Source organism: Streptomyces xanthochromogenes, from assembly GCF_014650455.1.
Taxonomy (GTDB): domain Bacteria; phylum Actinomycetota; class Actinomycetes; order Streptomycetales; family Streptomycetaceae; genus Streptomyces; species Streptomyces xanthochromogenes.
Map to the genome: position 1 here is coordinate 181,270 of NZ_BMUZ01000015.1, position 56,979 is coordinate 238,248.

The following is a 56,979-nucleotide window of genomic DNA, read 5'->3' on the forward strand; positions in this document are numbered from 1 at the left end:
AACGAGATGCGCGGCGCGTAGCCGAGCTCCTCGGCGATCTTCGCCTCGCTGAGCGAGTAGCGCAGGTCGTGGCCCTTGCGGTCGGCGACCCGGACCACCTTCGACCAGTCGTTGCCGGTCAGCTCCAGGAGGCGCTCGGTGATCTGGCGGTTGGTCTGCTCGTTGCCGCCGCCCACGTTGTAGATCTCGCCCGCGCGGCCCTTGGTGAGGACCAGCTGGATGGCGCGGCAGTGGTCGTCGACGTGCAGCCACTCGCGGATGTTGGCGCCCTCGCCGTACAGCGGGACCGTCTCGCCCTCCAGGAGGTTGGTGACGAAGCGCGGTATCAGCTTCTCCGGGTGCTGGTAGGGCCCGTAGTTGTTGGAGCAGCGGGTGATCGACACGTTCAGGCCGTGGGTGCGCCAGTAGGCCCGGGTGATGAGGTCCGAGCCCGCCTTGGAGGCGGCGTACGGGGAGTTGGGAAGCAGTGGCCACTCCTCGGTCCAGGAGCCCTCGTCGATGGAGCCGTACACCTCGTCGGTGGAGACGTGCACCACGCGCCGGACGCCGGCGCGCAGCGCGGCCTCCATCACGTTCTGGGTGCCGCCCACGTTGGTGGCGATGAACTCGGCGGCCGACTCAAGCGAACGGTCCACGTGGGACTCGGCCGCGAAGTGCACGACCGCGTCGTGGCCCGGGAACAGCTCCAGGAGCAGCGGCAGGTCGCAGATGTCGCCCTCGACGAAGGTCAGCCGGGGGTGCGCGGCGGGCAGGTTCTCGCGGTTGCCCGCGTAGGTGAGCTTGTCGAGGACGGTGACCTCGGCGTTCTCGTAGCCCTCGTAGCCGCCCGCGAGCAGCGTGCGGACGTAGTGCGAGCCGATGAAGCCCGCGCCGCCGGTGACCAGGATCTTGTTCAAGGCGCTCTTCTCCGTGCCGCTCTCGTCCGTACTGCTCGTCTCGGTGCCGGTGTTCGTCATGCCGCGACCTCCACGCGGGTGTGGTCGCCGACCACCAGGCGGTGGTGGCGGCTTGCCAGGTCGATCCCCGTGACGGCCGCGGACCTGCCGAGCAGGGAGCCGTGCAGGCCCCGCACCGCGGAGATCGTCGCACCGTCGAGGGCGATCGAGTAGTCGAGATGGGTGCCGGACAGGACGCAGTCCCGGCCGATGGACGTGTGCGGGCCGACGTGGCTGTCCTCCAGGACCGTGCCCGCGCCGATCACGACGGGCCCCTCCACGAAGGACCGCGAGATCCTCGCGCCGGCCTCGACGACGACCGCGCCGATCAGCACGCTCTGGTCGTCGACCTCGCCGTCCACCCGGCGCTCGATGCCGTCGAGCAGCATCTGGTTGCATTCGAGGACGTCCTCGACGCGGCCGGTGTCCTTCCAGTACCCGCGGTACTCCTGGGCCCGGACGGTCGAGCCGTTGGTGACCAGCCACTGGATGGCGTCGGTGATCTCCAGCTCGCCGCGCGCGCTCGGCACGATCGAGTCGACGGCCTCGTGGATGGCCGGGGTGAAGAAGTAGACGCCGATGAGCGCCAGGTTGGAGCGCGGCACCGGGGGCTTCTCGACGAGCCGCTCCACGATCCCGGTCGCGTCGACCTCGGCGACGCCGAAGGCGCGCGGGTCCTCGACCTGGGCGACCAAAACCTGGGCGGCCGGGCGCAGCGCGTGGAACTCGGCGGCGGCCTCGGCGATGCCCTCGGGGAGCATGTTGTCGCCGAGGTACATCACGAAGTCGTCGTCGCCGAGGAAGTCCTGGGCGAGCTGCACGCACTGGGCGAGTCCCTGCGGGCTCTCCTGCGGGATGTAGGTGATCTCGACGCCGAGCCGGGAGCCGTCACCGATCGCCTCGGCTATCTCCTCGACGTGGTTGCCGACGATGATGCCGATCTCGGTGACACCGAGATCGCGGATGTTGTCGAGCACCCGCTCAAGGACGGGCTTGTTGGCGATCGGGATGAGCTGCTTGGGCATGGAGTAGCTGAACGGGCGCAGTCGGCTTCCCGTACCGCCGCTCAGAACCAGAGCCTTCATGGGGTCCTCTTCTGTCGTGGTTACGTCGTGATCGACACATCAACAGGCGGATGAATGGGCTGATGAATAGGGGATGTCGGGCCGCATGGGGCAGCCCCGGGCATCGCAGGTCAGGCGGCGGGGGCCAGCCGTACGGTCGGAACGGCGGCTTCGGTGAGGCTCTCCACCAGGTCGGCGAAGTGGTCGGTGGCCTCGTGCAGCAGTGCCTGGGTGTCCGGTTCGAGGCCGGCGAAGCCGCACGGTCCCTTGCGGATGCCGCCCGCGTGCACGAAGAAGCTCTCCGAGACCGCCCGCGGTTTCATCGACATCAGCACCGGGCGAAGGCCGTAGTCGAGGGCCAGCACATGGGCGAGCGAGCCGCCGGTGGCCAGCGGCAGGACGACCTTGCCCGCCAGGGCGAACTGCGGCAGCGCGTCGAGGAAGGCCTTGAGCAGCCCCGAGCAGCCCGCCTTGTACACCGGAGTGGCGAGCACCACGGCATCGGCCCGCTCGAACTGGGCTGCCGCGTGGGCGAGTTGGGGATGGCTCAGGTCGGCCCCCAGGAGTTCGGCCGCGGGCAGGGTGCGTACGGCGAGCGTCTCCACCCGGTGCCCGCGCCCGGCGAGCCGGTCCGCCGCGAGGCCGAGTACCTGGTGGGTGCTGGAGACCGGCGACGGACTGCCGGAGACGGCGAGGATCGTCGGCATGGACAACCTCCTGATCGAATGAGTCGCGTAACGGGAGAAGCTCTGCTGCGGGGTGCCGCCGCCGCTCAGGCGGCCAGCACCGGCTCGGCGGGCCGGGCGGCCTCGCGGCGCACCGCGGCGACGCGCTCCAGGGAGGCGAGCACCAGCGCCGGGTCGGCGACGAAGTCCACCAGGCAGGCGATCTCGTCGACCCCGGCGGCGCGCACCCGGCGGGCGGTCTCGGTGCACTCCTCGACGGAACCGATCAGGGAGTTGCCGGACAGGTAGCGGTTGACGCCGAGCTCGGCCAGCTTGCGCTGGGCCTTCACCGCCGACAGGACCTCGCGGCCCTGCTTGTTGCCGCTCATCCGGCCGCCGGCCTCGACCGCGAGTGCCTCCAGGTCGATCGCGGAGAGCAGGTAGTCGCGCAGACTGCCGCCGCCGGTCGCACGGGCCTCGGCCGCGTCGTCGGCGACATAGGTGTGCATCATGACGGTGATCTTCCCCGGCCCCTCCCAGCCGGCCTCGGCGCGGGCGCTGCGGTACAGGGCGATCTTGTCGGAGAGCGACTCGACGTCCTGGTTCTCCAGATGGGTCAGGATGTTGCAGCCGAGCCGGCCCGCCTCGCGGAAGGTGCCCTCGCTGCGCGAAGCGGTCACCCACACCGACAGGTCGTCCTGCACCGGACGCGGGTAGACGGGCAGCGTCGTCTCGACGCCCAGCGGGTTGGGGCCGGTCCAGTGGCCGGTGCGCCACGCGGTCCTGATGTCACCGACATCCTTGATCATCTGTTCGCGCCGGGTCTCGTACTTCTCCGGCGCGATCACGAAGTCGTTGACGTTCCAGCCGGAGCCCACCGAGATCGCGACCCGGCCGCCCGAGATGCCGTCCACCATCGCGAAGTCCTCGACGATGCGGGCCGCCGGGTGCAGCGGCGTCACGACGCTGCCGGCCCGGATCTGGATGCGGGTCGTCACCGCGGCGATCGCCGCCGAGGTCACCGCCGGGTTGGGGAAGGCGCCGCCGAAGCGGTGGAAGTGCCGCTCGGGCGTCGATACGAAACCGAAGCCCAGCTCGTCGGCGCGGCGGGCCGCGTCGAGCATCAGACGGTAGGTCTCCTGTGCCTGGTCGCCGACGGCGGCGAAGAAGAAGACACCGAAGTCCAGCGGCCGCTCACCTGCCGAGCCGTCCGCACCCTGGCTGCCGGTCTGCCGGGAATCCGCGTTCATTTAGCGCTGCCTCCTTCCCCGTCGGACGTCGTCGCGGCGGGGTCGTCATCATGGGGGCTTGCTGCCCGGCGACACCATGGGACGGCCTCCTCGCACCGGACTTGAGTCCCGGGCAGGCCGCGCGCTCCAGCGCGGCTCAAGTTCCGCACAAGGAGCGGGCGTTGTGCTGTATCCAGCGAAATCCGAGGGAGCCGCACAGCGGCGCCCCAGGAGCGCGACGAACTGCGCGCCCGGCCACGGACGGTCCGCAGCCGAACACCGCACAACCCGCAGGGTGCTGGGTCCTCGGCCCGCAGGGCCGGCTTCCACCGACGCTCGATCCGAGGTCGAGGCCACCCCCTCACGCTCGGGTGACCACCATCCGTTCCGATGACCACGAGGTTGCTGGATGACGACTCAGACGCTGGTTGCCGCGGACACCGGCACCGATACCGTCCACGGACTGCTCGCGGCGGCCGTGGCCGCCCGGCCCGACGCCCCCGCGGTGCGCGACGCCTCGGGCGTGTGGACCTACGCGGAACTGGACGCCTGGTCACGGGCGTACGCCGACTGGCTCACCGCCCAGGGTGTGGGACACGCGGACCGGATACTGGTCCGCGTCGGCAACACCCGCGAATTCACCGCCCTGATGTTCGGCGCACTGCGCCGCGGCATCGCCTTCGTGCCGGTCAACCCGGCCATGAAGCGGTTCCATCTGAACACCGTGGTGCCGGACTGCGACCCGAAGCTCGTGATCGGAGAGGGCAGTCAAGACACCTCCGTACTGCGCGAGTTGACGGATCGTCCGGTCTTCGAGCTCGACGAGGTGCGCCGCGGCGCCGAGGCGCTGTACGACGCGGCTCCCGGCGCGCCGGACGAGGCGACCGTCGCCCCCGACGATCTCGGCCTGCTCATCTACACCTCGGGTTCCACCTCGGCGCCCAAGGCCGTGGTGAGTACGCACGCCCCGATCGTGTTCGCCGCCCGCGCCATCCAGGCCCGGCTGGGCTACCGCGAGGACGACGTCGTCCTGGTGGCGGTGCCGGTCTCCTTCGACTACGGGCTCTACCAGATCCTGCTGTCGGTCATCGCCGGCGCCCAGGTGCTGCTGACCTCGCCGGACCGCCACGTACGGCTGCTCGGCACCCTGCACGAGCACCGGGTCACCGTCGTTCCGCTGGTGCCCTCGCTCGGCGAGATGCTGCTCACGCTGGCCCGGCGGGACCGCCGCGAGGCGCCCCCGGTCCGGCTGTTCACCAACACCGGCGCGGCCCTGACCGGTCCCGTCATCGCCCAGCTGCGCGCGGCCTTCCCGCAGGCCCGGGTCTCCCCGATGTTCGGCACCACCGAGTGCAAGCGCATCACCGTGCTCGAACCGGACGGCGACATCGCCCGGCCCGGCTCGGTCGGCCGCGCCCTGGACGGCACCGAGGTGCTGATCCTGGACGACGACGGGCGGCTCCTGCCGGCCGGCACCGTCGGCGAGATCTGTGTGCGCGGACCGCACATCATGACCGGCTACTGGCAGGCCCCTGAGCAGACCGCCCTGCGGTTCCGCCCCGACCCCGTCACCGGCGAGATCACCCTGCACACCGGCGACTACGGACACCTCGACGCCGACGGGCACCTCTACTTCGAGGGCCGCCGCGACGACCTCTTCAAGCGCAAGGGCGTCCGCATGGGCACCCTGGAGATCGAGACGGCCGCCCTGGACATCGAGGGCGTCACGGCCGCCGCCGCCCTGGCCCCGGCCGAGGGCCACGACCTCACCCTGTACGCCGTCACCGACCTGACGGCCGACGAGGTGCTCGCGCAGCTGACGGAACGCCTGGAAGCGGCCAAGGTCCCGGCCGCCTGCCATCTGCTCGACGCGCTTCCCCTCACCCCGAACGGCAAGACCGACAAGCAGCGCCTGCGCCGCGAACAGAAATGACCGACTCCCCGAGTCAGTAACTCCCCAATCCTGTAAGGAGATTCAGCCATGACCACCACTGACGTCTCGTGGGACGCCGGCTTCGAGCAGCTGCTGACCTCGGTCCTGCCACGGGTCACCGCCCCGCTGGACCCCGCGCTCGACCTCAAGGCCGTCGGCCTCGACTCGATGGCCACCATCGAGCTCCTGGTCCGTCTGGAGGACCAGTACGACGTGGAGATCCCCGAGGACAAGCTCACGGCCGCGACCTTCGCGACCCCGGGGGCGTTGTGGGCGGTCCTCGCCGCGCTGCGCACCGCCGCGCACGCCTGACCCGCCTTCCGAGTTTCCGCCGCACCATCCAACCCCCCACCCATACACGTCCTTTGGAGGACACCATGAGCCACCTCATCATCGGTCTCGCCGTCACCGTCGTCGTCTGCCTCGTCGTCAAGTTCGGCGGGGACGCGCTCAAGAAGCGCCGCGGCTAGTCCGTACGGATGCCGGCCCCGGAGGGGCCCGTCGACCATCCCGGTCGGCGGGCCCCTTCCGCGTACGCCCCGCCGGGCCGGGGGGTTTGCCCTCCCTCCCGCCCGTGCGGCGGGTTGCATCGGCTGAGCCCTGGGGCTCCGCCCCAGACCCCGGGGGGCTTGCCCACCCGCCCGCCCATATAGCGGGTTGGATCGGCTGAGCCCTGGGGCTGCGCCCCAGACCCCTGCGGGGGCTCCGCCCCCTGCACCCCCGTTCGCGCCTGAACGGCGCTCGTCCTCAATCGCCGGACGGGCTGTAGGTGCCCCAGTACCGAGTCTTTCAGGGGCGCGAGGAACTGCGCGACCAGCCACGCATGGTGCGAGGCCGACCACGGCTTTCTAGGAGCGCGGGGAACTGCGCGACAAGCGGGCACGGTCCGCAGCCGAGAACGGGGTTGGGGGCGCGGGGAACTGCGCGAGAAGCGACCACGGCACGAGGTCGACGACGGGTTTTGGGGCGCGGGGAACTGCGCGAGCAACCACGCACGGTCCGAGGTCGTAAACGGGGTTAGGGGCGCGGGGAACTGCGCGAACGGCCACTACGGTCCGCAGCCGTGAACGGGGTTGGGGGCGCGAGGAACTGCGCGACAAGCGGGCACGGGCCGCAGCCGTGAACGGGGTCAGGGGCGTGGGGAACTGCGCGGGCGGCCCCGGGGGCATGGGGCAGGGCCCCTGCCGGTAAGGCAGGGGCCCTTTGGGGCGCGGGGCGGATCAGGCGGTAGCCAGTCGCTCCAGATCCCCCACCACCCGCGCCGGACTCGGCATCTCCGCCATGTCGGCCCGCAACTCCCGCGCACACTTGAGGTAGCGCGGGTCCTCCAGAACGTCCCGGATCGCCTCCCGCACCTGGCCGGGGTCGTTCTGCGGGGCCGCCTCGCCGAGTACCCGGGCAGCGCCGGCCGCCGCGAGCAGCTCGGCCGAGGCGAACTGGTCGACGATCTGCGGCAGCACCACCTGGGGGAGCCCGAACGCGCACGAAGTGAGCGTCGTGTTCGCGCCGCCGTGGTGGATGACGGCGTCGCAGTCGCGCAGGAACAGGTTCAACGGGACCGGCTCCACCACCCGTACGTTGGACGGGACTTGGCCGAAGCCCTCGTGGAAGGCGGAGTCCGCCGTCACCACGGCCTCGACGTTCTCCAGGCCCTCGAAGGCCGCGATGATCGAGCGGTACAGGCCGGTGCCGTTGAGCACCAGGGTCTGGCGGCCGAGGCAGACCACGACCCGGCGCACCCCGTCGGCGGCCGGCCGGTGCAGCCAGTCGGGCACGGTGCCGGTGCCGTTGAACGGAACGTAGCCGATCGGTGCGCCCGGCGCCGCGCTCGGGTGGTGCAGCGCGGGCGGGCAGGGGTCGAGCAGCAGCGTCGGGTCGGGCAGGCCGTCGAGGCCGAGCCGCTCGGCGGTGCCGTACAGGAAGTTGCGCGCCGAGGCGCGCGAGGGACCGCTCAGCGGGTCGACGCCCCAGCGGTGCTGCACCGACGGGATGCCGAGCGCGCCAGCGACGAGCTGGCCCGCCAGCTCCATCTGCTCGGAAACGATCAGGTCGGGCCCCCACTCGCGGGCGAACTCCAGGTAGGAGCTCACCAGATAGCGGGCGTGGGTCTCCCACAGCTTGGTCGTGCCCGCCATCTTCTCCGGCGGGGTCGGGCCCATCAGCTCCAACGGACGTACCCCGTCCGGGAGATGGCGCTGCAGGACGTCAAGGCCGTGGAAGCGGTCGCCGATGTCGACGGCCGAGATCCCGGCGGCGCGGGCCGCGTCCGTGACGTCAGGCTGCGCGGCGACCATCACCTCGTGACCCGCTCCCATCAGCGCCCAGGCCAGCGGCACCATCGGGGTGAAGTGGGTGGGGAAGGGGGTGCTCAGCATCAGTACGCGCATCGACTTCGTCCTCCTCGGACGTGGGGGCGGCCGGGACGGCCTCTTCGGTGGCCTCTCCGGCGGAGGCTTCGGCGGAAGGTTCGGCGGAGCCGTCGCCGGACAGCGCCGCGGTGTTGACGTCGACGTCCTTCATGAGCAGCGCCGTGACGAGGGCGAGGAGCAGCAGCCCGGCGGCGGTCAGGAGCAGCGTGGACGTGGCGTGGGCGAAGGCGTCCGTCACGAGGTGGCGGCGGACCGCGTCGAGCCCGGCGAGCTGCGCCGCGGCGGCGTCCGGGTCCTTGACGCCGGCGGCTCCGGCGGCCGAGGCGAAGCGGGCGCTGAGCACCGCGCCCAGCACGGTGCCGCCGATGGTGGTGCCCAGCATGGTCGCGAACCGCGAGGTCGTGGTGACCACGCCCAACTGGTCCGCGGACGCGGCCGACTGGGTCATGAACAGGGCGATCTGGGTCACGCCGCCCAGGCCCACGCCGAGCAGCAGGAGCAGCAGGTCGAACTCCCATACGGGAGCGTCGGCGACGGTCAGGCCGAGCCCGGCGACGGCGGCCGCCGCCGTGGCCGTGGTGGTCACCAGGACCGCCTTGCACTTGCCGGTACGGGTGATGATTTTGCCCCAGCCGAGGAAGACCAGGACCACGCCGACGGCGAGCGGGATCAGATGCAGACCGACCGCGTCGAGCGAGACGCCCCGCACGATGTTCAGGTAGTTGATGAGGAACACCGGCAGTGAGAGCAGCGCGAAGCCGCCCACGAACTGGAGGATGGCCGCGGGCCGGAACACCTTGTCCGTGAACAGGGTGAGCGGCATCAGGGGATCGGATGCCTTGAGCTGCCGGGCGACGAACGCCCCGGCCATCAGGAGGCCGCCGTAGAAGTAGGGCAGCACCGGCCCGGAGAACGAGTTGTGCTCCCCGTACGCCTTCACGCCGAGCAGCAGCGCGCAGGTGGCTGCCGCGATGAGGACCGAGCCGAGGATGTCGACCTTCTGCCGGGTGCCCTTCACCGGGAGGCGCAGCGCCCAGGCGACGCCGGCCAGGGCGAGGCCCGCCAGCGGTACGTTGAGCAGGAAGATCCAGCGCCAGGACAGGTTCTCGCTGAGCGGTCCGCCGATCATGGGCCCGGCGATGATGCCGGCCGCGATGAGTGCGCCGCCCGCGTTGGAGCGTCCGGCCCGGGACTTGGGCGGGTACAGGGTGGCGATCACGATCAGCGTCATGCTCATCAGGCCGCCGCCGCCGAGCCCCTGTACCGCGCGGAAGACGATCAGCTGGGTGAGCGAGTGCGCGGTCGCGCAGAGCGCGGAGCCCGCGAGGAAGGTGCCGAGCGCTGCCAGATAGATGCGGCGCGGCCCGTAGCTGTCGCTGAGCCTGCCGTACAGCGGCTGCGCGGCCGTCGCGGCCAGCAGGTAGGCGGTGATCAGCCAGGGGAAGCGGTCGATGCCGTGTGCCGGGTCGAGGTCGCGCACGATCGGCAGGACGGCCGAGGAGATGATCGAGCCGTCGAGCAGGGCCAGGGTCATGGTGGCCATCGCGCAGACGATGAACACCAGGACCTGGATGTCGCTCATGCCGTTCGGGTTGGGCTTCTTCTCCTTGGTGTTCTCCTTGGCGCCCTCTTGGGGCGTCGCGTCGCTTCCGGTGACTTCGGCGCTCACGTCGGTGCTCACGCGAGGACCTCCTGACGTGTCGTCAATTCGGTGAGCAGGGTGACCGCTTCGGCCGCGGTCGGCATGTTCTGGGTCTCGGAGCGCAGGCGCTGGGCGCCGGCGCGGTAAGCCGGGTCGGTGAGCAACTGGCGTACTGCGGACGCGAGTTCGGCGTCGCTGTTCTGCGACTCGGCGCTGTCCAGGCTGATCCCGGCGTCCGCCGCGGCTACCCGGTCGCCCGCGACGAAGGTCTCGTCCAGCTGCGGAAGGACCAGCTGGGGGATGCCGAGCGCGGCGGCGGCGAGCGTGGAGCCGGGCCCGCCGTGGTGGACCACGAGGTCGGCGCCGGGGAACAGCAGCCCGGGCGCGGTCTCCTCGGTGTACGTCATGCCCTCGGGCAGTGCCCCGATCGTGGCGCGGTGCTCGGGGGCCGCGGAGACGACCGCCTCCACCCCCTCGGTGGCGGCCAGCGCGTCCAGGACCCGGCGCAGCAGCGGGGCGCCGTCCAGGTCCAGGGTGTAGCCGCCGAGCGCCACCGCGACCCGGCGTCCGGGCGAGGCCGTGTACGTCCAGGGCGTGCCGTCGCCGGTGTGCGGCTCGGGGCGGATCGGCCGGGCGGGGGGTGCGTCGGTGGCGGCGAGCGCGGGCGGCGCCGGGTCGAGGACCAGGTCCGGCTCCGGCACGGAGTCCAGGCCGAGGCGCTCGCACAGCGGGCCCAGCCACATCCGGGTCTGGCCGAGCATGAACTCGCTGGTGGGGGCCACGCCCCAGCGGTGCCAGACGCTCGGGACGCCGAGCACCTTCGCGACGACGGGGCCGGCGAACTCCATGTGGTCGCCGATCACCAGGTCGGCCCCCCACTCGCGGGCGAGCTCCAGGTAGTCGTACAGGAAGTAGGGGGCGTGGTTGCGCCACATCTGGGCGGCGCCGTCGATCTGCTGGGCCGGCGGGCGGCCCACCACCTCGATGGGGCGCAGGCCCTCGGGGCGCCGGCCCCGGCGCAGCTCGCTGTAGTGGAAGGCCTCGCCGAACGTCGCGGTCGCAAGGCCCGCGGCCGCGGCGGGTCCGGTCACGTCGGGCTGCCCGGCGACGAGCACCTCGTGTCCCGCGCCGGTGAGCGCGCGGACCAGCGGCAGCAGGGGCAGGAAGTGCGTGTCGACGGGGGTGGCGATGATCAGTGCGCGCATCGGAGGTTCTCCAGGTCACGGACGACGGCGGCGGGGCTCGGCATGGCGGCCATGGTCTCGGCGAGGACGGTGGCGCCCTTGGCGATCCGCTCCTCGGCGAGCAGGGTGCGCACGGCCTCGGCCACCTGGGCCGGGTCGTTCTGCGCCTCGGCCGTGCGCAGGGTCAGACCGGCGTCGGCGGCGGCCAGCAGGTCGCCGCCCTCGAACTGGTCGACCAGCTGCGGCATGATCAGCTGCGGTACGCCGAAACTGGCCACGGCGAGCAGGGTGTTGGCGCCGCCGTGGGTGACCACCGCGTCCGTCTTGTCGAGGAAGCCGTTGAGCGGGGTCGGCGGGATGATGGTCACGTTGGACGGGATGGTGCCGAGCTCGTCGACGAACTCCTCCTGCACCGTCATCACCGCGTCGGTCTCCGGCAGGTCGCCGAAGGCCTGGACGATGCCGCGGAACATCGGGAGCCCGCCGAGCGAGATGGTCTGGCGGCCCATGGTCACGCAGACCCGGGGCCTGTCGCCGCGGTGGCGCAGCCAACTGGGCACGGGCCCGGTGCCGTTGAAGGGGATGTGCCGGATCGGCGCACCGGCGGGCGCGCCCGCCACCAGGAGCTGGGGCGGCGCCGGGTCGAGCAGCAGATCGGGCTTGGGCAGGCCGCCCTCGATGCCGAGCCGCTCACAGGTGCCCTGCAACAGGTCCTCGGCGGTGGCCCGCATCAGGTGGCTCATCGGGTCGACGCCCCAGCGGTGCGAGACCACCGGGATCTTGTGCACGCCGCCGATGAGGCAGGCGACCCAGTCGAATATCTCCGAGATCACCAGGTCCGGCTTGAACGCCTCGGCGACTTCGAGGTACTTGGGTGCCATGTAGCGGGTGTGCAGGACCCACACCCGGGAGCCGATCATGGTCATCTTCGGGGTGAGCGGCCCGACGATCTCGATGGGCCGCTTGTTCGGCGGCAGTGGCGGGCTGAGCAGGTCCCGGCCGAAGAACTGGCGTCCCACGGAGACCGTGTTGAGACCCGCCGAACGGGCCATCGGGATGATGTCGGGCTGGCCCGCGACCAGGACCTCGTGCCCGGCGCCGCGCAGCGCCCAGGCCAGCGGCACCATGCAGGTGAAGTGGGTGGACTCGGGGCTGCTCAGGATCAGTACACGCATGAGGTGTCCTTGGAGGTGAGGGGAGCGGCGAGGGGCGCGGCCGGTTCGGCGGGGCCGCGGCGCAGACGCTCGGTGTACGCGGTCACCACCCGGTCGGCGATCTCGGCCGGGATGCGGTCGGTGCGTACCGAGGCGGTGATCAGGGCGCCGTCCGCGGTGGTGCGGACGTCCAGCTCCAGCTCGGTGAACATGGTGGGCGCGCCGATGCGCGACAACTGGGTCGTGCAGTCGGCGAGTTCGAGCCGGGGGTCCGGGTCGTCCTGCATCAGGAAGCTGGGCATCGGGCGCAGCGACTCGCCGCCGCCGGTGAGCACCACGGTCCTGGCGAGCTGGGCGCCGCCGGTCTCCTGGGCGGCGAGCGCCTCGTCGACATGGGTGACGGCGCGCTCCAGGAGGCCGGAGCCGTCTTCCTTGTGCGGCGGCCAGAAGCGCAGGAAGAGCAGATCGACCCGGCAGCTGACGGCGGAGGCGAGTACCTCGCTGCCGCGCCGGGCCACCGGGACCTTGACCGCGATGTCCTCCTGGCCGGTCAAGTCGCGCAGAACGAGGCCGAATTGGGCGGCGAGCAGCGCGAAGCGGGTGGTGCCGAGGGTCCGGGCCCGCTCGTCCCAGCGGGCGAGCTCGGCGTTGGTCACGGTCAGCGCGGGGGAGTGGCCGGGCCCGGCGTTGAGGTCGTTGTCGACGCGGCCCGGCAGTTCCAGGGGCTCCTGGAGCTCCAGATGGTCCTCCCAGTACTCGGCCTGCGCCGCCAGGTCCACCCGGGCGGTCACCCTGCGGTGGTCGGCGGACACCTCGGCGAGCGTCGCGGCGGGGGCCGGGTACTCGGGGGCACGGCCCGCGCTGCGGGCCGCGTAGGCGAGGGAGAGGTCCCGCGCGAGCACCGTCTCGGAAGCACCGTCGAACGCCACGTGGTGGGCGACCAGGCCGAACAGGGTGCGTCCGGTGTCCTGCGCGCGCACGGCGGCGGACCGCCACACCCGGGCGTCGCGGACGGACAGCGGGGTGAGCGCCGCCGCCAGCCAGTCCTGGGCCGCCCGCTGCTCGTCGGCCGCGTCAGGGAGCAGCAGCACCTCGGCGTCGGCCGGGACCTGAGGCACCACCGCGTACCCGATCTCGTTGTTGCGGATCAAGTACCGCGCGTGCAGGGCCTGGTGGCGCAGATGCACGTCGCCGGCCGCGCGGCGCAGCGCGTCCAGGTCGACCGGCCCCTCGATCCACCAGGTCATCCGGCACAGACCGCCGAGCCCGTCCTTGTCGTGGGCGGCGGCGAACAGGAAGCCGGACTGCTCGGGCGGCAGCAGGATCTCGCCGGGCTCAAGACCGGGCACCGGGGCATCGGCCGCCTCGGCGGAGCGCGCGGTGGCGTCCAGCCAGGCGGCGAGCCGGCGCACGGTCGGAGTGCGGAAGATCTGCGAGGGCTGGACGGCCGCGCCGAGCGCCGCGTCCAGGTGCTGGCACAGCCGGGCCGCCTCCAGGGAGCTGCCGCCGAGCTCGAAGAACGAGGCGTCACCCGGCACCCGGCCGAGGTCGAGCACCGCGCGGAACCCGTCGGCGACCAGCGCCGCCGTGCCCTCGAACGACTCGGCGGGCGCCTCGGTGCGCTCCTGCTCCGGGCGGACCCGGGCGGCCAGCTCACGCCGGTCGATCTTTCCGTTCGCCAACTGGGGGAACGCGTCCAGGAGATGGACCCGGCGCGGCACCAGATACTCCGGCAGGAGTTCGGTGAGCCGCTCGCGCAGTTCCTCCGGCCCGGTGCCGTGCTCGCCGTGCGTGTAGAACAGGGCGAGCCCGTGGTAGGACCCGTCGGGCTTGGGCATCGGCACCACCGCGGCGCCGGTCACCGTGGCCACCCGCTCCACGGTGCGCTCCACCTCGGCGGGCTCGATCCGGTGCCCCCGGATCTTGATCTGACGGTCGCCGCGGCCGGTGTAGTGGAAGACGCCCTCGGCCGACCGGTTGCCCAAGTCGCCCGTGCGGTAGAGGCGTTGGGTCCGGCCCTCGATCTCGGCCTCGACGAAGACGGCCTCGGTCAGCTCGGGGTTGCCGAGGTAGCCGCGGGCCAGGCCCGGGCCGCCCAGGCACAGCTCGCCGGTCTCGCCCGGCGCGCACACCCGGGTGCCGTCCAGGACGTACACATCGGTGTGCGCGAGCACCCGGCCCAGCGGGATGCCGGCCGGGTCGTCGCAGTCCTCGGGGCGTATCGCGTGCGCGGTGACGACCGCGCCGCACTCGACGGGCCCGTACACGTTCACCAGGCGGATGCCGGGGTGCTCCGCCAGGAAGGCGCGGACCCGGGTCGGGGCGGCCCGCTCGCCGCCGATGGACAGCCACTTCATCCCGGCGAAGGCGCCCACATCGGTGGTGACCAGCATGTTGAACAGCTGCGTCGTCATGAACGCGCCGTTCACGCCCTCCTCGGCGATCAGCGCGCGCAGGGTGCGCGGCACCAGGACCGTCTCGTCGAGCAGCACGGTCGTGCCGCCGGTCAGGAGCATGCTCCAGCAGTCCAGGGTGAAGCCGTCCCAGGTCGGGGGAGCGGTCTGCGGCATCACGGTGCCGGGGCCGAGCTCGGCGTAGAAGGCGCCGTCGAACAGGCGCACCGCGTTCTCGTGGCTGGACACCACGCCCTTGGGGGTGCCGGTGGAGCCCGAGGTGAAGAACACCGAGCAGGCGTCCGTGCCGGTCACCGCGACCGGGGCGGGCCGCAGGCCGCGCGCCGCGGTGAGGCGGAGGTCCTCGGCGGGCGGTGTCCACACCGGCACCGACCAGTCGCCGGCCGTGGTGGTCACCAGGAGGGGCGCCTCCAGCTGGCCGATCACTCCTTCGAGCCGGTCGACGGGCCAGCGGGCGTCCAGGAACGAATAGGCGGCCCCGCACTTGAACAGCGCGAGCAGGACCGCGATCAGCGGAGTGCCGCGCTCCATGAGCACCGGCACCAGATGCCCCCGGCGCACCCCGTGCGCCTGGAGCAGCGCCGCGTAGCCGTCGGACGCGGCGTCGAGTTCGCGGTAGGTGACCGCAACTCCCCGATGGGACAGGGCCGTTGCCTCCGGGAAGCGGCGGGCCGCGTCCTGGAACAGGCCGTGCATCGTCTCGCCCCGCACGAAGCGGTTCGTGCCCGTCGTGGGCTCAAGGAGTACGGTCATCGTCTTCCTGTCTCCTCAGGTGTGGGTACGTCCGTGCGACCGGCTCTCACGCACTCCTCCAGGAAGCCCACGAGCTGGTCGGGGGTGGGCATCCGGTCGGTCTCGGCCCGCAGTGCCTCGGACCGCTCCCGGTACGAGGGCCGCGTCAGGAGGTCCTGGACGGCGGCTCCCACCGCGCCCTCCTCTGCGTCGGCGGGCAGTGCGGTGCCCGCGCCGGACGCGCGCACCAGATCGGACCAGTGCTCCTGGAAGGCGTTGCGCGGAAGGAGCAGCTGGGGAAGTCCGTGGGTGACCGCGATCAGGCCGCTGCCGACCCCGCCGTGATGGACGAGCGCGTCGCAGTGCGCCAGCAGCACGTCCAGCGGGAAGGACTCCACCATCCGTACGCCGTCCGGCAGTCGGCCCGTTCCGGCCGCCTGCTCGGGGGTGACCGCGAGGACCACGTCGGTGTCCAGGGCGAGCAGCGAGCGGACCACGTGGTCGCGCACCTCGTCCAGGGCGCTGGTGGTCACCCCGCCGGTGACGCACACCAGCGGCCGGCCCGAAGGGCGCTCCGAGCGAAGCCAGTCGGGCAGCGCCGCGGGCCCGGCGAACGGGACGTAGCGCATGTTGGCGCGGCGCACCCCGTGCGGCGGGCGCAGGCCCGGCGGGCACGGGTCGATCCACACCGAGGGGCCCACCACCGGGTCGGCGCCGAAGCGTTCGAAGAGCCGCGCGTAGGAGGGGCGCAGCTCCGCCTCGCTCTCGCAGTGCACGCCGAGCGAGACGCCCCAGGTGTGCCCGACGGCCGGCACCTTGACCGCGGCGGCGGCCACCAGGCCCGCGGCGGCCGCGGTGTCGTGCACCACGATGTCCGGGCGCCAGAAGCGGGCGAAGTCGACGAGGTCGTCGGTGAGGGTGTCGGCGACGGCGATCATCTTCTCGATGAGGGCCTCGCTGAGATCGGCGTCGAGCACCGCCGCGGACTCCGAGCCGGCCTTCAACCTGCCAGGGCCCAGGCCGAGTTGGCGGGCCGCGACGGCTCCCGCCGCCGCTTCGTCGCCGACGGGCACGGCCACCAGACCGGCCCGGGTCACGGGGGCCACGCACTGGGGCCGCACCGCCACCCGCACCTCGTGGCCCGCAAGGCGGCAGGCCCAGGCGAGCGGGATGATCCAGGGGACATGGGCCGGGCCGTGCCCCACGAACAACACGCGCATTCAGTTGCCTCACTCCATCGCGTACGGTCAGTGGCAGGGCAAGGGTGGGGGCACCCGCTCGAATGCGACTCGCGTCCGGTACGAACACGAAAGTGCCCGCAGGGGAGTCCCTGCGGGCACTTCACGGGCGGTACGGATCAGGCGCGACGTCCGCCCCTGCGGTAGGCGAAGGCGGCGAAGGCCGCGAGCAGCGCCGTCCACAGGGCGAGGACGCCGAGGCCGGTGCCGCTCGGCGCGGAGTTGGCCGCCGCGTCCCAGGAGAGCTGGGCGTAGCGGTAGACCGGGGTCTCCTTCGACAGCGGCTGGAGCCAGCTGGGCAGCGTGTCGGTCGGCATCATCAGGCCGCCGAGCAGCGTCAGCGTCAGATACGAGACGGTGCCGGCGATCTGGGCGAGCTGCGCCTTGAAGAGGTATCCGATGCCGATGCCGAGCATCGCGAGCGGGGCGATGCCGACCCAGAGCAGCAGGAAGATCTCCAGCCAGGTGCCGGGCGACAGGTCGACACCCCGGTAGAACTTGCCGATCAGGCCGATGACCACGATGGGCAGGATGCCGAGGCAGGTGGCGACGGCGCCGCGGGCGATGACGACCTGCACCGGCGAGAGCGGGGTGAGCCGCAGCTGGCGCAGCCAGCCGAGCGCCCGGTCCTCGGCGATGCCGGTGCCGTTGGTGATGACCACGCCGAGCGCGCCGAACGCGGCCGCGCCGACCATGGCCCGCACCAGGGACTCCTGGTCGGGGCCGCCGCCCGCGAGGGTGACGTAAAGGCCGACCGGCATGATGAGGCTCATCATGAGGTAGCCGCCGTTGCGGACCAGCCGCAGGATTTCGAGGCGGATGTAACCGAGCATCAGGTGGTCCGTCCTTCCGGAGCGGCGGCCGCGTGGCGGGACTGGTGGGTGAGCGCGATGAAGGCCTCTTCCAGGCCCACGCCCGACACCTCGAGATCGGTGAAGGCGTCGGCGCGCGAGAGCGCGTGCACCGTGGAGTCGGAGTCGCTGGTGCGCAGGTGGACGCGCCCGCCGCGGTGCTCCACGGAGCTGACGCCCGGCAGCAGGTCGAAGCCCTCCTGGCGGCCGCGCGGCACGAAGCTGACCGTACGACCCTCGATCATGGACTTGATCTGCGAGGTGGTGCCGTCGGCGACCACCCGGCCCGAGGCGATGACGACGACGCGGTCGGCGCTGTCGTCGGCCTCTTCGAGGTAGTGCGTCGAGAAGAGCACGGTGTTGCCGCGCTCCGCGTACCGCTGCATCGCGGCCCACAGTTCACGCCGCGACTCCACGTCGAGGGCGGCCGTCGGCTCGTCGAGGACCACCAGGTCCGGGTCGCCGGCCAGCGCGAGGGCGAAGCGCACCCGCTGGGCCTGACCGCCGGAGAGCCGGTCCACGTTGCGGTTGGCGATCTTGGAGAGCTCGGCGAGGTCCAGGATCTCCTGGAGCGGCAACGGCTTGCGGTAGGTCTGGCGGACGAAGTCCACCAGCTCGCGCACCGACACCCGGGGAATCATCTTCCCCTCCTGGAGCATGGCCCCCAAGTGCCCGGCGCGCATGGCGAGTTCGGGCTTCTTGCCGAAGACCTCGATCTGGCCCTGGTCCGGCGGGAAGAGCCCGAGGAGCATGTTGATGGTGGTGGACTTGCCGGCGCCGTTGGGGCCGAGCAGGGCGACCGTCTCACCTCGGTGGATCGTCAGATCGATCCCGTCGACGGCACGGACGTTGCCGTACTCCTTGACGACACCCTTGAAGACGACCGCGGGCGGGCCGTGCTGTTCTGCCATGGGGGGTGGCACCTGTTCCCTTTCCTGTGTGAGTGGACGCATGTCAGATCAGCCCTTCCAAGGTGTGGACCAGTTCCGTGGGGCCTGGCAGGCATTCGATCTCCGCGCGTACGTCCTGCGCGGCCTTGCGGTGCCGCTCGTTCTCCAGGAGGTCCACGAGGGCCTCCCGGACGAGCGCGGGGTCGTGCTGCTCGGCCTCGGTGGCGAGGCTGATCCCGGATCCGGACTCCTGGACGAGCCGGCCGGTGGTCTGGAGGAACGGCTTGTCACCGGGCAGCACCAGCTGCGGGACCGCCGAGGCGAACGACGTCATGCTCGTGCCGCTGCCGCCGTGGTGGACGGCGAGCGCGGTGTGGCGCATCACCGGGCCGATCGGGAAGCGGTCGACGACCTTGACGGAGGACGGGATACCCGCGAGCGCCGAGTGGTACTGGGCGTCGATCGGGAACAGCACGTCCAGGCCCTGCTCGACGCAGGCGTCCAGAACGTGGCGGAAGCCCAGCGGCAGCTCGCCCGTTTCGGCGAGCACCCGGCCGTGCCACATGCCCAGGCACAGCAGGGCCCTGGGCCGCTCGGGCCTGTGGACCGCCCAGTCGGGCAGCTCGGCGGTGCCGCAGTAGGGCACGTAACGCGAGAGCAGCCCCGGGGTGTTGTCGCCCTCGGGCAGCAGCGAGGCCGGGCTCGGGTCGATGAGGAGGGCCGGGTCGGGGAAGCCGGGCGCCCCGAACTCGATGCACAGGTCGTGGAGTTGGACCTTGGCCTGGCGAAGCAGCGGGCTGGTGAAGTCGTCCGGGCCCCAGCGGTGGACGACGCCGGGCACGCCGAGCGCGGCGGCGACCACGAGCCCGCCGAACTCCACCGGGTCGGTCATCACCAGGTCCGGCTCCCAGGCGCGGCCGAGCGCCACCAGGTCGTCGATGTAACCGCCGAGCCGGGTGCGCCAGCGCTCGCCGACCGCGTCCCACTCGGAGTCCGCGCGGCGGTCCATGCCGGCCCGGTCGGGCATCGCCACGGCGCCGGGCCGGGTCAGACGCTGGCGGGTCTCGCCGCCGCCGACCGGACGGGTGTCGAGGCCGGCCGCGGCGGCGAACTTCACCAGCTCGGCGTCGCCGGCCACGATCACCTGGTGCCCGGCCGCGCGCAGCGCCCAGGTCAGCGGCACCATCGGCACGATGTGGCTGGGGACCAGAGCGGTCACTAGGACACGCATGTCTCCTCCTGTGCCGCGTGGACGGCGACGAGTTCTTCGAGGTCGGTGACCAACTGCTCCACCGGCGGGCAGGCGAGCACCGAGCGCCGCACGGCCGCGGCGCGCAGCCGGAACGCGGGCTCCGTGAGCAGCCGCCCCAGCGCCTCGGTGACGGTCTCGCCCGTGACCCAGTAGGCGGGCAGATTGATCCCGCTGCCCACGTCGGCGACGTGCTCGGCGGAGTTGGGCTGGTCGTCGTACATGGGCGTGACGAGCATCGGCGTACCGCTGCGCAGCCCCTCGCGGATGCTGCTGTGGCCGCCGTGCGTGACGAACACGTCGGCCGCCTCCAGAAGCACGTCCTGCGGCACCCACTCGGTGAGCAGCCGCACATGCGCCGGCACCTCGCCGAACTCCCCGGGGTCGCGGCCCACGCCGATCGAGACCAGCGCGGTGCACTCCAGGCCGGAGACCGCCTCGATCACGGCGTGCAGCACCTCGTCGGACTTCCACGGCATGGACGGCGCCATGGTGCCGATCGAGGCGTACACCACCGGCTTGTCGTCGGCCAGTTCGGCGAGCCAGGGCAGCGCCTTGTCGTCGCTGCGGTACGGGGCGGTCTGGCGGTAGTGGCGCAGGGTGCGCGGGTCCAGGTCGTCGCCGGTGCACTCGGCCGGGAGCCAGCTGATGAGGCCGTGCCGGTAGGCGGAGTTGTCGTCGGGGTCGGCGGGCAGGCCGAGTTCGGCCCGCAGTGCGTTGAGCGGTCCGTTGGTGACGGCGGGGGGCAGCAGATGCGTGGAGCCGCCGGCCACCGCGATGTGCGGAATGCCGAGCGACTCGGCGGCGAGCAGGCCGCCCATCTCCTCGCCCTCGCGGACGATCAGATCGGGCTTCCAGTCGGCGGCGACGGCGAGGATGTCGCGGGCCGCGGCCAGGGCGGGCGGCCCGAGCACGCACTCCACGAGCCCGTCCTCGTACGCCTCCTGGTCGCCGCGGAACAGCGGAAGCGCGATCGCCTCGACGCAGAAGGGGTCCTTGGCCCAGTCGAACCCGGCCGGGAAGAACTCCAGGCCGTAGCTCACGCTCTCCTCGCGCATGGACTCGTCGTCGGCCACGGCGACGGTGTGCCCGGCCCGGACGGCGGCCTGGGCCAGGGGGATCAGCAGGCGCAGATGCGACTTGCCCGCATGGGCGGTGAACAGGATGCGCACGGCGGGTCTCCGATTGGGGGGTGGGGCCGGCCCGCCTGGGCCGACCGTCGGTCATGCCCAAGAGCGTGACCTGCCCCACTCGAACGGCACTTGAGCCGCCCTTGGCCGGACGTTCCCCGGCCGCACTCAAGTCCGATTCGAGAGGGGGTGGCGACCTTGGGCGCATGCCGTATGCCCGAAGGATTCGACCGAACCGCCGAACAGGGGAGTAGCTGGATGCGTTGGAACGAGATCTATGTCGCCTCGCTCGGCACCTGGCTGCCCGAGCCCGTCCCGGTGGCCGAGGCCGTCGCGGCCGGGGAGTGCGGCCAGGAGTGGATCGACGACTTCGGGTACGAGTCGGTGCGGATCGCCCGGGAGAGCGAGGAGGAGGGCTGGACCGCGCCGCCGGACATGGCGGTCGCCGCCGGCCGCACCGCACACGAGCGCTCCGGCCTGAACAAGTCCGCGTACTCCCTGCTCCTGCACGGCAGCACCTGGTTCCAGGGCCTCGACATCTGGCCCGCCGCGTCCTACATCGCCAAGCGGACCGTCGGCGCCACCGTGCCGGGCCTCGATGTGCAGCAGCGCTGCAACATCGGCATCAGCGGACTCGACCTGGCCGCCGCCCACTTGACGGCGGGCTACGGCAAGGGCAGCGCGGTCATGCTCACCACCGCCGACCGCTTCGGCGGCCCCGGCGCCAACCGCTGGCAGCTGCGGCACGGCAACGCCTACGCCGACGGCGCGACCGCGACCGTCCTGTCCACCGCGGGAGGCTTCGCCCGTCTGGTGGCCACCGCCACCGTCGCCGACAACTCCCTGGAGCCGATGGCCCGCGGCGACGAGGAGTTCGGCCCCGTCTCGCGCGCCGCCGAACGGCAGATCGACCTCACCGCACGCGGCGACGCCCACAAGGCCGTGAGCGACGAGACGATGACCAACATCCGCTTCGGCAAGGTGATGCAGGAGGCCAAGCAGTCCGTCCTGGACGACGCCGGCCTGGAGATCGACGACATCGCGTTCGTCATCATCCCCTCCACCGGCCGCATCAAGGGCCCCTTCCAGATCCACCACCTGCTTGGCGTGGACGAGTCCGAGACCACCTGGGAGTTCGCCCGCCGCAGCGGTCACATCGGCGCCGGAGACTGGGCCGCCGGCCTCGAAAACCTGCTGCTCACCGGCCAGTTGAAGCCCGGCGACCACGTGATGCTCTACGGCGGCGGAGCCGGCTACACCATCACCACCGCCGTCCTGGAAATCCTGGAGATCCCCGCCTGGGCCGAATCCGCAGCGGCCTGAACAAGCCGTCCACCACAAGGAGTTGGCACACCCCATGGAGATAGTCGGCAGGGGCTTCCTGGCCGGACACCTGGCAGGCATCGCCGGACACCACCCCGACGTGGTGGCGCTGGCCGCCGGGGTCTCGGCGGCCGGTGACATCCCGCCCGAGCAGTACACCCGGGAGTCCAAGCGCCTGTACGAGGTGCTGCGGTACTGCGAGAAGAACGGCAAGCGCCTGGTGTTCTTCTCGACGGCGTCCGCCGGAATGTACTCGGTGCCCGACGCCTCGCCCGGCCGCGAGGACGGCCCCGTCTACCCGGCGACCCCGTACGGCCGCCACAAGCTCTCCCTCGAAGCGGTCGTCAAGTCCTCGGACGTCGAGTACCTGATCCTGCGCCTGTCGCACGTCGTCGGCTTCAACCAGCCCGCGCACCAGCTGCTGCCCGCGCTGGTACGGCAGTTGACGGCCGGGCGCATCCAGGTCCACCGCGGCGCGCAGCGCGATCTGATCGACGTCGAGGACGTCATCAAGATCGTGCACACGCTGCTCGTCGACGGCCGCACCCGTGACGTCGTCAACGTCGCCTCGGGCCACGCCCCGCGCATCGAGGACGTCGTCACGCACATGGAGCACCTGCTGGACACCCGCGCCGAGAAGTCCTACGTCGAGGCGTCCGGAGCCCAGCCCGTCTCCATCGACAAGCTCTGCCGTCTCGTGCCGCCGGTGTACGGGCTCGGCTTCGGACCCGACTACTACCGCGCGGTCCTCGACAAGTACGTCCACGCCTATGCGCACCAGCCGGTCACCGCGTAACCCATCCACCCGAAGAATCGGAAGGTCCACCCCATGAGCGAGAACAGCCCCGTCGTCGCGGTCGCCCACTTCGTCCTCAAGGAGAAGCACAAGGCGAAGGGCGCCGAGTTCGAGAAGGCCTACCTCAAGTACAAGGAGGCCGTCGCCGCCAAGGACGGTCTGCTGCGCACCGCGCTGCTGCGCGGCATCAAGGAGCCCGACAACTTCGTCATCCTCACCTGGTGGCGGGACGCCGACGCGCACCGCACCGTCGTCGGCGACTGGCAGTTCTTCACCGCGGTCAGCAGCCGCTTCGTCTACCTCGCGGCCATCACCAGCGTGCACGGCCCGGTCCTGGCCGGCGAGAACGCGGCCAACGGGCTCGGCGAACTCGCGGTGCCGTCCGCGGACGCCGCGGTCGCGCTCACCACGTTCACCCTGCGCGAGGGCGCCGACCAGCAGGCCTTCGAGGGCTCCTTCCTCGGCCACCTCTCCTTCGTGAAGGGCCACGAGGGCTTCCTCGGCCACCAGCTGGTGCACTCCAACCGGGAGACCGGCGCCTACGTCAACATCGGCTGGTGGAGCGGCCCCCAGGCCTACCTGCCGGTCCTGCAGAGCCCCGAGATGGCCGCCGACGCCAAGACCATGGCCGTGCACGCCGAGGTCAAGGGCGGCCTGTACAAGGCGGTCGTCGACTCGGCCCGCACCGAGGTCGCGAGCGTCTGAACCAGCGCATGCGAAAGGCGGGCCGGGTCCTCAGGACCCGGCCCGCCCTTCGCGTTCCGCGGGGTCAGCGAGCGGTGAACAGCCCCTCGGCCACCTCGATCGACGGGTTGCCGAACGCGATGGTGCGCAGCACCTTGCGGTAGACCGGGGTGTGCTTGACGACGGCCGCGAGCTTGGGCCGCACCCGCGTCGCGAACGTGCCGGTCGACAGCATCGCCTTGGACTGCATGCCCTGGAGCCGCATCATCGTGGCGATGTCGGGCGCCCGGCGCGCCTCGAAGCGCCCCAGGAACGCGGCGCTCGCATCCCCGCGGCCCACCGACTCGACGAGCAGCGGGTGCAGCACGACCGCGTCCTGCACCGACAGGTTGATGCCCTGCGCGCCGATCGGGCTGTGCGTGTGCGCGGCGTCCCCCATCAGGACCAGACCGTCGGTGGCCCAGCGCTCGGCGCGCCCGGAGAACACGTCGAGCAGGCTGAGGTCGCGCAGCGAGGTGATCTGCGCGTCGATCAGCTCCGCGTACGCCGGCACCGCCTTCGACAGCTGCGCCTTGACGTGGTCCAGGCCCTCGGAGACGACGTTCTTGTAGCCGCCGTGCGGCAGCGTCCAGCCGACCTGGACGCGGTCGGGCCAGGACCCGTAGGCGAGCACCGGGCTGGTGCCCGCGCTCCTGAACACCCGTACGTCATGGCTTGCCTGGGGGGCGGGCTGGGTCAGCTTGAACCAGAGCACGTCCTGGTCGAAGGCCTCGCTGCGGCCCGCCTCGATGCCGGCGAGCCGGCGCACCTTGGAGAACCGCCCGTCGGCGCCCACCACGACCTTGCTGTGGAAGACGTGCCCGTCGGCGGCGGCCCCGGTGATCCGGCCCCGCTCGTCGCGGAGCAGGGCGTTGACGCGGCAGCCGTCCACGTACTCGAAGTCCGCGAACTCGGCGCAGTGCAGCAGGAGTTCGGTCAGCAGATGGGACTGCGGTATGGACAGGAGGTGGTCGTACGGGGCCGGAAGCGCGCGGTAGTCGATGTCGAGCAGCACCCGGTCCTGCTCGACCAGGCGGAAGCGGTCGTGCTCGTGGCAGCCGCGCTCGCGCGCGCCGGACAGGACACCGAGCCGGTCCAGGACCGTCATCGCGCCCGGCTGCAGGATCTCACCGCGGAACTCCCGCTGGTGGGAGCGGGAACGCTCCACCACGGTGACCCGCACCCCGGACTTGAGCAGCAGCAGGGCGAGGGTCAGACCGGCGGGGCCCGCCCCGACGATGCACACGTCGGCGCGGTGCTCCTCGTCGGCGCGGGCCCCGGCGCGGACCTCCTCGGCGGCGGCGGTCATCGCTGCCCGGCCAGCGCGAGCGCGGCACGCACATCGGTGGTGGCGAGCGCGAGCACCCGGTCGCGGCCGGTGGACGCCACCGCGAGCACGTCCGCCGTCACCCGCACTCCGCCGGGCGCGTCCGCCAGGCGCCAGCGGCGCCGGTAGAGGTCGGCCGGCCCGGGCGGGGTGAGCGGCTTCTGCACGAGGGTGTGGCCGTCGTGCTCGATCTGCACGGTCCTGACGCCGTCCTGGGTGCCGAACCAGGCGCTCTCCTCGCCGTCGCGCCACGGCAGCGCGTCCAGGAGCCGCGCGTGCACCGAGGCCACCGAGCCGGGCAGCACCGCGCTGTCCTCGACCCGGATGACATCACTGGTCAGCGAACTGGGCTGCTCCGTCTTGGACTTGAGGGTACGCATCTGGAGCCCGCCGTGCCGGTCGAGCTCCCCCGCGGTGTCGGCCGGGTCGGCGTCGGTGGTGAACCAGTGCCCGGACACCACCCGGCAGCCACCGCCGGGCCGGGGCAGGAAGTCCCAGGTGCCGCCCAGCTCCTTGATCGGACCCACCGAACCCTGCTGGACGAAGTCCATGCGGAGCGCCACCGGGTCCAGGGTGCGCTTGGACGTCCAGATGCGCAGCCCGCCCTCGGGGCCCGGGCGCACCGCCCAGAACTTCACCTCGTCGTCGTGGCCCCGCTGGGACACGACCTCGGTGTGCGCGATCCAGGGGTAGAGCAGCGGCCAGTCGGCCACATCGGTGAGCGCCCGGTAGACGGTGTCAGCCGAGGCGTCGACGTCGATGCCGGCGCGGGTGCGGTGGATCTCCCGGGCGGTCGTGGAAGTGCTCACAGCGATACCTCTCAGAGGGTGGCGGGGGAGGGGGCGGCGGCCTTGGCGCGGAGCATGCGGCTCAGGGTCAGACCGGGGTCGGTGACCACGACGGACCCGAGCGCCGCGTCGATGCGGGCCAGCAGCTCCGGGTCGAGCACGGCCTCGGCGGCCGCGAGGTTGCGGGCGATCTGTTCGGGCGCCGATGCGCCGATGACGGCCGTGGCGACCTGGGCGTTCTGCAGCACCCAGGCCAGGGCGAGTTGAGGCATCGTCAGATCTGTCTCCGTCGCCAGGTCGGCGACGCGGGCGACGGCCGTGAGGACCTCGTCGGACAGGAAGCGGTAGCGCTGGATGGAGACGTCACCGCCCTTGGCGGCCACCGCCCGCGACCCGGCGGGAGCCTGCTGCCCCGGCCGGTACTTTCCGGTCAGCACACCGCCGGCCAGTGGCGACCAGACCATCTGCCCGATGCCGAGCGGCGCACAGGCCGGGACGACCTCGGCCTCGATGACCCGCCACAGCATCGAGTACTGCGGCTGGTTGGAGACCAGCTCGATGCCCAGCTCACGGGCGAGTGCGGCGGCCCGCCCGATCTCGTCGGCGGCCCACTCCGAGACGCCGACGTAGCGGACCTTGCCCGCGCCGACGGCGTCCGAGAAGGCGCTCATCGTCTCTTCGAGCGGCGTCGAGTCGTCGTACAGGTGCGCCTGGTACAGGTCGATGTGCCCGGTGCCGAGGCGGCGGAGCGAGGCGTCGAGGGACGCGGCGATCCGGGAGCGCGACAGCGCGCCGGGGCCGGGCCCGCCGCCCCTGCCGACCTTGGTGCAGATCACGACGGAATCCCGGTCGACGCCCGCGAGGGCCCGGCCGAGGTGCTCCTCGGCCCGGCCCTCGGCGTACGCGTCGGCGGTGTCGAACGTGGTGATGCCCGCGTCCAGCGCGGCCCGCACACAGGCGGCGGCGGCCCGGTCGTCCAGCTGGTTGCCCGCGGTCAGCGAGTTCCCGAACGCGACCCGGCTGACCACCGGTCCCGAGGCGCCGAGACGGCGGTACTCCATGGTGAATCCCTTCTCTTTCCGGCCGGCCTCTCCGGCGGGCCCTACGAGCGGTCCTGCGGGCGGCTCCGCCGGGCGGACCCCGCCGCCCGGGCCGTCAGGCCCCGGCCGGGGCGAACTCGGCGCGGTTGCCCGCGACATGGGCGGCGGGCGTGGTGCGCACCTCGGCGAACGCGGCGAGCGCCGCGTACTCGGGCAGCGCGGTCGCCGCGAGCGCGGACTCCGCGTCCCGCCAGCGGGTGAGCGCGGTGAACCCGCCGGGCCGCGCGAACAGCGACTTGGCGAGGTCGGCGGCGACGAAGCCGTCGAGGGAGGCGGCGGCCCCGGCGTGGGCCCGGAAGGCGCCCACGAAGGCGTCCGCCGTGTCGCCCTCGACGGTGGACTCGACGGTGAAGGAGTCCACGAAGAGCACGTCACCGGGCTCGCCCGGGGCGCCGTCGAAGCGGGCGATCCCCATCGAGGGGTCGGCCTCCACGGCGACGATCTTGTGGAACTCCTCGGCGTGCTCCTGGAACGTGGCGCTCGCCAGGACCTTCTGGAAGTCTTCGGGCCGTTCCCACCAGCCGAGGTTGACGTAGACCTCGGGCCGCTCCGTGGAGCGCACCGCCTGGTGGGCGACGAAGCCGGGCTGTGCCCGCATCCACTCCACGTGGGACAGGAAGCGGGCCTCGAACTCCTCGGCGCCGGCCGGGTCGAGCAGCGTGAACGTGTTGATGACGGTGAAGGACATGCGGGGCCTCTCCGGTTCAGCCCGCGACGGGCTGATGGCTGGTCAACTGTGTGGCCAGCAGACGGCGTTGGATCTTTCCGTTGCCCGAACGCGGGATCGCGTCGAGCGTCATGGCGTCGCGTACGTGCTGGTAGTACGGCAGGGCGTCATTGGCCTGCGCGATCACATCCGCGAGTGCGTCGGAGCGGGCGCCCGCGAGGACCACCAGGGCGCCGGCGACCGCGCCGTGCTCGACATCCGCGAGCTCGACCACGACGACATCGGCGACCCGGGCGTCGAGCCGCAGCACGCGCTCCACGTCCGAGGGAGCGACCAGGAAGTTGTCGCACTTGAAGACGTCCTTGAGGCGGTCCACCAGGAAGAGCCGGCCGTCCTCGTCGACCCGGCCGACATCGCCGGTGCTGAGCCAGCCGTCCGGCTCAAGGCCGGTGCCGTCGGGACCGCCCGCGTACCCCTGCATCACCTGCGGGCCGCGCAGCTGCACCTCGCCGACGCCACCCGGCGCGAGCACCGCGCGCGAGTCGATGTCGACGACGCGGCACTCGGTCCCGGCGACCGGGGTGCCGACCGAGCCGTGCACCGGGTGGTCGGGGTCGTCGCTGTGGGTCAGCGGGGAGGTCTCGGCGAGCCCGTACCCCTGGAAGACCGGCACGCCGAACCGCTTGGACAGGCGGCGCGCGGCCGGCACCGGCAGACCCGAGCCGCCCGACGCGATGCGCCGGACCGTCGGCATCGAGACCGAGTCCAGGTCCGGGTCGGCCGCGAGCCGGGCGAGGCGCACCGGCAGGCTGTACAGAATCGTCGCCCGGTGCCGGTTGGCGGTCATCAGGGCCGCGTACGGCTCCGGCGAGGCGCACAGCACCTGGGTGGCGCCGGCCGCGATCGCCGAGTTGAGGTGCATCGGGTGGTAGGTGGGCAGGTGGTTCAGGCTGACCGTCTCGCCGTCGAGCCGGTGCGCCCGCGCGATCTGCGCCGCGTTCACGGTCACATTGCGGTGGCTGAGCCGGACGGCCTTGGGGCGCCCGGTGGTGCCGCTGGTGAACTGGAGGGCCGCGGTGTCCTCGGCCCGCCCGGCGTGGGCGGCGAGCGGGGCGTCGGACGCGAGCAGGCCGAGGCCGTCCGCTCCGGCGCCGATCAGCACGACCTCGCGCAGCTCGGGCAGCCGGTCGTGGACCTTCTCCAGGCGGGCGTTCAGGCCCGCGTCCAGCAGGACGACGCGGGCCCCGGCGAGGCCGAGCACATGCGCCAGGTCGTCCTCGCGCAGCAGCGGGTTGACCACCGCGACGGTGTGCCCGGCCCGCACGGCCGCGTAGTAGGCGACCGCGACATCGGGGTGCAGCACCGTGCCGACCGCGACGACCGAGGGCTCCGGCGCGAGCGCCTGGAGGCCGGCGGCCACCTCGGTGACGCGGGCGTCGAAGGCGGCGTAGTCCATCGTGGAGTCGTCGGTGACGACGGCGGGCCGCGCGGGGTGCGTGGCGGCGGCCCGGGACAGCAGCTGGTCGAGCCGCTCCGGCACCTCGGGCAGGGTGTCAGCCACGGAGCGCCTCCGCGTAACCACGGGCCAGCTTCAGGGTGTTGGTGGAGTTGGTGGAAAGGGCGCGGTGCACATAGGCGCGGGCGTCGGCGACCGTCTTGCCCTCGCCGAGGTACTTCTCGATGGTGTCCGTGCGCAGCGTCACGGTGTGCCGCGAGGTCACATCGACACCGTCCGCCGTCTCCACGATGGTCCAGCGGCCGGTGTGGGCGGTCATCAGGCCGGGCACGGTGGTCTGCTTGTAGACGATGCGGTCCGGCGCGAACACGACGCGGATCGACTCGGTGGTGTGCACCGAACCGTCGGCGGTGCTGGTGTCCATCGCCATGACCTGCACACCCGGCTCGTCCTCGGTCAGGTCCAGGCGCGCCACGTGCGGCAGCCGCTCGGGCCACAGGTCGGCGCGGTTCAGGAAGTCGAACACGTCCGCGCCGTCGGCCTTCATGTGGACGGTGTCGTCGAAGGTGAAGACCAACTCGTCCAACTGGGCGTGCTGTTCGGCGAGTTCCTTGATGTTGTTCAGCTCGGCGGCGCTGTTGCGGTCCACGGCCGCGTTGATCCAGTCCACCGAGTCGGGGGCGTCGTCGATGGCCTCGAAGTCGTGGTGGAGTTCGAGCAGCGAGGTCTCGTCGTCCACGCGCGAGACCACCCAGGCGCCGCCCATGCCCGCCACCGGCGGCGTCGAGACCTCCTGGCGGAAGTCGACCCGCAGCCGCTCCGGGTCGAAGGTGCGGCGCGAGATCCAGTTCTTGACGGCGCCGTTGGCGGTCGCCCAGATGTGGATGCGCTCGGCGCGGTCGTCCTGCTCCAGGTGCTCGACGTGCACGTTGGGGCCGAAGTACTGCGGCCACTTGGTGACATCGGCGACGATCCCGTACACGACCTCGGCGGGGGCGGCGACGGCGACGCTGTGGAGGGTGTGGTGCTTCGTTCCGGTCACGGACACGAGTGAATTCCTTTGCTGCTGGCGGGAGTTGAGGGAAGCCGTCGGCTCGGTGGGTTGCCGGTCCGCGGGCTCAGAAGTTGCCGAGGCCGCCGCAGACGTTGAGCGCCTGCGCGGTGATGGAGGCGGCGGTGTCGGTGGCCAGGTAGCCGACCAGTCCCGCGACCTCCTCCGGGGTGGAGTAGCGGCCGAGCGGGATCTTGGAGGTGAACTTGGCGAGGATCGCGTCCTCGGAGGTGTCGTACGCCTCGGCGTAGCCCTGCCGCACCCGCTGCGCCATAGGCGTCTCGACGTAGCCGGGGCAGACCGCGTTCACGGTGATGCCGGTCGGGGCGAGCTCGTTGCCCAGCGCCTTGGTGAAGCCGACGACGCCGTGCTTGGACGCGGAGTAGGGGGCGCCGAGCACCACGCCCTGCTTGCCCGCGGTGGAGGCGATGTTGATGATCCGGCCCCAGCCGCGCTCGCGCATGCCGCCGGCGTTGAGCGCCTCGCGGGTCACCCGGAACACGCTGTTCAGGTTGGTGTCGATGACGTCCTCCCACAGCTCGTCCGACACATCGGCGGTCACACCGCCGCCGCTGCGGCCCGCGTTGTTGACCACGACGTCGACGCGGCCGTACGCCGTGACCGCGGCGGCCACGAGCTCCTTGACGGACTCGGGGCTGCGGACGTCGGCGGTCGCGCCGGACACCTCAAGGCCCTCCTCGCGGAGCTCCTTCACGGTGAGCTCGACGGACTCGGAGCTGCGCGCGCAGATGAACACCGCGAGACCGGCCTGGCCCAGCGCCCGCGCCGACGCCAGACCGATACCGCTGGTCGCCCCGGTGATGAGCGCGACGCGGCGCTCGCTGGTGGCCTTGGGCTGAGTCATACGAATCTCCTCGGATGAGTTGGTGTACGCGGCCAAAGTGCCCACGGCCACTCGAACGGGTATCGAGCCGGGCTTGACCCCGGGCGGGGGCCGCGGCCCCCACCGGCGCACCAGTGAGGGTCGAGCGGCGGGCCCGATGCTCAGGGGGCAGGAAGATCCAGGAGGAGAGGACCCCCATGAGCGTCACCGAGCTGCCGCAGGCGACCACCGCCGGGCTGTACACGGAGATCCAGCAGTTCTACGCCCAGCAGATGCATCTGCTCGACGACGGCCGGGTCGAGGAGTGGGCCCACACCTTCACCACGGACGGTGTGTTCGCCGCCAACGCGCAGCCGGTGCCGGCGGTCGGCCGCGAGGCCATCACGGCCGCGGCCGCCGCGGCGACGGAGGCGTACGCGAAGGCCGGCGTCCAGCGCCGCCACTGGCTGGGCATGGTCTCGGTCGAGGGCGTCGACGGCGACGCCGTGACGGCCCGCTGCTACGCGCTGGTCATCGAGACGCCGCGGGGTGGGCGGCCCGAGATCAAGGCGAGCACGCTGTGTGTGGACCGGGTGCTGCGGGTGGACGGGTCCTGGCAGATCCAGGACCGCCAGATCACCCGGGACGACCTGATCTGACCCTCCCCCCAGACAAGTGCCCGTACGCGATCCCCCGGCGTGCGGGCACTTCTGCGCGTGCGCGGCGGGGAGGGATGGGTGTGCGGCAGGGGTGGGTGCGCATCTCGGGTGCGGGGCCGGGGGGTGCCCTTTCGCGCAGTTCCCCGCGCCCCTTCACCCCGATCTCATCCGCGGACCGTCGTGGCCGTTCGCGCAGTTCCCCGCGCCCCTGAAACCCGTCGTCGTCCTCGCACCGTGCGTGGCTGGTCGCGCAGTTCCCCGCGCCCCTGGCAGTACTGGTACTGGGGCACCTACAGCCCGTCATGGGGGTCCCCCCTGGCCCTTGAGGCCTTGGGGGAGTTTGAGGACGAGCGCCGTTCAGGCGCGAACGGGGTCCGGGGCGGAGCCCCGAACGGGGGTGCAGGGGGCGGAGCCCCCGCCCGGGGTCTGGGGCGCAGCCCCAGGGTTCAGCCGATGCAACCCGCCGCACGGGCGGGAGGGTGGGCAAGCCCCCCGGGGTCTGGGGCGGAGCCCCAGGGGCCCGGAGCCAACCAACCCCGAGTCACGGGCGGGAGGGTGGGCAAACCCCCCCCGGGGCCGGGGCGGGGCCCCGGGAATGCGGAGGGCCGCCCACCCCGCGCAGGGGTGGGCGGCCGAGGAGGGCAGGGGGCTACGCCGCCGCCTTCGCGGAGGACAGGCACTCGTTGATGAACTCCAGCAGCACCCGCGGCGTGGACGCCTCCGCGACCGTGTCGTCGGACAGCTGTATCTGGTAGTCCCGCTCGATGACCCCCGTCACCTGAAGGATCGCCAGGGAGTCGTAGCCCAGGTCGTCGAAGGGCACGTCCAGGACGTCCCCGTCCAGGTCGATCCCCTCGCCGACACCCGCGCACTCGCGCAGCAGCGTGGTCAGTTCCTTGAGATTCATGAAGCTCGCCTCTCTCAACGCCAGCAAATGGCAACAACAAATGGGGAGTTCAGTTCGCCGCGGTCACAACGGCCGCGGCGTTGAAGCCGCCGGTCCCGCGGGCCAGGACGAGTGCGGTACGGACGGGCCCGCGCCGGGCCTCGGTGACCAGGTCGAGCGCGTCGGCCGCGACCGGCGAGGTGACGTTCACGGTCGGCGGGATCACCGCGTCCCGGATGGAGAGCAGCGCCGCCGCCAGGTCGAGCGAGGCGCCACCGGCCGACAAGCGGCCCGTCATGGTCTTGGGGGCCGTCACCGGCACCCCGCGGGGGCCGAAGAGGGCGGTCAGCGCCGCCTCCTCCTGGCGGTCGAGCTCGGGCACACCGGACGCGTCGGCGAAGACGACGTCCACGTCACCCGTGCTCAACCCGGCTTCCGCCAGGGCGAGTTCGGCCGCGCGGCGCAGCCCCGGCTCACCCTCGCGGCCCGGCCCCGGGTCGAAGGTCGCGGCGTAGCCCGAGAGCTGTCCGTAGATCCGGGCGCCGCGCTCGCGGGCCGCCTCGGCGTCCTCCAGGACGAGGATGGCGCCGCCCTCACCGGCGACGTAACCGCTGGCCTCGCTGTCGAACGGCAGGAAGGCGCGCGCCGGGTCGGCGACGGAGCTCATCCGGCCGCCGGCGAGCTGCGCCGTCCAGCCCCAGGGGCAGACCGCGCCGTCGACACCGCCGGTGACGATGAGCTTGCTGCCCTTGCGCAGCTGGCGCCGGGCCTGGGCGACCGCGTCGAGCCCGCCCGCCTGCTCCGTGACGAGCACACCGCTGGGTCCGCGAAGGCCGTGCCGGATGGAGATCTGGCCGGTGTTGACGGCGTAGAACCAGGCGTACGACTGGTACGCGGAGACGTACTGGCCGCCCTTGCTCCACAGCGCCTGGAGTTCGCGCTGGCCGAACTCGAAGCCGCCCGCGGAGGCCGCGGTGACCGCGCCCGCCGAGTACTGCGGCATCTCGGCCGGGTCGGCGCCCGAGTCCTCCAGGGCCTCCTTCGCGGCGGTCAGGGCGAGGCGCGTCATGTGGTCGGTCTGCGGAAGCAGCCGGCTCGGGATGTGCTCCTCGGCCTCGAAGCCGGGCACCTCGCCCGCGAGCGTCGCCGGGTAGCCGGAGGCGTCGAAGCGGGAGACCGGGCGGATGCCGCTCTCGCCGGCCACCGTCGCCTCCCACCAGGCCTGTGTGCCAAGGCCGTTGGGGGCGGTCACGCCGATCCCGGTGAACACCGCGGTGGCGGAGCGCACCGCCGTACGTTCGAGCAGCTCGCTCGTCATGCCGTCTTCCTCCGCTCGGGCTTGGTGAGCACGATCGCGCTCTGGAATCCGCCGAAGCCGCTGCCGACGCTGAGCACGGTGTTGATCTCGCGCTCACGGGCGTGGACCGGCGTGTAGTCGAGGTCGCACTTGGGGTCGGCCTCGTGCAGATTCGCGGTGGGCGGCACCATGCCGTGCTCGATGGCGAGCGCGGACGCGGCGATCTCCAGGGAGCCGATGGCGCCGAGCGAGTGCCCGATCATCGACTTGATGGAGGAGACGGGCGTCGCGTACGCGTGGTCGCCGAGGCTCTTCTTGAACGCGGCGGTCTCGTGCCGGTCGTTCTGCAGGGTGCCCGAGCCGTGCGCGTTGATGTAGTCGATGTCGGTGCCGGGGATGCCCGCCTCGTCGAGGGCCGCGCCGATGGCCTCGGCCATCTCCGCACCGTCGGCCCGCAGGCCCGTCATGTTGTACGCGTTGGAGCGCGAGGCGAACCCGGCGATCTCGGCGTAGATGTGCGCGCCGCGCGCCACGGCCTGCTCGTACTCCTCCAGGACGAACACCGCGCTGCCCTCGCCGAGGACGAAGCCGTTGCGGGACTTGTCGAAGGGACGCGAGGCCGTCTCCGGCTCGTCGTTGCGGTTCGAGGTGGCCTTGATGGCGTCGAAGCAGGCGACCGAGATCGGCGAGATCGGCGCCTCGGTGGCCCCGGCGATCATGACGTCGGCGCTGCCCTCGCGGATCAGCTCGACGGCGTGGCCGACCGAGTCGAGGCCCGAGGTGCAGCCGGTGGAGACCACGGCCGTAGGGCCCTGCGCGCCGAACTCCCAGGCCACCTCGGCCGCGAACGAGCTGGGCACGAAGTAGTCGTAGAGGTGCGGCACGGCCCGCTCGTGGTCGACGAGCCACTCGGCGCCGTTGTTGCTGACCGCCGCGTACTCGTAGTCGAGCCCGGTGGTCGCGCCGACCGCGCTGCCGATGGTGACACCGGTACGGAACGGGTCGATGCCCGCCATGTCGAGACCGCTGTCGGTGACCGCCTCACGGGCGCCGACGAGTGCGAACTGGGCGGCCCGGTCGAGCCGTCCCGCCTGCTCCTCGGTCAGCCCCTGGGCGAGCGGGTCGAAGTCCACTTCGGCGGCGATCCTCGACCGGAAGGCCGAGGCGTCGAAGAGCGTGACGGCCCTGGTCGCGGTACGGCCCGCGGTCAGCAGGGACCAGTACTCCTTGGTGCCAACGCCCCCGGGGGCGACCACACCGATTCCGGTGATGACTACGCGTCGGCTCACCTGTCCCCCTCGTTGGGCTGGGCCTGGGGGTGCGCCCCGGGAATGTGCAGCACGGCTGCGTCACCTCTCTGATAGGTCCGCTGTGAGATCCGCTGTTGGAAGGAGTCTCGTCCCGTCCTCTTGACGCCCGCTCGACTCGCCGCCGTACTCGCCCTTGAGCGACTCCCGGAGTTCGAGGGCCACTTCGCGAAGCAGCTCGGGCACCACGCGCTCGCGCACGAAGAAGTGGTCGCCGGGCATGGTCTGGAGCCGGAAGCGGGTCACCGAGTAGTCGGCCCACTCGGCCACTTCCCACAGCGGCGCGATCGGATCGTCCCGGCCGGCCAGCGCCATCAGCGGAGTGCCCACCGCCTTGTCGGCGTTGACCTGGCACAGCGCCTCGCCGAGCCGCAGGTCGTCACGGAGCGCCGGGATCACATGGCGCTGCCACAGCGAACGGTCCCGCCCGCCGGCCTCCGGCGGAGCCGCCTCCAAGTCCACCAGCAGATCGATGAGTTCGTGGTCCGGGAGCCGCGCCCCGCGCAACAGCGTGTTGCGCAGGTGCGGCGGCGGCACGGCCCCGATCACCAGGCGGGCCGGCGGCAGCAGCCCGTCGTCCTCCAGGGTCCGGGTCAGCGCGTGCGCGACCAGACCGCCCAGGCTGTGCCCGTACAGGAGGTAGGGCCGGTCGAGCAGCGGGGTGATCAACTCCCTCAGCTCGTTCATGAGTTCGGTGGCGTCGGTGATCCGGGCCTCCTTGGCGCGCGGCCCGCGGCCCGGCAGCAGGACCGGTACGACCTCGGCCGTGTCGCCCAGGATCTTCTGCCACTTGGCGAAGGAGGAGATCCCGGCGCCCGCGTGGTGGAAGCAGAACAGCCAGGGCGTCACGGTGTCTTCCCGGGTGGCGCTCTCGGCTCTCATTCGTCGATCAGGGCGACCGCCCGGGTCCAGCCCGCCCCCGCTCCGGCGATCTTCACGGGGAAGCAGGACACCCGGAAGCCGTGCGTGGGCAGCGTGTCGAGCTGGGCGAGCCGCTCGACCTGGCAGTACTCGCGCCGCCGCCCCGCGAAGTGCGCGGGCCACAGGACCGACTTGTCGCCGGTCTCCTGGAAGGTGCGGATCATGTGCCCGAAGGGCGCGTCCAGGCTCCAGGCGTCGGTGCCGATGACCCGTACGCCGAGGTCGAGCAGGAAGTCGGTGGCCGGGCCGTCGAGGCCCGCGAAATCGGTGAAGTACCGCGGTGTGCCCGAGTGTTGTGACGCTCCCGTGTGCAGCATGACGATGTCGAGCGGCTGCGGGGTGTACCCGATCTCGGCGATCTGCTTCTCGATGCGCTCGACACCGATGGCGCCGATGCCCACGTCGCTGACGTCCAGGACGACGGCGGGGCGCAGGAACCAGTCCAGCGGCATCTCGTCGATGTGCCGGGGCCGCCCGTAGTCGCCGACCGAGCCGTAGTGCGAGGGGGCGTCCACATGGGTGCCGGTGTGGCTGGTCAGGGTGAGCGTGTCCAGGGACAGGAGTTCGCCCCCGGGCAGGTCGGCGGGATCGAAGTCGAGCCCGAAGTGCTCCTTCATCTCCGCCGCCATGTGTGCGGCGCCCTCTGCGGGCGTCATGATCTCGTGGACGATCGGGTCCGGTTCCCAGCCGGCCGCGTCCACGGGCGACGACAGATCGATGACTCGCAAGGTAACCCCCAGTGTCGATTGGCGACGTTCGGGGGCACTGTGCGTCGAGCGCCTAGAGGCCGGATCGAGCCACGCACGCGTCGGACCCCGCCCTGTGGGGGGAGAGGGCGGGGTCCGGACGCGTTGCTGCCGGGCGGTCGAGCCACCCGTGCGCCGCTCAGGCGGCGAAGAGGTCGAGCACCGGGCGGCGCCCGGCCAGGTGCGAGTCCAGCGCCGGGTCACCGGCGAGCACCGCGCGGTGCAGCTGCCGGAGCCGCGCCGAGGGGTCGAGCCCGAGCTCGTCGGCGAGCCCGCGGCGCAGGTTCTGGAACACGTCCAGCGCCTGCCACTGCCGCCCCGAGCGGTACAGCGCCACCATGCACTGGGCGTGCAGGCCCTCGTGCAGCGGGTGACGGGCCGTCAGGGAGGTCAGCTCGGCGAGCAGTTGCATGTGGCGTCCGAGCCGCAGATCGGAGTCGATCCGCTGCTCCAGCACCCCCAGCCGGCTCTCTTCGAGCCGGACCAGCTCGATCTCCAGCAGCGGCCCGAGGCGGACGTCCACCAGGGCCGGCCCGCGCCACATGCCGAGCGCCTCGCGGTACAGGGCGGCCGCGCTCTCGTCGTCGCCGCGCTCGGCGGCACCGCGCCCGGTCGCCACCAGACGGTCGTACTCGTGCACGTCCACCGCACCCGGCGTCACTTCGAGGAGGTAGCCACCGTGCCGGGTGGCCAGCACCTCACGTGCGGTGTAGGGGCTGTCCGGGCCGAGTGCCCCCGCGATCAGCCGGCGCAGCTGGAGGATGTACGTCTGCAGGGTGGTCAGCGCGCTGCGGGGCATGTCGGAGCCCCAGATCTCCTCCATCAGCGTCGGCACGGGCATGACCTGGTTCGCGTACACCGAGAGCAGCGCCAGTATCTGTCGCGGCTTGCCGGCGCTCGGGACGACCGACGTGCCGCCCGACTCGGCCATGAGCGGACCGAGAACCTTGATCTCCATGGGATTCCTCCGGGGTCGGATCTGCCGGATGACCCGATGGTTTTCGGACCCGGCTCCAAGCACCCTCAAAAGCTGTCATCCGGGCCCGGCTTACGGCAGTGCCGCGCTCCTGAACCCGGCATGTGAGTGTCCTGGGGACGGGTATGAAAGTTTCATGTGCATCCCGTGACGGCGGCACTGGGGCGGATTCGGCCGACCCGGCAGAGTTCTGGACGTCGGCCCGACCAGGAGTCGAGAGCCGACGGCTAGGGGGGTCAGGTCCCCTCGGCCTTCACCAGCTGTCTGCCAGGGGGAAAACCATGAATGCGAACGTCGGCCTCGGTCTTGCTGTCTCCGTCGGTGACGACCTGGTGATCGAGGAGTTCGGGCGGAACGTCCTGGCCGGACAGGCACCCGTTCCCTGCGGCCTCACCGGCGTGGCACCGGTACCCGCAGCCGGCAACCGTGACGCTGCTCGGTACAGCGCCTGATGGGGGCCGTCCGGACCGCCGCCCCGCTGCTGGGGTTCAAGCCGCACCTGCGGGTCGAGCAGGTGCCCGGTGAAGCGGTGTACCTGATCTCCGACCAGCGGGTCACCGCACTGCACGGCGAGCAGATCGCACGGCTCGCCCCCCTCCTCGACGGCACCCGCCCCCTGGAGCGCATCGCCCAGGACACGGAGGGCGCGCTCCCCACCGGGCAGGCCGCCCGGCTGGTGTCGCGACTGACCGGTGCCGGGCTGCTCTGCGGCCGCGAGCGCCGGATGTCGCCGCAGGAGGCGGCCGAGCAGGCGTACTGGGAAGCGGCGGGACTGGACGGAACCCGGGCGGCCGACGCCCTGGCCCACGGCGCGGTACGCGTCGTAGCGGCCGGCAGCACGAGCGCGGAGGAGCTGTGCGCGGTCCTCCGCGCTGCCGGACTCACCCTCACCGACGAGCCCGCGGACCTCGCACTCGTCCTCTGCGACGACTATCTGGATCCTGAACTCGCTGTCATCGACGCCGAGTTCAGGGCCTCGGGCCGGCGCTGGCTGCCGGTGAAGGCCGAGGGCACCGAGATGTGGATCGGCCCCTTCTTCGGGGACGCGGACGGGCCCTGCTGGGCCTGCCTGGCCGAACGCCTGTGGCGCAGCCGCCCGGTGGAGGCCCACGTCCAGCGGATGCTGGGCCGTTCGGGCCCGGTGGCCCGCCCGTCCTGCACCCTGCCCGCCGCCCGCCTCGCCGCCCTCCAGCTGGCGGGGCTCGAAGCCGCCAAGTGGCTGGCCGGATACCGGGACGCGAGCCAGCAGGCGCTGCGCACGCTCGACGGGCTGACCCTCACCGGCGAACTCCACCCCGTCGTCCGCCGCCCGCAGTGCCCGAGCTGCGGCGAGCCCGGGATGACCACCGCCCAGGTGCAGGCCCCGGTCGTGCTGAGCTCGCGCATCAAGCGCGATACCGACGGAAACGGCCACCGCAGCCTCACACCTCAGCAACTCATGGAGCGGTACGGCCACTTGATCGATCCCGTCACGGGCCTGGTGCGCGGCGTGAAACGTCACGAGTGCGGCCCCGCCTTCTTCAACTCCTTCTCGGCCGGTCTCAACCCGGCTGCGGGCTCTCAGGGACTCGGCGCGATACGCGGCGGCCTGCGCGCATCCTGCGGCGGCAAGGGCGCCACCGAGATCCAGGCCAGAGTGAGTGCGCTGGCCGAGGCCCTCGAGCGTCACTCGGGTCACTTCGAGGGCGGCGAGTCCACGGTTCACGGCACCTACCGCGACCTGGCGCACGATGCGATCCACCCCGACGCCGTCCAGCTCTACGACGAGCGGCAGTACGCGGACCGCACCGACTGGAACGAGGCCCACGGTCCCTTCCAGTACGTCGCCGACCCCTTCGACGAGGAGAGACCCACCGACTGGACCCCGCTGTGGTCGGTGACCGAGCAGCGGCAGAAGCTGCTCCCGACAGCGCTTCTCTATTACGGCGTGCCCCAGCCGGCCGGCGCCTTCTCCTGCCTGGCCACATCCAACGGCACGGCCGCCGGGGGAACCCTGGAGGACGCCGTGCTCCAAGGCTTCCTCGAACTCGTCGAACGCGATGCGCTCGCCCTGTGGTGGTACAACCGCACCCGCCACCCCGCGGTCGAACTCGACGCCTTCGACGACCCCTGGATCAGTGAACTGCGCCGCGTACACGCATCGTTGGGGCGTCAGGTGTGGGTGCTCGACCTCACCGCCGACCTCGGCATCCCGGTCATGGCGGCCCTGTCCAGGATTGTGGGCGCCGAACCCGGGCAGCGGCAGGACATCATGTTCGGTTTCGGTGCGCACTTCGACCCCGCCATCGCGCTGCGCCGCGCCCTGACCGAGCTCAACCAGATGATGCCGCACGTGGTGGCGCCCGACGGCAGTGTCTCCCAGGCTGTCGCGGAGGACCCCGATGTGCGCGAGTGGCTACGGACCGCCACCGTCGAGGACCACCCCTACCTCCTGCCCGCCGACTGTGCCCCGACCGGGCCCGACACACACCCCTACACTCCGAACGACGACCTGAACGAGGACATCGAAGCGGTCGTAGGGCTGCTGCGCGGCAAGGGGATGGAACTCCTCGTACTCGACCAGACGCGGCCCGACGTCGGCCTTCCCGTGGTCAAGGTGGTGGTGCCCGGACTCAGACCCCACTGGGCCCGCTACGCCCCGGGAAGACTCTTCGACATCCCGGTGCAGCTCGGCAGACTGGCCGCGCCGACCCCGTACGAGGACCTCAACCCGGTCCCGCTGTTCCTCTGAACCGCACGTAGCACGCGAACCACACCCTGCCGGTGGAAGGACCCCCTCTCATGCGTATCGACCGCCTCGCGGCCCGTGAACTCGGTGAGTTCTGGTCGCTGCGCGAGGACGTCACGGTGCTGTTCGGCCAGAGCACCGTGCTGCGTACGCCCTGGGGGGAGCTGCGCCTGGAGCGGCCGGGTCCGCTGCTGCGCGAGGCACTGCACCGGATGCAGTTCGGCCCCGTCTCGCTGGGCAACGTGGTGCCGGGCTTTCCCGGATACGACGTGCCCAAGCAGGAGTGGAACGAGGCGTCCCGCGAACTGCTCGATGCCCTCGACCCCCTCCAGCACGTGATCGTGCGGCACCTCGCCATCGGCGCCTCTCCACTGCTGAGCGTGATACCGCTCTCGCCGGACGCCACGTTCCGCCCGCCCCCGGTCGCCCCCGGAGGTGATCTGCGAGTACCGAAGGAAGCGGTCGTGCGCAGGCCGGGGCAGGACCCCGTGCTCTCGTACGAGGGCTGCGACCACCGGGTCGAACTGCACGGCCCCGACGCTCCGCGACTGCTGTTCCACCTCCAGGGGGGCAAGGGCGATTTTCGGTCACCGGGCGACGTTCCGCTGCCGCGGAGCGTCGTCCAGGCCGCGCGCGCCTACGCGGTCGCCGCCGGAGTGCTCTCCGCCATCGACCTCAGAGGTGCGGCCCGCCTGTGAGAACCGGTCGAGCACTACAGATCCGGCCGCGGAATTGCCTATGATCCGGTCCGGAGACGTGCTTCTGACCGGGCACCGAAAACCATGGGGGACAGTTGAAAGCAGGAATAGTCGACCAGGGGGAGATTTCTTCCGCTGATGTCGGCAGCCAGGTGCTGCCGCCGAGAAAAGCCATCGCCATCACCGCCGTGGTGCTGGTCGGCTTCTTCGTCATCGACGGCTCGTACGTGTGGCTGGAGCAGCCACCGCGGTGGGAGCTCGTCGCCGGACTCCTGGGCTTCGCCGCCATCCTGGGATTGCAACTCGGCCATTCCTTTCCGAACCTCGCGCCGTGGTCTCCCCGTTACCGGTACGCGACCTGGGCGGCCCAGGGGCTGCTCACGTATCTGCCGATCCTCGCCTTCGGAGTCGGCTGGGGCGGGATGACGGAGTTCTTCACGGCCTCGGCCGTGCTGGTGTTCCCCGCGACGATCGGCTGGCCGCTGTTCTGTCTGGCGGCGGTCGGAGACAGCCTCGTCTTCCTTCACTACGGGACCGGCTGGGAAACCGGCGTGTACGCGGTGATCGAGGCTGTATTGATCCCGCTCATCGTCATCGGGCTCTCGCGGATGTCCGACATGATCGTGAAGCTGCACCGCTCGCGCGAGGAGCTCTCCCGCCTGGCCGTCGCCAGCGAACGGCTGCGTTTTGCAAGGGACTTGCACGACGTCCTCGGCTTCAGCCTGTCCGCGATCTCCCTCAAGTGCGAACTCGCCTACCGGCTGCTTGCCGACGCGCCCGCCAAGGCCCACGAGGAACTCGGAGAGGTGCTCCGCACCTCGCGCAAGGCGCTGGCCGACGTGCGATCGGTCAGTCGCGGATACCGTGAGATGTCGTTGTCCGGCGAGGCCAACGCCGCAGTCTCCATGCTGTCCGCGGCGGGAATCCGCACCAGCATGAACGTCGACGGTGCGGCTCTGCCCGCCGTGGTGGACACGGTCCTCGCGACCGTGCTGCGCGAGGGTCTGACGAACATGCTCCGGCACAGCAAGGCCGAACAGTGCGAGATCCGGGCCGTATGCCGCGACGGCAGCGCCGTGCTGACGCTCGCCAACGATGGAATCGGCCGATCGCGGATCCCGAAGAGCGGCACGCACAGTGGCCTGGCCGCGCTCGACTCCCGGATCCAGGAACTCGGTGGCACCCTGACCCACGGGCCCGACGGGCAGGGCTGGTTCCGGCTCAAGGCAGTCGTGCCGCTGCCCGCCCACGCCGACGGGGAACCCGGCCCGGGCCGCGCCACCGCGCCCGAGGCCGCCGACACCGATCGGCCGACTCTGTCACCTCGGGGCCTGGGCCATCCCGACATCGTCCCGCGTGCGGCCTCGGCGATCGCGTTCGCGGTTCTGGTCGGCTACTTCCTGGCCTACTCGGAGATAGCCATGGCCTACCACCCCGCCTTCGGCCACGGGCTCGCAGTGGAGCTCTGTCTGTCGGCCACGCTCGTCATCCAGCTGGCCATCTCTTTCCAGTGGCGCTTCGCCAGGCTGGCGCGCCGGGGGCGGGCACTGCGCCACGGGGCCCTGGCGGCGTTGCTCCTGCTCCAATTCGTTCCGCCCGTCTTCCTCGGCCAGACCTGGGTGGGGCTGCCGGGATTCGTCGCCGGTGCGGCTCTTCTCACCCTTCCGGCCGCGGCGGCCTGGCCCCTGCTCACCGCCGTCACGGTGGCCTGCGGTATCGAGCTGTACGCCGCGGGCAACGCACCGTGGGACATCACATGGCAGAGCGCCTACACGGTCACGTGCGCCCTGGTCGTCTTCGGCCTGTCCCGCATGGCGCAGCTCGCCTCCGAACTGCACCGCTCCCGTACCGAGATCGCCCGCCTCGCGGTGACGACGGAACGTCTGCGCTTCGCTCGTGATCTGCACGATCTGCTGGGGTTCAGCCTGTCCGCGATCACGCTGAAGTGCGAGCTGGTTCGGCGGCTCGCACCCACCCGGCCGGTGCAGGCACAGGCGGAGTTGACCGAGGTGCTGGGGATCGCACGGCAGGCCCTTGCCGATGTGCGTACGGTCGCCGAGGGGCGCCAGCGGATGAGCCTGACCGCCGAGGCGGAGAGCGCGACCGCGATGCTGGCCGGGGTGGGGATCCGGGCGACCGTCGACACCGACTGCGGTGAACTTCCCGACGACGTGGAGACGGTCCTCGCCACCATGCTGCGGGAGGGCCTGACCAACATGCTGCGGCACAGCAAGGCCGCCCACTGTGAGATCACCGCGGAGCGCACCGCGGCCGGAGTGCGCCTGACGCTCGTCAACGACGGGGTGGATGGCTGCTCGGACAGGGGGCTCGACTCGAAGGTCAACGGCGGCAGCGGGATCGGGAATCTGACCACCAGGGTCAGCGCGGTGAACGGCCGTCTGGAGGCGGGGGCGCGGCCGGGCGGGCGGTTCGAGCTGAAGGCGGAGGTCGAACTCCTCGCCACTGCGGCCTGATTGAACGCTGGGCGACGAGCCGGCCACAACCGAAGAGATGCAAGCTCATGGGGGAGAGTTGGGGACCGATGCGGCCTGCCGCACGGGTGGGCAACCCGTACGCGGGGGACCGGTGCGTGGGGAACGGGTGCGTGGGGACGGGCGGGCGCTGCCGCGGCGTACGGCGGTCGCCATCACCGCGGGGGTGCTGCTCGGCCTCTGCACGATCGACGGCAGCCATGTGTGGGTCGAGCGCCCGTCGGTGTGGCACGGGGCCGCCGCGGTGCTCGGCTTCGCCGGGATCATGGGGCTGCAACTGGTGCACTCCTTCCCGGGGTTCATCCCCCGGCTGGGGCGCTACCGCTATGCGACCTGGGCGCTGCTCGGGTTGCTCTCGTACGCTCCGATCGCCGTGTTCGGGGCCGCGTGGGGCGGGATGACCGAGTTCTTCGCGGCCTCGGCGGTGCTGGTCTTCCCGGCGGCGCTCGGGTGGCCGCTCTTCGCTTGCGCGGTCGCCGGGGAGTTCGTGCTCTTCCACCAACTGCGCTTCGGCGCGGGCGAGTTCGTGTACGGCGGCATCGAGGCGGTGCTGATTCCGCTCGTCGTCATCGGGCTCTCCCGGATGTCCGACATGATCGACCGGCTGCACGCCTCGCGCGAGGAGCTGTCCCGCCTCGCGGTCGCGGGGGAGCGGTTACGGTTCGCGCGCGACCTGCACGACGTCCTCGGACTCAGCCTGTCCGTGATCTCCCTGAAGTGCGAGCTGGCCCACCGGCTGCTCGTGGACGCGCCCGGCACGGCGCAGGCCGAGGTCGCCGAGGTGCTGCGCACCGCGCGCAAGGCACTCGCCGACGTGCGGTCGGTCAGCCGCGGCTACCGGCAGATGTCCCTGTCCGACGAGGCGAACGCGGCCGTCTCGATGCTCTCGGCGGCGGGCATCGACACCACCGTGCGCCACCGCTGCGGCGAACTGCCCGCCGCCGTGGACACCGTCCTCGCCGCCGTGCTCGGCGAGGGCCTGACCAACATGCTGCGGCACAGCAGGGCCGAGCGCTGCGTCATCACCACCGAGCGCGGCGGGGGCGTTGCCGTGCTCGTGCTCGGCAACGACGGCGTCGGCCGCGGCCGGGCCACGAAGCCGGAGCCGGGCAGCGGTCTGGCCGCGCTCGATTCCCGCCTGCGCGAACTCGGCGGCTCCCTCACCCACGGTGCCGACGGCCGGGGCTGGTTCCGGCTGCGGGCGGTCGTCCCGCTGCGGCAGGAGGCCGTCGCACCGGACGCCGACGGCCGGGGCCGGCGGACCGCGGGCGGCGACCGGCGCAGGGCCGCCCGGGTCGGGCACACCGATGTGATGCCCGGCGCCGCGAGCGCGATCACCCTCGCCGTCCTGGTCGGCTACTTCCTGGCGTACTCGGCCGAGGGCTGGTCCTACGCCCCGTACGCGCACGGCCTGCCCACCGTGGAGTTGTGTCTGCTCGGCTGTCTCGCGCTCCAGCTCGCCGAGTCCTTCCACCGGCGCTTCTCCTGGGGCCCGCGCTGGCGGGGGCGGGTGCGGTTCGGGGCGCTGGGGTTCCAGGCGCTGCTCCAGTTCGTGCCGTTCTGGGTGTTCGGCAAGGAGTGGGCGGGGCTGCCCGGCTTCCTCGCCGGGTCGGCGCTGCTCGCGCTGCCCGCGCCGCTGGCCTGGCCGGTTCTGGTGCTGGTCACCGCGGCGGGAGCCGGGGCCCAGTACGCGGTGGGGGTGCCCGTGCCGGACGTGATCTACGAGGCCGCGTACACGCCGATCTGCGCGGTGGTCGTCTTCGGACTGACCAGGATGGCCCAGCTCGCCGCCGAACTGCACCGCTCCCGCGCCGAGATCGCCCGGCTCGCGGTGACGAGCGAGCGTCTGCGGTTCGCGCGCGACCTGCACGATCTGCTGGGGTTCAGCCTGTCCGCGATCACGCTCAAGTGCGAGCTGGTGCGCCGGCTCGCGCCGACCCGGCCGGTGCAGGCGCGGCACGAACTGACCGAGGTGCTCGGCATCGTGCGCGACGCGCTCGCCGACGTGCGCGCCGTGGCGGGCGGCAGCCGGCCGATGTGCCTGACCGCCGAGGCCGAGCACGCCATGGCGATGCTGACCGGCGCCGGCATCCACGCCACCGTCCGCCTGGACTGCGGCGAACTGCCCGGTGACGTGGAGACCGTGCTCGCCACGATGGTCCGCGAGGGCCTGACGAACATGCTCCGGCACAGCAGACCGGCCCGCTGCGAGATCACCGCGGTGCGGACGGCGGGCGCGGTGCGGCTGACCCTCGTCAACGACGGGGCCCAGGCCGGACGGTGCCCGGAACGCGCCGAGCGGCTCGCCGGGGGCAGCGGCATCGGCAATCTGACGACACGCGTCGAGGCGGTCAACGGGCGGCTCACCGCGGGGCCGCGCCCCGACGGACGGTTCGAACTGCGGGCCGATGTCGCCCTGCTCCTGGCCTGAGGAAGGCCGCGGCCCCATCCGTAGAGAAACGTTTCAGCCGGGGCTGTGGCGGCAGCCGCCGGACTCGGCCGGGGCCGGCGCTCAGACCGAGTGCAGCCAGCCCGCCTCGCGGGCGATACGGATGGCATCGACCCGGTTACGCGCGTTGAGCTTGCTGACGGCCGAGGTCAGATAGTTGCGTACGGTGCCGGAGGAGAGGTGGAGGCGGGACGCGATCTGGCCGGCCTCCATGCCCTCGGAGGCGAGCTGCAGCACTTCGCGCTCGCGGTCGGTGAGCGGGGACGGGCCCGAGTCGAGCGTGGCGAGCGCGAGTTGCGGGTCGATGACGCGCTCGCCCGCCGCGACCTGACGGATCGCGGCGCACAGGCTGTCCGGGTCGGAGTCCTTCGGGAGGAAGCCGGAGACGTGGGCGGCCAGGGCCCGTCTGAGGTTTCCCGGTCTGCCCAGGCTGGTCAGGATGAGCGTGCGGCACTCCGGTACCGAGGTGTGCAGTCCGGCGGCGGCGGTGATCCCGTCGGTGCCGGGCAGGTCGATGTCGAGAACGGCGACATCCGGCCGCATCGCCATCGCGGTCGGCACGATGTCCGTCCCCGACGACAGCTCGGCGACCACTTCCAGGTCGGACTCCAGTTCAATGAGCGACACCAATGCCTTGCGCAGCATATGCATGTCTTCGGCAATCAGAACTCGCACCATGGTGCCCCCCGTTGTGCTGGATCATGGGTCGGTTGCTAAGGATTATGCAATAGGCCGCCGCCGGATCCCGGGGCTGAGAGTAATCCGGCACATGCCGTTTGAGGACCGGTACGCGCGCTTCGGTACCCGCACCTTTCAGCCAGAACCCGACCACGGCTCAAGTGGTCGCTCCCATCCTCCCTCCACCCAGGCGCCGTCCGGCGGCCGGGGGGAAGGGAGAGGTGACGTGAACATGAACGGACACCCCAGCTCGGAAGGTGTTCTCTGACATGGCCCGCGGGAAGAACCCGGACGTTCCGGGCGGAGTCGAAGGCTCCGCCCGTCGCCGTCCCAAGGGCACATGGCGCCGCCTCGTCGGCCGCTACCTGCGACCTCTGGGCGAAGCCCTCATGGTGCACGGCGGTGTTGACATGTATCTGACGGCAGCCGATGGGAACAGGGCCCGCCTGCACTCGCTCGACAGCGGCTTCCGGCTGATGCTGCGCACCGACGCCGACGGCCCGCCACCCGGCCATCCCGAACGGCTGCGCCCCGACGTCCCGCTCACCCGCCAGGAACTCGCGCTCCTGCAGGACCTCCTGAACGAGGTGCCCGGACACAGAAGATGAGCGGCCCGTCCGCCGCAGCACAGTTGATCTTCAAGTACCCGTCGAGGGGAGACGCGCAGAGTAGGGGAACCAACCATCCGTCCGAGCACCAGGGAGCAGAGGATGACCCAAGCCACGGGCTTCACGCAGGCACTGGCGGCCCGGTTCGCCGACAGGGCCGCACGGACCGCCCTGCTCTGCCTCGACGGTGACGGCAACGCCGAAGGGCACACCTACGGGGAACTCGACGCACGGGCCCGGGCCGTGGCGGCCGCGCTGCTGCGCCGCCGCACGGCCGGCCGGCCCGTCCTCATCTCCATGGACGAGGGACCGGCCGCCGTCACCGCGCTGGTGGGCTGCCTGTACGCGGGTGCCGTCGCCGTTCCCGTACCGCCCCCGGACACCTCACGGGCCGCGGCCGAGCGCACCGCGGCCATCGCCGCCGAGACCGACGCCGCCGTCATGCTCACCGAGTCCGCCCACGCCGGCGAACTCTCCCGGCGCCTCGCGGACGCCGGGCGCTCCTCCGTCGTGTGCCTGGCCGTCGACTGCCTCCCGGACGACGGCGCCGACTGGCACCCGCCCGCCCCGGACGGCGCCGACACCGCGCTGCTCCAGTACACCTCCGGGTCCACCGCCGCCCCCCGCGGCGTCCAGGTCACCCACGCCAACCTCCTCGCCACCATGGAGAGCCTGCGCGCCGCGCTCGGCACCGACGAGAGCGCCCGCATCGGCGGCTGGCTCCCGCTCCACCACGACCTGGGCCTGATCGGCCAGCTCCTGCACCCGCTCTGGCTCGGCGCCACAGCCGTCCTGATGCCCGGACGCCGCTTCGCCGCCGACCCGTTGAGCTGGCTGCGCGAGGTGGCCCGGCACCGCGTCACCGTCACCGCGGCCCCCGACTCCGCGTACGCCAGGTGCCTGGCCGATGCCACCGACGAGGATCTCGCGAGCCTCGACCTGAGCGCGCTGACCACCGCCGTCAACGCCTCCGAACCGGTCTCCGCCGTCACCCTCACCGCCTTCGCCCACCGCTTCGCGGCCGCCGGGCTGAGACCCGGCGCGCTCGCCGCCGGATACGGGCTCGCCGAGGCCACCCTCCTGGTCAGCCTCGCCGACCGGCTGCCGCCCGCCCCGGCCACCGTCTCCGCCGAAGCCCTGGAGCGCGGCGAGCTGACGCCCCCGGTGCCGGGCCACCCGGTACGCACCCTGGCCGGCTGCGGAACCGCCCGCGGCGTCACCGTACGCATCGTCGACCCGCGCAGCTCCGCCGTGCTGCCCGAGGGGGCGGTCGGTGAGATCTGGGTGCGCGGCGACGCCGTCGCCGACGGCTATTGGCGCCGTCCCCTGGAGACCGCCGCCGCCTTCGGGCACGCCACCGCCTCCGGCGAGTACGGCTTCCTGCGCACCGGCGACCTCGGCGCGCTCCGCGACGGAGAGCTGTACCTCACCGGCCGCATCAAGGACGCCCTCCTCGTCGACGGCCGCACCCTGCACCCGCAGGAGGCCGAGCGCCAACTCGCCCGATCCGGCGCGCCGTTCGGCTCCGCCGTGGTGCTCTCCGCGCCCGCCGAGCACGAACAGATCGTCGCCATCCAGGAGATCCGCGGCGCCGGCTGGAGCCACGGCCAGCTCGCCGACCTCGCCGAGCGGGTGCGCGGCTGCCTGCACGCGGAGTTCGGCGCGTCCCTCGGCGGGGTGCTCCTGGTCCGCCCCGGCACCGTGCGCCGCACCACCAGCGGCAAGGTCCGCCGCTCGCTCATGCGCGAGCTCTATCTGCGGGGCGAACTACGCCCGCTGTACGCCTCGGCGCCGCCGTACGCCGCGGAAGGAGGCTGAGTCCATGACCGAGACCGCCGTCCGGGTCGCCGACCCGGACGTACGCCGGCGCGCCGAGCGACTCGAATTCCGCTTCGGCGACCCCTGCGACCCGGCCAACCCGCTCGGCTTCCGCGCCCTGCTCGCCGCCGACGGCTCTAGCGAACTCCTGTCGGCGGCCGAGGAGTTGCTCGACGAGGAGGGCTTCGGCGCCGAGCTGGTGCCGGTCGCGCTCGGCGGCCGGCTGCGCGACGCCGACCAGCTGATGCGGATGCTGCGCCCGGTCTTCCGGCGCGATGTCGCCCTCGCCTTCGGCTACGGCATCACCTCGCTGTTCGCGGCCGCCCCGGTGTTCGCCGCCGGATCGCCCCGGCAGCGCGAGAGCGTCGCGAAGCTCCTGGTGGCGGGCGGCCGCGCGGCCATCGTGCACCGCTCGCTCGCCCACGGCACCGCCATGCTGCGCGGCGAACTCACCGCCATGGAGTACTCCGGCGGCTTCGTCCTGGACGGCCGCAAGGACGTCGTCATCAACGCCGAACGCGCGGGTGCCGTCGTCGCCTACGTCCGCACCGACCCCGCGCCGGGGCCCGCCTCGCACTCGGTGTTCCTGCTCGACCCCGCCCAACTGCCCGACGACGGCGTGCGGTTGCTCAAGCGGCAGCCCACCACCGGCATGCGTGGCTGCCGCTTCGCCGGTTACGAGTTCGACGAGTGCGAGGTGCCCGGGGACGCGCTGGTCGGTGAACTCGGCGCGGGCGTACGGCTCGCGCTGCGCACCTTCCAGCTCAACCGCACCCTGATCACCGGCGCCGTCATCGCCTCCGTGGACACCGTGCTGCGCGCCGCCGTACGGGCAGCCCTCGCCGGCGAGACCCTCGGCCGGCGTCAACGCGGCGTCCTGGCAGGCGTGTTCGCCGATCTGCTGGCGGGCGACGCGATGGCCACCGCCGTGCTGCGCGCCCTGTCCCTGCTGCCCGGCGCCGCCCATCTGGCCGCGGCCGAACTCAAGTACCTCGTACCGGATCTGCTCCGGGACGACCTGGAGGAGCTCGCCACCGTCCTCGGAGCCGGCGGCTACAGCCGCGACACCGACCAGGGCATGCTGACCAAGCTCCTGCGCGATCTGCCCGCCGCCGGACTCGGCCACGCCGGCACCGCCTCCTGCCAGGCCGTCGTCATCCCCCAACTCCCGGCCCTGGCACGGCACTTCTGGGGACGGGAGGCCGAGCCGCCCGGCGTCCTGTTCGGCGCCGCCGAGTCCGTGCCGCACCTCGACATCGGCAGCCTCGAAGTCGCGGGCGGCGGCGACTTCCTCGCCGCGTCCCTCACCGCGGTCGCCGCCCGCCTCGCCGGCTCCGTACCCGAAGGACCGTACGGCGAGGCACTCCGGACGATGGCCGCCGCCTTCCACGCCGACCTGCTCGCCCTGCGCGAGGCCTGCCTGCTCATCGAGCCCGGTGACCGGGCCGTTCTCGCGAGCCCCGCGACCGCCGCCCTCGCCGACCGGCACTCGGTGCTCTCCGCGGCCGGCGCCGCCCTGGCCCGGTGGGAGCACCACCGGCGCGGCGCCGGATTCCTCGCCGACCCCGCCTGGCTGGTGCTCGCCCTGCACCGCTACGGGCGCAGGCTCGGCCTCACCCTTCCTCCGCTGCCGCCGGACTGCGTCGACCGGGTCGCGGAGGAGCTGCTGGCGCGCTTTCGGGCCGGCCGCAGTTTCGATCTCCACGACGCGCCTCTGGCGGAAGCAGGTACCCCATGAGCCCCCTCAAGAGGACGGGCATCGCCGAACCCCTTCTGATGCCGGGACCCGACAGCCCATGGAGCCGGGTGCGGCAGTCCATGGCGTGGCACGGCCATGTCGTGGTGCACGCGAGCTGGCGGGACTGGCTGCCGGCGGCCATCGCCGACCCCCAGCTGCGCCCACTGCTCGGCGCCCGCGACTGGCAACGGCTCAACAACCTCGCCGACCCCGAGGCCCGCGACCGCTTCGCCGCGTCCCGGCTCCTGGTGAAGTACACCGCCGGCGCCGCCCTGCAGACCCCGCCCGAGACCGTCGAGCTCGCCTCCAAGGCGGGCGGGCGCCCCTATCTGCGCGGCTGCGACCAGATCGAGGTCAGCCTCAGCCACACCCGGGACCTCCTGGTGGTCGGCCTCAACCGGCGCGGCCGGGTTGGCGTCGACACCGAGCTCGCCGACCGCCGCATCCAGTACTCCGCCGTCCAGCGCCATCTGTGCACCCCCGCCGAGCGACGCTGGCTCGGCGCGCTCGACGAGGCCGAGCAGCAGCGCCGCCTGGTGCGGACCTGGACCCTGAAGGAGGCGTACACCAAGGCGCTCGGGCAGGGCATGCGGATGGGCTTCACCCAGTTCGGCTTCGACGCCGAGGCCGCGACCCTGCTCACCCCGCAGGGCGAGCCCGCCTCGCACGGCGAGTGGGCCTTCGCCACCTTCGAGCTCGACGGCGGCTATCTGGTGGGGGTGGCCTGCCACGACGCGGGGCTGCGCGACGAGGGCGACACCGCGGTGTCCACCATGCTCGACGAGGGCTTCCTCGGCGAGGTCGTCGACCTGGTCGGCCGCGTACCGCACTGAGCGCGTGCGGTACGGCCGCGCGCGGACAGCACGAAGGCCCCGTTCCGTCCTGGGGAAGGACGGAACGGGGCCTTCGCGTTACTTTTGGCTAGCGCCGCGCCCGCGTGGCGAACGCGTCCGCGCGCGGCACTGGGGTGCCGTCGGGGAGCGGTAGAGGGGCCGCTTGGTCCCGTCGGGCGGGTCGATCAGATGAAGCGGGGTGTTTCAGCCCTGGAGGCCGGCCACCTTGTGCGCCAGCGCCGACTTCTTGTTGGCGGCGGCGTTCTTGTGGATGACACCCTTCGAGACAGCCTTGTCGAGCTGACGCGAAGCGGCGCGGGTCGCGGCCGTGGCCTTCTCGACGTCGCCGGCGGCGACAGCCTCGTTGGCCTTGCGGATGAAGGTGCGCAGGGAGGACTTGACGGACTTGTTGCGCAGGCGCGCCTTCTCGTTCGTCTTGTTCCGCTTGATCTGGGACTTGATGTTCGCCACGAAAGAGCCTTTGCAGGTTCGATGATTCGATCTTAGGTCGGCCCCGCCGCCACAAGGGTGACGAGACACAGCTGTCCACGTTACCAGCCGCCCCCCGACCGGCCCAAACCGGGCGCAGGCCCGCAGGCGTGGGACGATAGGGGCTGCTACTTACGTATCGAACCGTCGTCGACCCGAGACGAGGCGCCGCGATCAGACCCGCGGGCCTCAAGAATCAGGACCCTGCGTGCCCGCGACTCCTCCCAACGTGCCCGAGCCGAGCCGTACCGACCCGGCGCTGATCCGCAACTTCTGCATCATCGCCCACATCGACCACGGCAAGTCGACCCTTGCCGACCGGATGCTCCAGCTGACCGGTGTGGTCGACCAGCGGCAGATGCGTGCCCAGTACCTCGACCGCATGGACATCGAGCGCGAGCGCGGCATCACGATCAAGTCCCAGGCGGTCCGTCTGCCGTGGGCCCCCAGCGACGGCCCCGGCCAGGGCCGGGCCCACATCCTGAACATGATCGACACCCCGGGCCACGTGGACTTCACGTACGAGGTGTCGCGCTCGCTCGCCGCCTGCGAGGGCACCGTCCTGCTCGTCGACGCCGCCCAGGGCATCGAGGCGCAGACGCTGGCCAACCTGTACCTGGCCATGGAGAACGACCTCACCATCGTTCCCGTCCTCAACAAGATCGACCTGCCGGCCGCACAGCCCGAGAAGTTCTCCGAGGAGCTCGCCAACCTCATCGGCTGCCAGCCCGAGGACGTGCTCAAGGTCTCGGCGAAGACCGGCGTGGGCGTGGACGCGCTCCTGGACCGCGTGGTCCGCGACGTGCCCGCCCCGGTCGGCATCGCCGACGCGCCCGCCCGCGCGATGATCTTCGACTCGGTGTACGACTCCTACCGCGGTGTCGTCACCTATGTCCGCGTGGTCGACGGCCAGCTCAACAAGCGCGAGCGCATCCGCATGATGTCGACCGGCGCCACCCACGAGCTGCTTGAGATCGGCGTCTCGTCCCCCGAGATGACCCCGGCCGACGGCATCGGCGTCGGCGAGGTGGGCTACATCATCACCGGCGTGAAGGACGTCCGTCAGTCCAAGGTCGGTGACACCATCACCAGCCTGCACAACGGCGCCACCGAAGCCCTCGGCGGCTACAAGGACCCGAAGCCGATGGTCTTCTCGGGTCTGTATCCGCTGGACGGCTCGGACTACCCGGACCTGCGCGAGGCCCTGGACAAGCTCCAGCTCAACGACGCCGCCCTGGTGTACGAGCCGGAGACCTCCGCGGCCCTCGGCTTCGGCTTCCGCGTCGGCTTCCTCGGCCTGCTGCACCTCGACGTGATCCGCGAGCGCCTGGAGCGCGAGTTCAACCTCGACCTCATCGCGACCGCGCCCAACGTGGTCTACCGGGTCGTCCTGGAGGACGGCAAGGAGGTCACCGTCACCAACCCGAGCGAGTTCCCCGAGGGCAAGATCTCGGACGTGTACGAGCCGGTCGTGCGGGCCACGATCCTCGCCCCGTCGGAGTTCATCGGCTCGATCATGGAGCTGTGCCAGACCCGCCGCGGCACCCTGCTCGGCATGGACTACCTCTCCGAGGACCGGGTCGAGATCCGCTACACGCTGCCGCTCGCGGAGATCGTCTTCGACTTCTTCGACCAGCTGAAGTCCAAGACCCGCGGCTACGCCTCCCTCGACTACGAGCCCACCGGCGAGCAGGCCGCCAGCCTGGTCAAGGTCGACATCCTGCTGCACGGCGACAAGGTCGACGCCTTCTCGGCGGTCTGCCACAAGGACGCCGCCTACGCCTACGGCGTGCGCCTGGTCGCCAAGCTGCGCGAGCTCATCCCGCGCCAGGCCTTCGAGGTGCCCGTCCAGGCCGCGATCGGCTCCCGGGTCATCGCCCGCGAGACGATCCGCGCCATCCGCAAGGACGTCCTCGCCAAGTGCTACGGCGGTGACATCTCGCGTAAGCGCAAGCTGCTCGAGAAGCAGAAGGAGGGCAAGAAGCGGATGAAGATGGTGGGCTCGGTCGAGGTCCCCCAGGAGGCCTTCATCGCGGTGCTCTCCAGCGACGAGTCGGGCGGCAAGAAGAAGTAGTACGCCCGCGATCACCGGCCCTTCGCACCACCGCCACAACGGACCCCCGCGCCTTCGCACGGGGGTCCGTTCGTTATGAAACCACCCTCCGTTGCCCCTTACGCGCCGGGCGGCGGCGCCTTACTCTGATCACGGCCCGATGGTTACTCGCCAGTTAACAAGGGTCGGACAGCCAGAGCACTCGAACAACAAAACCAGTCGCGCAGCCTTGCCGCAGGCCAGCCCGGAGGACGTCGTGAGCGACACACAGACCTTGATCGAGAACCGGCCGCCGTCCGTGGCGACCCTCTTCGTCCAGCGCGTGGACGCCACGCCGGACGCGGAGGCCTACCGCTACCCCGTGCCGGGCAGCGCCGGGCGCCCCGACGAGTGGAAGTCGCTGAGCTGGGCCCAGGCCGCCGAGCGGGTCTACGCGATCGCCGCCGGCCTCGCCGACCTCGGAGTGCGGGCCGAGGAGCGGGTCGCGCTCGCCTCCTCCACCCGTGTCGAGTGGATCCTGGCCGACCTCGGGGTGATGTGCGCCGGGGCCGCCACGACCACGATCTACCCCTCCACCAACGCCGAGGAGTCGGCGTTCATCCTGGCCGACTCCGAGAGCCGGGTACTGATCGCCGAGGACGCGGCCCAGCTGGCCAAGGCCCGCGAGCGCCGCGCCGAGCTGCCGGAGCTGAGGCACGTCGTCGTCATCGACCCGGCCGGCGCCGAGCCCGCCGAGGGCGACCCGGAGGGCTGGGTGCTCAGCCTCGCCGACCTGGAGGCGCGCGGCGCGGCCCACCTGGAGAAGAACCCGGAGGCGGTCAAGGAGCGGATCGCGGCCATCACCGCCGACCAGCTCGCCACCCTCATCTACACCTCCGGCACCACCGGCCGCCCCAAGGGCGTGCGGCTGCCGCACGACAACTGGTCGTACATGGCCCGGGCCACCGTGGCGACCGGTCTCATCACCGCCGACGACGTCCAGTACCTGTGGCTGCCGCTCGCCCACGTCTTCGGCAAGGTGCTGACCTCCGGCCAGATCGAGGTCGGGCACGTCACGGCGGTCGACGGCCGGATCGACAAGATCATCGAGAATCTGCCGGTGGTCCAGCCGACCTACATGGCGGCCGTGCCCCGCATCTTCGAGAAGGTCTACAACGGCGTCGCGAGCAAGGCCCGCGAGGGCGGCGGCGCCAAGTACAAGATCTTCCAGTGGGCGGCCGGGGTGGCCCGCGAGTACGCGAAGGTCAGCCAGGACAATTTCCGCCGCACCGGCCGGACCGGCGCGCCCTTCGCCCTGTCGGCCAAGCACAAGGTGGCCGACGCCCTCGTCTACAGCAAGATCCGGGAGGCGTTCGGCGGACGGCTGCGGGCCTGTGTCTCCGGCTCGGCCGCGCTCGCGCCCGAGATCGGCTTCTTCTTCGCCGGCGCCGGCATCCACATCCTGGAGGGCTACGGCCTCACCGAGTCCTCGGCCGCCTCCTTCGTCAACCCGGGCGAGGCCTACCGCACCGGCACCGTCGGCAAGCCGCTGCCCGGCACCGAGGTGCGGATCGCGGACGACGGCGAGATCCTGCTGCGCGGCCCCGGCATCATGGAGGGCTACCACCGGCTGCCCGAGAAGACCGCCGAGGTCCTGGAGTCCGACGGCTGGTTCCACACCGGTGACATCGGCGAGCTGTCCGCGGACGGCTATCTGCGCATCACCGACCGCAAGAAGGACCTCATCAAGACCTCCGGCGGCAAGTACATCGCGCCCGCCGAGGTCGAGGGCCAGTTCAAGGCCGTCTGCCCGTTCGTCTCCAACATCCTGGTGCACGGCGCCGACCGGAACTTCTGCACCGCGCTGATCTCGCTCGACGAGCCCACCATCCTCGGCTGGGCCGAGGAGCAGGGCATCAAGGGCGACTACGCCGACGTCGTCGCCGCCCCGCAGACACTGGAGTTGGTCGACGGCTACGTCAAGCGCCTCAACGAAGGCCTCCAGCGCTGGCAGACGATCAAGAAGTTCCGGCTGCTTCCCCGCGATCTCGACATCGAGCACGGCGAGTTGACGCCCAGCCTCAAGCTGAAGCGCCCGGTCGTGGAGCGCGAGTACCGGGCCCTGATCGAGGAGATGTACGCGGGCTCCCGCGAGGCCTGAGCCCGCCCGTCAGGGGTTGCTGCGGGCCCGCTTCAGGGCCCGCAGCGCCTCTTCGAGCCGGGCCATCTGGTGGCGCAGCTCGGCCATCTCGCTCCGCTCGCCCCGGGCCAGCTCGTCCTCGATCGCGCCGAGCCGCGCGCCGATCTCGTCGAGCTGCTCCCGGTCGCCCGCCAGCATCCACTCCAACTGCCGGTTCTTGCGGTGCAGTTCGAGGAACACCTTCACCTTGGCGCGCAGCACCCAGGGGTCGAAGGGCTTGGTGAGGAAGTCGGCCGCTCCGGTCGCATAGCCCCGGAACGCGTAGCCGTCGTCGCCGTCGCTGCCCGTCAGGAAGATGATCGGCACGTCCTTGGTCTGGTCGAGGCGCTTGATGTGGGAGGCCGTCTCGAAGCCGTCCATGCCGGGCATCCGCACGTCGAGCAGCACCACCGCGAATCGCCGGCGCAACAGTGCCTTCATCGCCTCCTCGCCCGAACGGGCCCGTACCAGCGGCTCGTTGAGAGATCCGAGGACGGCCTCCAGGGCGACCAGGTTGTCCTCCATGTCGTCGACGAGGAGGATGCCGGCGCCGTCGTGCGGTGGTGCCTGTGGGCTCATGCCGGGCCGCCTCACGGAGTCGGTGATGGGGCTTCGGTCTCTTCGGTGCCGCTCGGCCGCCCGGGGACCGAGGGGGCCTCGCCGGCCTCCTCCCGCGCCGCGCCGTCGGGGTCCAGAAGGGCGCAGGCTACGC

48 protein-coding genes (2 of these 48 cut by a window edge) are annotated in these 56,979 nt (G+C 71.9%); 17 read left to right on the forward strand and 31 right to left on the reverse strand.

Annotation, left to right across the window (positions count from 1 at the left end; translation table 11 throughout):
• From rfbB to IE267_RS33335, 4 genes are all read right to left on the reverse strand, one after another.
• On the reverse strand, positions 1-956 hold the 5' portion of the coding sequence (gene rfbB, locus IE267_RS33320; protein WP_229861550.1) for a dTDP-glucose 4,6-dehydratase. The gene continues 94 nt to the left of window position 1, outside the view; 956 of the gene's 1,050 nt are visible here — the first part of the coding sequence; it begins with the start codon at positions 954-956; the stop codon falls past the left edge of the window.
• Positions 953-2,020 (reverse strand): glucose-1-phosphate thymidylyltransferase, encoded by a 1,068-nt coding sequence (locus tag IE267_RS33325; protein WP_167153263.1) that lies wholly within the window; start codon positions 2,018-2,020, stop codon positions 953-955. Before IE267_RS33325 ends, rfbB begins: the two co-directional genes overlap by 4 nt.
• A gap of 110 nt (positions 2,021-2,130) precedes the next feature.
• Positions 2,131-2,706 (reverse strand): NADPH-dependent FMN reductase, encoded by a 576-nt coding sequence (ssuE, locus tag IE267_RS33330; protein WP_189765707.1) that lies wholly within the window; start codon positions 2,704-2,706, stop codon positions 2,131-2,133.
• A gap of 65 nt (positions 2,707-2,771) precedes the next feature.
• Positions 2,772-3,914: a MupA/Atu3671 family FMN-dependent luciferase-like monooxygenase gene (locus tag IE267_RS33335; RefSeq protein WP_167153267.1), complete on the reverse strand. Its 1,143-nt coding sequence runs from the start codon at positions 3,912-3,914 to the stop codon at positions 2,772-2,774.
• Between the two features lie 388 nt (positions 3,915-4,302).
• On the opposite strand from IE267_RS33335, the gene IE267_RS33340 reads away from it, so the two are divergent.
• Positions 4,303-5,826, forward strand: coding sequence for a class I adenylate-forming enzyme family protein (locus IE267_RS33340; RefSeq protein ID WP_189765708.1), 1,524 nt, complete (start codon positions 4,303-4,305; stop codon positions 5,824-5,826).
• A 48-nt stretch (positions 5,827-5,874) separates the two neighbouring features.
• Positions 5,875-6,138, forward strand: coding sequence for a phosphopantetheine-binding protein (locus IE267_RS33345; RefSeq protein ID WP_161250874.1), 264 nt, complete (start codon positions 5,875-5,877; stop codon positions 6,136-6,138).
• 908 nt (positions 6,139-7,046) lie between these two features.
• On the opposite strand, the gene IE267_RS33350 is transcribed toward IE267_RS33345, so the two are convergent.
• The 10 genes from IE267_RS33350 to IE267_RS33395 all read right to left on the reverse strand — a co-directional run bounded on the left by IE267_RS33350 (position 7,047) and on the right by IE267_RS33395 (position 20,721).
• Complete coding sequence (locus tag IE267_RS33350; RefSeq protein ID WP_189765709.1) at positions 7,047-8,213, reverse strand: nucleotide disphospho-sugar-binding domain-containing protein; 1,167 nt, start codon at positions 8,211-8,213, stop codon at positions 7,047-7,049.
• A complete protein-coding gene (locus IE267_RS33355) occupies positions 8,101-9,876 on the reverse strand; it encodes an MFS transporter (protein WP_189765710.1) in 1,776 nt (591 codons plus the stop codon). The genes IE267_RS33350 and IE267_RS33355 overlap by 113 nt, the downstream gene beginning before the upstream one ends.
• Entirely contained in the window at positions 9,873-11,042 is a 1,170-nt protein-coding gene (locus IE267_RS33360) for a glycosyltransferase (RefSeq protein WP_189765711.1), read from the reverse strand. The genes IE267_RS33355 and IE267_RS33360 overlap by 4 nt, the downstream gene beginning before the upstream one ends.
• Complete coding sequence (locus tag IE267_RS33365) at positions 11,030-12,196, reverse strand: nucleotide disphospho-sugar-binding domain-containing protein (RefSeq protein ID WP_189765712.1); 1,167 nt, start codon at positions 12,194-12,196, stop codon at positions 11,030-11,032. Before IE267_RS33365 ends, IE267_RS33360 begins: the two co-directional genes overlap by 13 nt.
• The gene (locus IE267_RS33370; protein ID WP_189765713.1) at positions 12,184-15,342 is read right to left on the reverse strand and encodes a non-ribosomal peptide synthetase; all 3,159 of its coding nucleotides are present in this window, start codon (positions 15,340-15,342) and stop codon (positions 12,184-12,186) included. Before IE267_RS33370 ends, IE267_RS33365 begins: the two co-directional genes overlap by 13 nt.
• The gene (locus tag IE267_RS33375; protein ID WP_189765714.1) at positions 15,339-16,541 is read right to left on the reverse strand and encodes a nucleotide disphospho-sugar-binding domain-containing protein; all 1,203 of its coding nucleotides are present in this window, start codon (positions 16,539-16,541) and stop codon (positions 15,339-15,341) included. Before IE267_RS33375 ends, IE267_RS33370 begins: the two co-directional genes overlap by 4 nt.
• A 137-nt stretch (positions 16,542-16,678) precedes the next feature.
• Positions 16,679-17,392, reverse strand: coding sequence for an ABC transporter permease (locus IE267_RS33380; RefSeq protein WP_161254873.1), 714 nt, complete (start codon positions 17,390-17,392; stop codon positions 16,679-16,681).
• Positions 17,392-18,321, reverse strand: a complete 930-nt coding sequence (locus tag IE267_RS33385; RefSeq protein WP_161254870.1) for an ABC transporter ATP-binding protein — start codon at positions 18,319-18,321, stop codon at positions 17,392-17,394. The genes IE267_RS33380 and IE267_RS33385 overlap by 1 nt, the downstream gene beginning before the upstream one ends.
• A gap of 43 nt (positions 18,322-18,364) precedes the next feature.
• On the reverse strand, positions 18,365-19,531 hold the full coding sequence (locus tag IE267_RS33390; RefSeq protein ID WP_189765715.1) for a nucleotide disphospho-sugar-binding domain-containing protein: 1,167 nt from the start codon (positions 19,529-19,531) through the stop codon (positions 18,365-18,367).
• Positions 19,519-20,721, reverse strand: a complete 1,203-nt coding sequence (locus tag IE267_RS33395) for a glycosyltransferase (protein WP_189765716.1) — start codon at positions 20,719-20,721, stop codon at positions 19,519-19,521. The genes IE267_RS33390 and IE267_RS33395 overlap by 13 nt, the downstream gene beginning before the upstream one ends.
• A gap of 216 nt (positions 20,722-20,937) precedes the next feature.
• On the opposite strand from IE267_RS33395, the gene IE267_RS33400 reads away from it, so the two are divergent.
• The 3 genes from IE267_RS33400 to IE267_RS33410 are packed head-to-tail and all read left to right on the forward strand — an operon-like array spanning position 20,938 to position 23,503.
• On the forward strand, positions 20,938-22,002 hold the full coding sequence (locus IE267_RS33400; RefSeq protein ID WP_167153285.1) for a ketoacyl-ACP synthase III family protein: 1,065 nt from the start codon (positions 20,938-20,940) through the stop codon (positions 22,000-22,002).
• A gap of 34 nt (positions 22,003-22,036) precedes the next feature.
• Positions 22,037-22,798: an NAD-dependent epimerase/dehydratase family protein gene (locus IE267_RS33405; RefSeq protein WP_167153287.1), complete on the forward strand. Its 762-nt coding sequence runs from the start codon at positions 22,037-22,039 to the stop codon at positions 22,796-22,798.
• Positions 22,799-22,831: 33 nt separating this feature from the next.
• Positions 22,832-23,503 (forward strand): antibiotic biosynthesis monooxygenase family protein, encoded by a 672-nt coding sequence (locus IE267_RS33410; RefSeq protein WP_189765717.1) that lies wholly within the window; start codon positions 22,832-22,834, stop codon positions 23,501-23,503.
• A 64-nt stretch (positions 23,504-23,567) separates the two neighbouring features.
• On the opposite strand, the gene IE267_RS33415 is transcribed toward IE267_RS33410, so the two are convergent.
• The 7 genes from IE267_RS33415 to fabG all read right to left on the reverse strand — a co-directional run bounded on the left by IE267_RS33415 (position 23,568) and on the right by fabG (position 30,775).
• Positions 23,568-24,830, reverse strand: coding sequence for an FAD-dependent monooxygenase (locus IE267_RS33415; RefSeq protein ID WP_189765718.1), 1,263 nt, complete (start codon positions 24,828-24,830; stop codon positions 23,568-23,570).
• A complete protein-coding gene (locus IE267_RS33420; RefSeq protein WP_161254848.1) occupies positions 24,827-25,657 on the reverse strand; it encodes an SRPBCC family protein in 831 nt (276 codons plus the stop codon). The genes IE267_RS33415 and IE267_RS33420 overlap by 4 nt, the downstream gene beginning before the upstream one ends.
• An 11-nt stretch (positions 25,658-25,668) precedes the next feature.
• Positions 25,669-26,697 carry an aldo/keto reductase gene (locus IE267_RS33425; RefSeq protein ID WP_189765719.1) on the reverse strand — a complete coding sequence of 343 codons (1,029 nt, stop codon included), beginning with the start codon at positions 26,695-26,697 and terminating at the stop codon, positions 25,669-25,671.
• 94 nt (positions 26,698-26,791) lie between these two features.
• Entirely contained in the window at positions 26,792-27,424 is a 633-nt protein-coding gene (locus IE267_RS33430) for an antibiotic biosynthesis monooxygenase family protein (protein ID WP_167153295.1), read from the reverse strand.
• A 16-nt stretch (positions 27,425-27,440) separates the two neighbouring features.
• Complete coding sequence (locus tag IE267_RS33435; protein WP_229861551.1) at positions 27,441-28,964, reverse strand: class I adenylate-forming enzyme family protein; 1,524 nt, start codon at positions 28,962-28,964, stop codon at positions 27,441-27,443.
• Positions 28,957-29,907, reverse strand: coding sequence for an aromatase/cyclase (locus IE267_RS33440; RefSeq protein ID WP_189765720.1), 951 nt, complete (start codon positions 29,905-29,907; stop codon positions 28,957-28,959). The genes IE267_RS33435 and IE267_RS33440 overlap by 8 nt, the downstream gene beginning before the upstream one ends.
• Positions 29,908-29,977: 70 nt before the next feature.
• Positions 29,978-30,775 (reverse strand): 3-oxoacyl-ACP reductase FabG, encoded by a 798-nt coding sequence (gene fabG / locus IE267_RS33445; RefSeq protein ID WP_161256458.1) that lies wholly within the window; start codon positions 30,773-30,775, stop codon positions 29,978-29,980.
• Positions 30,776-30,951: 176 nt separating this feature from the next.
• Here fabG and IE267_RS33450 point away from each other — a divergent pair, with 176 nt between their 5' ends.
• Complete coding sequence (locus tag IE267_RS33450; protein WP_161256456.1) at positions 30,952-31,392, forward strand: nuclear transport factor 2 family protein; 441 nt, start codon at positions 30,952-30,954, stop codon at positions 31,390-31,392.
• Between the two features lie 649 nt (positions 31,393-32,041).
• Here IE267_RS33450 and IE267_RS33455 read toward each other — a convergent pair.
• From IE267_RS33455 to IE267_RS33480, 6 genes are all read right to left on the reverse strand, one after another.
• Positions 32,042-32,299, reverse strand: a complete 258-nt coding sequence (locus IE267_RS33455; protein WP_161244445.1) for an acyl carrier protein — start codon at positions 32,297-32,299, stop codon at positions 32,042-32,044.
• A 49-nt stretch (positions 32,300-32,348) separates the two neighbouring features.
• Positions 32,349-33,596: a ketosynthase chain-length factor gene (locus IE267_RS33460; RefSeq protein ID WP_167153301.1), complete on the reverse strand. Its 1,248-nt coding sequence runs from the start codon at positions 33,594-33,596 to the stop codon at positions 32,349-32,351.
• Positions 33,593-34,864, reverse strand: a complete 1,272-nt coding sequence (locus IE267_RS33465; RefSeq protein ID WP_161244447.1) for a beta-ketoacyl-[acyl-carrier-protein] synthase family protein — start codon at positions 34,862-34,864, stop codon at positions 33,593-33,595. Before IE267_RS33465 ends, IE267_RS33460 begins: the two co-directional genes overlap by 4 nt.
• A gap of 60 nt (positions 34,865-34,924) precedes the next feature.
• On the reverse strand, positions 34,925-35,764 hold the full coding sequence (locus tag IE267_RS33470; protein WP_161244448.1) for a thioesterase II family protein: 840 nt from the start codon (positions 35,762-35,764) through the stop codon (positions 34,925-34,927).
• Complete coding sequence (locus tag IE267_RS33475) at positions 35,761-36,531, reverse strand: cyclase family protein (RefSeq protein ID WP_161244449.1); 771 nt, start codon at positions 36,529-36,531, stop codon at positions 35,761-35,763. The genes IE267_RS33470 and IE267_RS33475 overlap by 4 nt, the downstream gene beginning before the upstream one ends.
• 157 nt (positions 36,532-36,688) lie before the next feature.
• A complete protein-coding gene (locus IE267_RS33480) occupies positions 36,689-37,507 on the reverse strand; it encodes an AfsR/SARP family transcriptional regulator (RefSeq protein ID WP_161244450.1) in 819 nt (272 codons plus the stop codon).
• Between the two features lie 299 nt (positions 37,508-37,806).
• On the opposite strand from IE267_RS33480, the gene IE267_RS33485 reads away from it, so the two are divergent.
• The 5 genes from IE267_RS33485 to IE267_RS33505 all read left to right on the forward strand — a co-directional run bounded on the left by IE267_RS33485 (position 37,807) and on the right by IE267_RS33505 (position 45,874).
• Positions 37,807-37,977 carry a hypothetical protein gene (locus IE267_RS33485; protein ID WP_189765721.1) on the forward strand — a complete coding sequence of 57 codons (171 nt, stop codon included), beginning with the start codon at positions 37,807-37,809 and terminating at the stop codon, positions 37,975-37,977.
• The gene (locus IE267_RS33490) at positions 37,977-40,256 is read left to right on the forward strand and encodes a TOMM precursor leader peptide-binding protein (protein ID WP_189765722.1); all 2,280 of its coding nucleotides are present in this window, start codon (positions 37,977-37,979) and stop codon (positions 40,254-40,256) included. The genes IE267_RS33485 and IE267_RS33490 overlap by 1 nt, the downstream gene beginning before the upstream one ends.
• Before the next feature lie 50 nt (positions 40,257-40,306).
• Positions 40,307-40,951: a hypothetical protein gene (locus tag IE267_RS33495; protein ID WP_189765723.1), complete on the forward strand. Its 645-nt coding sequence runs from the start codon at positions 40,307-40,309 to the stop codon at positions 40,949-40,951.
• 95 nt (positions 40,952-41,046) lie between these two features.
• Complete coding sequence (locus IE267_RS33500; RefSeq protein WP_189765724.1) at positions 41,047-43,425, forward strand: sensor histidine kinase; 2,379 nt, start codon at positions 41,047-41,049, stop codon at positions 43,423-43,425.
• A gap of 127 nt (positions 43,426-43,552) precedes the next feature.
• Positions 43,553-45,874 (forward strand): sensor histidine kinase, encoded by a 2,322-nt coding sequence (locus tag IE267_RS33505; protein WP_189765725.1) that lies wholly within the window; start codon positions 43,553-43,555, stop codon positions 45,872-45,874.
• Positions 45,875-45,955: 81 nt separating this feature from the next.
• On the opposite strand, the gene IE267_RS33510 is transcribed toward IE267_RS33505, so the two are convergent.
• Positions 45,956-46,570 carry a response regulator transcription factor gene (locus tag IE267_RS33510; RefSeq protein WP_053726109.1) on the reverse strand — a complete coding sequence of 205 codons (615 nt, stop codon included), beginning with the start codon at positions 46,568-46,570 and terminating at the stop codon, positions 45,956-45,958.
• A 269-nt stretch (positions 46,571-46,839) separates the two neighbouring features.
• Here IE267_RS33510 and IE267_RS33515 point away from each other — a divergent pair, with 269 nt between their 5' ends.
• The 4 genes from IE267_RS33515 (at position 46,840) to IE267_RS33530 (ending at position 51,567) form a co-directional block, all read left to right on the forward strand.
• Positions 46,840-47,178, forward strand: a complete 339-nt coding sequence (locus IE267_RS33515; RefSeq protein WP_167150895.1) for a DUF6059 family protein — start codon at positions 46,840-46,842, stop codon at positions 47,176-47,178.
• Between the two features lie 102 nt (positions 47,179-47,280).
• Positions 47,281-48,996 (forward strand): fatty acyl-AMP ligase, encoded by a 1,716-nt coding sequence (locus IE267_RS33520; protein WP_167153313.1) that lies wholly within the window; start codon positions 47,281-47,283, stop codon positions 48,994-48,996.
• 4 nt (positions 48,997-49,000) lie between these two features.
• The gene (locus IE267_RS33525) at positions 49,001-50,734 is read left to right on the forward strand and encodes an acyl-CoA dehydrogenase (RefSeq protein ID WP_189765726.1); all 1,734 of its coding nucleotides are present in this window, start codon (positions 49,001-49,003) and stop codon (positions 50,732-50,734) included.
• The gene (locus tag IE267_RS33530; RefSeq protein WP_161247446.1) at positions 50,731-51,567 is read left to right on the forward strand and encodes a 4'-phosphopantetheinyl transferase family protein; all 837 of its coding nucleotides are present in this window, start codon (positions 50,731-50,733) and stop codon (positions 51,565-51,567) included. Before IE267_RS33525 ends, IE267_RS33530 begins: the two co-directional genes overlap by 4 nt.
• A 204-nt stretch (positions 51,568-51,771) precedes the next feature.
• Here IE267_RS33530 and rpsT read toward each other — a convergent pair whose 3' ends face one another.
• The gene (gene rpsT, locus IE267_RS33535) at positions 51,772-52,038 is read right to left on the reverse strand and encodes a 30S ribosomal protein S20 (protein WP_053726104.1); all 267 of its coding nucleotides are present in this window, start codon (positions 52,036-52,038) and stop codon (positions 51,772-51,774) included.
• Positions 52,039-52,264: 226 nt separating this feature from the next.
• Here rpsT and lepA point away from each other — a divergent pair, with 226 nt between their 5' ends.
• Together lepA and IE267_RS33545 are read left to right on the forward strand one after the other, a co-directional pair.
• Positions 52,265-54,130, forward strand: coding sequence for a translation elongation factor 4 (lepA, locus tag IE267_RS33540; protein ID WP_100578274.1), 1,866 nt, complete (start codon positions 52,265-52,267; stop codon positions 54,128-54,130).
• A gap of 235 nt (positions 54,131-54,365) precedes the next feature.
• The gene (locus IE267_RS33545; protein ID WP_189765727.1) at positions 54,366-56,249 is read left to right on the forward strand and encodes an AMP-dependent synthetase/ligase; all 1,884 of its coding nucleotides are present in this window, start codon (positions 54,366-54,368) and stop codon (positions 56,247-56,249) included.
• Between the two features lie 9 nt (positions 56,250-56,258).
• Here IE267_RS33545 and IE267_RS33550 read toward each other — a convergent pair whose 3' ends face one another.
• Both IE267_RS33550 and IE267_RS33555 read right to left on the reverse strand, forming a co-directional pair.
• Positions 56,259-56,846 (reverse strand): response regulator, encoded by a 588-nt coding sequence (locus IE267_RS33550; RefSeq protein ID WP_167153318.1) that lies wholly within the window; start codon positions 56,844-56,846, stop codon positions 56,259-56,261.
• 11 nt (positions 56,847-56,857) lie between these two features.
• A protein-coding gene (locus IE267_RS33555) for a HAMP domain-containing hybrid sensor histidine kinase/response regulator (RefSeq protein WP_189765741.1) crosses the window boundary here: on the reverse strand, positions 56,858-56,979 show its 3' portion. 4,000 nt of this gene lie beyond the right edge of the window; the window shows 122 of its 4,122 coding nt (coding positions 4,001-4,122); its start codon lies off the right edge, out of view; it ends in the stop codon at positions 56,858-56,860.

What these genes read in the sequence shown, in the direction of transcription:
- IE267_RS33515 (WP_167150895.1), top strand. Translation starts at nt 46,840, where the DNA reads ATGGCCCGCGGGAAGAACCCGGACGTTCCGGGCGGAGTCGAAGGCTCC.
- ssuE (WP_189765707.1), bottom strand. Translation starts at nt 2,706, where the DNA reads ATGCCGACGATCCTCGCCGTCTCCGGCAGTCCGTCGCCGGTCTCCAGC.
- IE267_RS33325 (WP_167153263.1), bottom strand. Translation starts at nt 2,020, where the DNA reads ATGAAGGCTCTGGTTCTGAGCGGCGGTACGGGAAGCCGACTGCGCCCG.
- IE267_RS33485 (WP_189765721.1), top strand. Translation starts at nt 37,807, where the DNA reads ATGAATGCGAACGTCGGCCTCGGTCTTGCTGTCTCCGTCGGTGACGAC.
- IE267_RS33520 (WP_167153313.1), top strand. Translation starts at nt 47,281, where the DNA reads ATGACCCAAGCCACGGGCTTCACGCAGGCACTGGCGGCCCGGTTCGCC.
- IE267_RS33340 (WP_189765708.1), top strand. Translation starts at nt 4,303, where the DNA reads ATGACGACTCAGACGCTGGTTGCCGCGGACACCGGCACCGATACCGTC.
- IE267_RS33480 (WP_161244450.1), bottom strand. Translation starts at nt 37,507, where the DNA reads ATGGAGATCAAGGTTCTCGGTCCGCTCATGGCCGAGTCGGGCGGCACG.
- IE267_RS33510 (WP_053726109.1), bottom strand. Translation starts at nt 46,570, where the DNA reads ATGGTGCGAGTTCTGATTGCCGAAGACATGCATATGCTGCGCAAGGCA.
- IE267_RS33430 (WP_167153295.1), bottom strand. Translation starts at nt 27,424, where the DNA reads ATGTCCTTCACCGTCATCAACACGTTCACGCTGCTCGACCCGGCCGGC.
- IE267_RS33410 (WP_189765717.1), top strand. Translation starts at nt 22,832, where the DNA reads ATGAGCGAGAACAGCCCCGTCGTCGCGGTCGCCCACTTCGTCCTCAAG.
- IE267_RS33350 (WP_189765709.1), bottom strand. Translation starts at nt 8,213, where the DNA reads ATGCGCGTACTGATGCTGAGCACCCCCTTCCCCACCCACTTCACCCCG.
- IE267_RS33370 (WP_189765713.1), bottom strand. Translation starts at nt 15,342, where the DNA reads ATGACCGTACTCCTTGAGCCCACGACGGGCACGAACCGCTTCGTGCGG.
- IE267_RS33425 (WP_189765719.1), bottom strand. Translation starts at nt 26,697, where the DNA reads ATGGAGTACCGCCGTCTCGGCGCCTCGGGACCGGTGGTCAGCCGGGTC.
- IE267_RS33385 (WP_161254870.1), bottom strand. Translation starts at nt 18,321, where the DNA reads ATGGCAGAACAGCACGGCCCGCCCGCGGTCGTCTTCAAGGGTGTCGTC.
- IE267_RS33365 (WP_189765712.1), bottom strand. Translation starts at nt 12,196, where the DNA reads ATGCGTGTACTGATCCTGAGCAGCCCCGAGTCCACCCACTTCACCTGC.
- IE267_RS33530 (WP_161247446.1), top strand. Translation starts at nt 50,731, where the DNA reads ATGAGCCCCCTCAAGAGGACGGGCATCGCCGAACCCCTTCTGATGCCG.
- IE267_RS33550 (WP_167153318.1), bottom strand. Translation starts at nt 56,846, where the DNA reads ATGAGCCCACAGGCACCACCGCACGACGGCGCCGGCATCCTCCTCGTC.
- IE267_RS33525 (WP_189765726.1), top strand. Translation starts at nt 49,001, where the DNA reads ATGACCGAGACCGCCGTCCGGGTCGCCGACCCGGACGTACGCCGGCGC.
- IE267_RS33390 (WP_189765715.1), bottom strand. Translation starts at nt 19,531, where the DNA reads ATGCGTGTCCTAGTGACCGCTCTGGTCCCCAGCCACATCGTGCCGATG.
- IE267_RS33460 (WP_167153301.1), bottom strand. Translation starts at nt 33,596, where the DNA reads ATGACGAGCGAGCTGCTCGAACGTACGGCGGTGCGCTCCGCCACCGCG.
- IE267_RS33490 (WP_189765722.1), top strand. Translation starts at nt 37,977, where the DNA reads ATGGGGGCCGTCCGGACCGCCGCCCCGCTGCTGGGGTTCAAGCCGCAC.
- IE267_RS33380 (WP_161254873.1), bottom strand. Translation starts at nt 17,392, where the DNA reads ATGCTCGGTTACATCCGCCTCGAAATCCTGCGGCTGGTCCGCAACGGC.
- fabG (WP_161256458.1), bottom strand. Translation starts at nt 30,775, where the DNA reads ATGACTCAGCCCAAGGCCACCAGCGAGCGCCGCGTCGCGCTCATCACC.
- IE267_RS33450 (WP_161256456.1), top strand. Translation starts at nt 30,952, where the DNA reads ATGAGCGTCACCGAGCTGCCGCAGGCGACCACCGCCGGGCTGTACACG.
- IE267_RS33360 (WP_189765711.1), bottom strand. Translation starts at nt 11,042, where the DNA reads ATGCGCGCACTGATCATCGCCACCCCCGTCGACACGCACTTCCTGCCC.
- IE267_RS33495 (WP_189765723.1), top strand. Translation starts at nt 40,307, where the DNA reads ATGCGTATCGACCGCCTCGCGGCCCGTGAACTCGGTGAGTTCTGGTCG.
- IE267_RS33415 (WP_189765718.1), bottom strand. Translation starts at nt 24,830, where the DNA reads ATGACCGCCGCCGCCGAGGAGGTCCGCGCCGGGGCCCGCGCCGACGAG.
- IE267_RS33400 (WP_167153285.1), top strand. Translation starts at nt 20,938, where the DNA reads ATGCGTTGGAACGAGATCTATGTCGCCTCGCTCGGCACCTGGCTGCCC.
- IE267_RS33405 (WP_167153287.1), top strand. Translation starts at nt 22,037, where the DNA reads ATGGAGATAGTCGGCAGGGGCTTCCTGGCCGGACACCTGGCAGGCATC.
- IE267_RS33335 (WP_167153267.1), bottom strand. Translation starts at nt 3,914, where the DNA reads ATGAACGCGGATTCCCGGCAGACCGGCAGCCAGGGTGCGGACGGCTCG.
- IE267_RS33470 (WP_161244448.1), bottom strand. Translation starts at nt 35,764, where the DNA reads ATGAGAGCCGAGAGCGCCACCCGGGAAGACACCGTGACGCCCTGGCTG.
- IE267_RS33375 (WP_189765714.1), bottom strand. Translation starts at nt 16,541, where the DNA reads ATGCGCGTGTTGTTCGTGGGGCACGGCCCGGCCCATGTCCCCTGGATC.
- IE267_RS33455 (WP_161244445.1), bottom strand. Translation starts at nt 32,299, where the DNA reads ATGAATCTCAAGGAACTGACCACGCTGCTGCGCGAGTGCGCGGGTGTC.
- IE267_RS33345 (WP_161250874.1), top strand. Translation starts at nt 5,875, where the DNA reads ATGACCACCACTGACGTCTCGTGGGACGCCGGCTTCGAGCAGCTGCTG.